The following is a 57,671-nucleotide window of genomic DNA, read 5'->3' on the forward strand; positions in this document are numbered from 1 at the left end:
AGAACGGCTGCCAATGGCGACCTCGGTTGAAGATTACGAAGCGCTGTTACCGTGGAACTGCTCGCCGGCATCGCCTAGCTAGGCGCATTACCCATCTTGAAGTCGGTGGGGTTTATGGAGCGCTTACGATGCCTCCAGGCGTATTGTGGAGGAGTCGGTAGCCCAAGAGCCTGGCGTTCTGGCTTTTTACGCATTGGAGCAAAGCGATGTGCCAGGCAGCTTCTTCGTTGTCGAAATTTATCGCGATGATGAGGCGTATAAGGCACATCTTGAGACGGAGTCGTTCAGACACTACAAGGCGGAGGTCGCAGGTATCGTCCAGTCTCTAGAGTTGATCGATCTGGACGTTGTGGCGCTTGCAACGAAGCCATTCCGCCTGGATTCAATCTGACGAGGCGGCCGCTGTCGGCCGCACCGTGTCTTAGCTACCTGGGGATGCGCTTGGCATTTCCCAGGAGCATCTGCGTTAGATGTTCAAGGATGCCATGTCGATGACGAACCGGTATTTTACAGCGCTCCGCGACATCCGATCGTAGGCCTCATTTATCTTTTGAATCGGGATTATTTCGATGTCAGAGACGATCCCTTTCTCGCCGCAGAAATCCAGCATTTGCTGCGTTTCTTTCAGCCCTCCGATAAAGGAGCCGGTTACAGCCTTGCGGCCGCTGACCAGCATGCCCGCGTTGACCGCTGTAGACAGTGGGCCCATGTAGCCCACAAGAACCAATACTCCTTCTAAGGCAAGGATGGATAGGTACGGATTGATGTCGTGATCGTAGGGCACGGTATCGATAATCACATCGAATTGGCCCTTCACCGCGCTCATCTGTTCTGGATCGCTCGACACCACCACATGATCGGCGCCCAATCGAAATGCATCCTCTGATTTGCCCTCAGTTCGAGTGAACAGACTGACATCTGCACCCAATGCCTTTGCCAGCTTCAAGGCCATGTGACCAAGCCCGCCAAGGCCAATAACCGCGACCTTGCTGCCGGCGCCAACATTCCAGTGCAGCAGTGGTGACCATGTAGTGACGCCCGCACACAATAAGGGGGCAGCACCAGCAGGGTCGAGTCCGGCGGGTACGGATAGCACGAACGCTTCCCGGACTACGATGGATTGAGAATAACCACCAAAGGTAACACTGCCGTCGCGTCTGTCTTTACTGTTGTAGGTAAAGGTCGATCCCTCCAGGCAGTTCTGTTCCCATCCGTGTTGACACGGCTGGCATTGCTGGCAAGAGTCAACCATGCAGCCTACGCCGACTAACTGGCCCACTTGGAAGCGTGATACCTGTGCTCCAACTTGCCGCACTCTGCCGATGATCTCGTGTCCTGGGACGATTGGATACGTTGTATAGCCTCCATGGTTACGAGCAAGGTGCAAGTCTGTGTGGCAGACGCCGCAATACAATATGTCGATGACGACATCGTCATCTCGTGTGTCTTGCCTTGTAAATGAAAACGGCTCGAGTGAGGCCGTTGCCGAGTGCGCTGCGAAGCCCAATACTTTCATGCTGATGATCCTGTTAAAGCGCTTGGTGCTCCATCTGTGTGGAAGAGGGTTTCAAGCGCAGTTGAGAGATACTCAATCGTTCTCGGAGGAAAACAGCGATTCCCAGTTTGTAAATGGCCCCAATGGGATTACTTCCCAACCAATCAAACCAGCCAAGGTAAGAGGGAACTCGGCAAGAGACTTCCTGGCTGCCTCAACAGACTCAAACTCGGCGATGATGGCAACTCCTGGCCGGTCTTGACGGAAGTAGATGTCACGGATCGCACCTTCCTTGTAAAGCTCCCAGCTATGACGGACTTCATCCTTCATGTGTGGCTCATACTGAGCAAAGGTGGCGCCAGGCTGAGGGATGTCTAAGCAAAGCAGCTTCATGATATGTCTCCTTAATTGATGGTATGAGCGTCAAACTGGTAAGAATCGAGCCGCAATTTGAGCCACGCGATGCCCAAAGTATTCGGCTGTGCGCAGGTCGCTGTCTGGCGGCGAGAGTTCTGGGGCCTCGTCAGTGTTTGCTTGTGTCATCACGCCTAGCCAACTTCCTAGACGGTTCAGATCGGTGGCTGATCCAGTGCTACTGCTGTTGCCGGGCATCAAGTCGAGCCCGACCCAAATCATTCCGTGCTGTGCTGCGAACAAGGCCATCGACATAAGGGAGTTCAGTTTGTCTCCGTGTTGGGCACCGGAGTTCGTGAAGCCGGCTGCGATCTTGTTGCGCCACTTCTGCTGAGTCCAGGCTGCCTTGGTGGAGTCTTCGAAAAACTGCTTCAGCTTCGCGCTGATAAGACCGTTGTACGTAGGCGAGCCGAAAATAATCGCATCGCTATTTTCAAGGCGCTCCCAATCCGTGAATCCTTCATTGACGCAAATAGCCTTTACATCGGTTCCTGCAACCTCAGACGCACCTTGAGCTACGTACTTAGCAACGCGTTCGGTGTGTCCATAGCCACTGTCATATACGATTGTAATAATCATCTGCCGCCCTTGATTGCACGACGCGCCTGGCTCAGCAACGTGATACCGGCACGCAGCACATTAAATTTAAAAGCATTTCTTGCTCATCTCCTACTTACTATAAAGTAGAATTTTGATACTCATTGGTGGCGGTTGGTCTCATTAGTGGTTCCAAAAATTCTACAGTTTCGAAGTTTTGAGGACGTGCTATGCGGGATATGTTCGATGGTGTGCAACTGTTTGTTGAGGTGGTGGAGTCGGGTGGCTTTGCCAAGGCTGGCGAGCGTTTATCACTCACGCGTTCTGCAGTCGGAAAGTCAATCGCGCGTCTGGAGGAGCGGTTGGGTGTCCAGCTTTTTAAGCGCACGACAAGGACACAATGCATTACTGAAGACGGTCAGCAATATTATGAGCGTTGTCTGCGAGCTGTTGAGGAGCTCCGCGCCGGCGAGATCATGCTGGAGACGGGGCGCCGTGAAGTGGTCGGAAGGTTGCGCGTTTCGCTTCCGGTACTATTTGGTAGGTACTGCGTTGCGCCGATTCTGCTCAGGTTTGCTCGCGAGCATCCTGGCTTGGAGATCGAACTCAGTTTTAGCGATCGTCAGATAGATTTGGTATCTGACGGGTTCGATCTCGCTGTGCGCAGTGGCTCTTTAGGGAATGGGGCCACCCTGCGTGCACGCCGGCTGGTCAGCCAACCCAAGTTATTGTGTGCTTCCCCTTCATACCTTAATCAACATGGGGCGCCGGACTCATTGATAGATCTGTCGAGTCATGAGCTACTGCCTTACTGCCGGAACGGACAGGCCCTTCCTTGGCGGCTGCCCGAGGAAAATGGGGTATTGGTCGAGGTTCCTATTTCTTCCCGAATACGTTTGGATGATCTCGAAATGGTCGCGGATGCTGCTGCCGCTGACATGGGTATTGCGTGGCTTCCGTATTGGCTGATTCGAGCACGTATTCAACGCGGTGAGCTCATCGAGATTTGGGGCGACCGACCTCGGGCGGCGATGGAATGTAATGTTGTGTGGCCTGACGCTCAGCACCTTCCATTAAGATCTCGCCTTGCAATCGATTTGCTGGCACTTGAGCTTCCCAGAAGCTTGGAAAGCCAGCAGCCGATGAGCTAGATGTCACGGCAGTTGGATGACTTGGAGTGCCGGATCAAGCCCGAGCGAAATCTGACCCGATATTTCGCCATGATATTTATTAGTAGTATCTAGCGACACCGGTTGTGATCCGCATAAAAGCTTGGTAAAAATTGTAAGTCGAAAGAGTGCAGGCCGGATGGTAGCCCGGTCATCGTTCCCCAGAACGACAACTCCTCCCTAATGGGTATCCGCGACACCTAGCCCGGCATGCCGGTTGCAAAGGTGTGCCTGCGGATATTCTTCTATTGCAGCGCACCTTCTTACTAATGTAGGACACGCGCTCATGAAACTTGATGGCAATACAATTCTGATCACTGGCGGTGCCACCGGCATCGGCTTCTCCCTCGCCAAACGCTTCGCCGAAAACAATACGGTGATCATTTGCGGCCGTAATGAGGCCATGTTGCAGCGGGCTAAAGATGATGTTTCAACGTTAATCACCTATGCATGCGATGTGGCCGACGTTGACAGTCGCCGTGCGATGGTTAAATGGCTTAAATCCACCCATCCAGACCTCAACGTTGTGATCAACAATGCAGGTGTTCAGAGCCAACGTGACTTCAACAGCGACCCGCATATGGATTCGCTTGATGCAGAGGTCGCCGTTAACTTCACTGCGCCTATCCATCTGATTGCAGAGCTGCTGCCAAGCCTCAAACGGCAACACAAGGCTTACATTCTCAACATTAGCTCGGGTCTTGCTTACTCGCCTATGGCTGACGTACCGGTGTACTGCGCAACCAAGGCGGCTATTCACTCTTTCACGTTGAGCCTGAGGCACCAACTGAAGTCATCTAACATCCGCGTCATTGAAATTGCTCCGCCATTGGTCGATACCGGACTCGGTGGCGGTACTCGCAGTGCCGGCGCAGCCAGCCATATGATGATGTCAGCGGATGATTTCGTCAGTGAAACCTTTGCCCAACTCGGGGCGGGTAAAGATGAGGTTCTGGTCGGGGTTTCGGTAAAAACGCGTCAAATGGGAGACGCTATGTTTGAGCTTATGAATACGCGTAATTAAACTCAGCCTATGAACTGCCTTTTTGGGCAGTTCTTCTTCAACGTGGACTTACTATCCAGTCATGGAAGGTTTGACAGTCAGCTTAGTCAAAGCGCGAGGCTCGGGTTCTTGACACCCAGAATGCGCAAAGCAAACAACCTGCACCGCAGACAGCCATTACAGAACCCAGCGGTAGAGGCGTGCCATTGGCAAAAAACGCCACTGCTGCTGATCCGAGCATGGCACAGCCGTATTGCAATGCACCAATCAATGCAGATGCGGAACCACTGGCGTCTGGAAAGCAATTCAGGGCTCCCGCCACCGAGTTGGCCAACACCATCCCTGTCGCTGCAACGAAGAGCAGGCAAGCGAAGATCATCAACGGCAGCCCACCCCAATTTGCCCAGGTATTAACCAACAGTATCAAGCCGGCACAGGCTGACAGTGATGCCCCTACCAGCATCATCGTTTCTGTGTCGTAGCGCTTCAGGAGCCTCGCGTTTATTTGGGCGGTGACCATCATGCCGATAATCCCTGCTGCAAATAGCAGGCCGTAAAATTGCGGTGAAACGTGGTAATACGTGATGTACGCAAAGGGAGAGGCGGCGATGTATGCGAATGTTCCCGCGTAAAAAAACGCGCCGGCTGCTGTGTAGCCCAAGAAGCGACTGTCACGAAAGAAACTGCCATACCGTTTGATAATTTGCTTGAGCGAGGCAGGGCTGCGTCGCTGATGTGGCAGGGTTTCCGGCAGCTTGAAGAGGCTGATCAATGTCACCATGGCGATGAACACCAGGCTCCAGAAAATGGCTTGCCATGAGCCGAACCTTAAAATTTGCCCACCCACTGTCGGCCCCGCGAGCGGGGCTATGGCCATAATGGTCATGAGCGTGGACATCTTCTGGGCTGCTTTACGGCCTTTATAAAGGTCTCGCACCATCGCACGCGCCAGAACGACATTCGCGCACGCCCCCAGCGCTTGCACGACGCGCCAGAAAATAATATGACTGCCATCCGTGGCCAGTGCGCAACCTGCCGAACCAATGATGAAAAGTATCAGCCCGATAGCAACGGGTAGTTTTCGTCCGAAGCGATCACTGATTGGCCCCCAGAATAGTTGCCCGGTGCTGAACCCGATGAGGTAGCCCGTGACGGTAAACTGCAGAGTACCTCCACTTACGTTTAGTGCCTTCGCCATTTCCGGCATAGCTGGCAGATATAAGTCGGTGGAGATGGAGGCGAACGCCATCAACAGGCTCAGAATCAGCAAGATACGCAGACCGTGATCTTGGTGTGTATCCGACTTTTGTGATTCCAGTTGCTCGGGCTTTTGGGAAGTTAAGTCCAGTTGATTCATGGAGAAAAATTAGAGCTCTCACTCAAGTGCTTTAGTTGGACGTTCAGCCTAATGCAATGGCTGCCAGAGAAAAATATGGCCAATCAGGACGTACCACTGAGCTGTGCTCATGAATCGGCAACATGCTAAGGGAGCAGATCTGTTGAGGTGGCAGTGGGGTATTGCTGAGTTTTGCTCATCGGTTCATAAACCCAACAGCCGGTAGTTGCACGTAGAGACATCCATTAGGTTGGTCGCAACTCTACTCATTCAGCAAGGAGCTACCGATGCGCCCAAGAGCAGCCATGCCAGGAGTCGCCCTGTTGGCCACCGTCGCATTTGATGTCTGTGCTGCTGATGCGCTCTCTGCACAATCCATGACTATCGTGAGAAATGGTGAGCGGGCATCAGTAATCGGAGCGCCCCAAAATTTCGTCGGCCATGCACGCATTGACCCTCTCTTCGCCGTACCGGCGCCGTCGAACGTATCGGCAGGGTATGTGACGTTTGAACCAGGGGCGCGCTCGATGTGGCATACCCATCCGCTGGGGCAGATGTTGGTGGTCACGATGGGCACCGGATGGGTTCAACAAGAGGGAGCCCAGAAACAGGTCATCAAGCCTGGAGACGTGATATGGACGCCGCCTGGCGTCAAGCATTGGCACGGCGCAACGAGTACAACAAGCGTGACCCACATGGCCATTCAAGAAGCGCTTGACGGCAAAAATGTCCAGTGGCTCGAGCCCGTTACCGAAGCCCAGTTCGGTGCTTCATTATGATTATTCGCACATTTTCAGCAGCAAGCCTGGCGATGTGTTTGTCTGCATGCGCCACCCCCGAGGGAGCGCTGACCAAGGAGATTTCGCACATGCCAACTTCAGCGGATATACAAGCCGCATCACCGGTAATGGCTCACAACGTCAACACATTACTGCTCGGTGAGGTCTGGAAACGCCCAGAGTTGTCTCCGCGCGACCGGAGCCTGGCAACGGTCGCCGTCTTGATTGCACGAGGTCAGACAGCGGAGCTGTCGGCTTACCTGGATCTGGCATTGAAGAATGGGGTGACGCCTTTGGAGTTGTCCGAAACCATCAACCATCTCGCGTTTTATTCAGGTTGGGGTAACGCTGCTGGAGCAGCGCCGATTGCCAAAGAGGTGTTTAGCAAGCACAGCATAACCTCTGACCAACTGGCGCCGGTGTCGCCCGTGCTACTGCCTATCGATCAGGTTGCCGAAGACGCACGCGTCGCGGCCGTCGACAAATCTGTTGGCCCGGTTTCGCCTGGGTTAGTGAAATTCACCACCAGTGCGTTATTCAACGATCTGTGGCTGCGGCCGGGCCTTGCGCCCAGAGACCGTAGTCTGATTACTGTTACGACGTTAGTGGCAAACGGTCAGGTTGCGCAGATCGGTTACCACCTCAATCGTGCTATGGACAATGGCCTGACGCAGACCGAGGCTTCCGAGTTGCTTTCGCATCTAGCGTTCTATGCTGGCTGGCCTAACGCCTTCTCAGCCGTGCCGGTATTTAGTGATGTCTTCACGAAGCGGCAGGCGAGCTGAAATCGCTAGGGGAGTGGCCCCATGGGTTCGAGCTCGCGGATAAGGTCAATCAGTAGGCGAATGCCTACGGGAACCTGTCTGAAGCTTGAGTAATAGATGTGAAAACCTGGGTCATGGTGAGTCCAGTCCTCAAGGACTCGCCGCAGGGAGCCTTCCGCGATCTGTCGTTCGACTACCTTCGCAGGCACATACATTAAGCCGGCGCCGCGCATTGCCATCGCTACACCGACCCGGGTCTCATCGATAGTGATGGCGCCCGGCGCGTCTATCTCCATCTGTTGGTCCTCATTCGAGAATTGCCAGTGGTAGATTCGTGCATTCCCCAGGCGCACGCGTAAACAACGATGTTGGTACAGCTCTTCCGGATGTAGTGGGGTACCGAATCGCTCTAGGTAATCAGGCGCTCCAACGACGGCCCATGCCACATCGGGAGAGAGTCGTTGAGCGATCATGTCTTCGGGCACCGTCCCACCGAATCGAATCCCTGCATCATGGCCATCGCCGATAACGTCGACCATACGGTTAGTTACGGTGAGGTCAACCTCGATGTCCGGATAGCGATCAATGAAAACCGGAAGAACGGGGCCGAGCAGTAGTTTTGCTCCGTCGCTCAACACGTTCAGGCGGATACGCCCGGCGGGCTCATCGCGTAGCCGGTTCAGTGTCTCCAGCGCCTGCCCGATATCATTTACGGGAGTGCTGATGAGGCTTTGCAGCTCCTCGCCAGCCGCCGTGAGTGTCACGCTTCGGGTGGTGCGATTGAGCAGTCGAACGCCAAGCCGTGTCTCCAGACCTTTCATGGCATGGCTCAGCGCAGACGCGCTGATGCCCACGTCCAGCCCCGCCTTTCTGAAGCTTTGATGCCGAGCGATGGCAAGGAAATAAACAATATCTGCCAGGTTCGTGCGGCTCAGTTGCATTGATGACTCCGAAGCAAAAGCGGTAAGGTCAGCCCACAGCGGGCAAGTGGTCAATCAACTTGTCGAGCGTAATGGGGTAATCACGAACCCTTATGCCGGTAGCGTTATAAACAGCGTTGGCAATCGCCGCTGCCGCTCCTGAAATACCGAGTTCGCCTACACCTTTAGCCTTCAGCGGAGTCGAATAGGAGTCAACTTCATCCAGGAAAATAACCTCCTGGTGGGGGATGTCGGCATGCACCGGTACTTCGTAGCCAGCCAGATCGTGATTAACAAAATAGCCCAAGCGGTGATCCACAATCATTTCTTCCATAAGTGCTGCACCCGCGCCCATGGTCATTCCCCCGATGATCTGACTACGTGCTGTTTTGGGGTTGAGTATTCTGCCTGCTGCGCACACTGCCAACTGGCGACGAATGCGAATTTCTCCTGTGGCCGCGTTTACACCAACCTCTACGAAGTGAGCGCCAAAGGTTTGTTGGGCATACTGCTTAGCCAAGTCGCCAAACTCCATGACGTCTTCGGCCTGCAAGTCGCCGTCTCTTGTCGCTTGTGCCAATGGTAGGTTTTTCGACCCTTCACGGACGTGGCCATCGATAAATTCGGCTTTTGTCGGATCGAGGCCTAACTTGGTTGCGACCGCTTCTCTAAGTTTCACACAAGCAGCATAGACGCCCGCCGTGGATGAGGCTGCGCCCCATTGGCCGCCTGAACCCGATGACTCCGGAAATCTTGAGTCGCCCAGGTAGACGTTCACCTTGTCCATGTCCACGCCCATCATTTCCGCAGCCGTTTGAGCAATGATTGTGTAAGAACCGGTGCCAATATCGGTCATGTCGGTTTCGACGGTGACCATGCCTTTGCGATCAAGCCGTACGCGAGCAGCTGACTTCGTCGTGGGTGCACCTCGAATCGCGGACGCCATTCCCAGCCCGACCCACCAACCGTCATGCAGTTCTTTAGCCGGTTGGGTACTACGCCGAGCCCAGCCAAAATGATCGGCTCCCGTATGCAGGCATTCGACTAACTGGCGCTGAGAGAACCGGCGATCAGGCTGCTCCGGGTCTACCTGAGTGTCGTTGATGACGCGAAACTTCACAGGATCAATCCCCAGTTTCTCAGCTATTTCGTCCATGGCAATTTCCAGTGCCATCATGCCTGGAGCTTCACCCGGCGCGCGCATGGCGCTACCTTCGGCAAGGTCGAGTTCGGCGAGATACAAGCGTGTCATGCGGTTTGCGCCCGCATACAACGTTCGGGTCGATGCGGTAGCCGCTTCAGTGCGACCACCGCGCAGATTGCCCGACCAGCTCTCGTGGCCGATGGCAGTGAGGGTGCCGTCCGGATTTGCACCGAGCCGGACTCTTTGAATCGTCGCGGGTCTATGGGTCAGGTTGTTAAACATGAGCGGGCGGGGGAGTGCGACTTTCACCGGCCGACCGGCCGCTCTAGCGGCAAGAGCTGCCAATACGGCGTCGCACAGGATGGTGCCTTTTCCCCCAAAACCACCGCCGATGTAGGGCGAGATCAGGTGAATGTGGTCTTTGGATATACCCAGTGTTTTTGCAAGGTCTCTGACACCCCAGTTCATCTGCTGAATGGATGTCCATAGCGTCAGTTTGTCTCCCTGCCACTGAGCGATGGTGGCGTGAGGTTCCATCATCGCGTGGGCATGATCCGGGGTGGTGTAATGGCCGTCGAGTGTGACCGCTGCCTGCTTGAACGCGCCTTCGAAATCCCCGATTACCGTGTGCGGAGGAGGGCCGAACGCACCCGGCGCGGGTGTCTTGGCTGACGCTATCTGTGCTGCGAGGTCGTAGGCCCCAGGCTCTCTTACGTAGTAGACCCGAAGCAGAGCCGAAGCAGCCCTGGCTTGTTCAAACGTCTGTGCGACGACAATGGCTACGGCCTGGTGATAGTGATCGATCTTTGGGCCGGCAAGTGCGCGGTCAACGTAAAATTCGCCCCTGTCCAGTTGACCCGCATTCTCATAGGTGACGATTGTAATCACGCCGCTGGCTTGGCGTGCTTCGCTCGAATCAATTGAGGAAATTCGGCCTTTGCCGATTGCTGAACCGACGACATAGCCGTAGGCGGGGGGACTGACAGCGGCCTGTTGTTCGTAAGCATAGGTCGCCGTGCCGGTTGTTTTCAGTTTGCCTTCAACTCGATCTTTGGGTTGACCAATCACTTTCATTTGATCGATGGGATTGGTGCTCGCAGGCGTATCAAACTTCATGAGGCTTACTCCTGGTCAATCGACCGCAGCCGTGCAATGCCGGTGGTGTTGCTTAGGAAGATGCAGTGGAAAGCGCAAGGCCAATCGTCCGTTCCGCCAGTTTGATCTTGAAGGCGTTCTGCGCGGTAGGATTAGCGGCAGCCAGCAAATGTGTGGCTACGGCCTTCGCGCCATCAGGCAGATAAGCTTCGGCCTCTTCACTTCGCCAAGGCTTGTACGCCACGCCTCCCAGGGCGAGTTGCCCCGTCCGGTCTGGCAGTACGATCGCCGCGACAGAAACCAGCGCAAACGCGTAGGAGGCGCGGTCACGAACCTTGTAGTAGATATGCTCGCCCACTAAAGGTTTAGGCAGCGTCACGGCAGTAATCAGTTCGCCGTTGTTCAGGATGTTCTCGATATGGGGGGTGGTCCCCGGTGCGCTGTAAAGGTCGGCGAGATCAATCGTTCTAACTTGGCCGTCCGAGTTGAGTGTTTCTACCCTTGCGCCCAATGCTCGCATCGCTACAGCCATGTCACTGGGATGGCTGGCAATGCAGGCATCGCTGACCCCGATGATTGCTTGTTGCCGACTGGATCCACCGATTGCAGAGCAGCCGGCACCCGGACGCCGCTTATTGCAAGGCTGATTGGTATCGTAAAAGTAGGCGCACCGGGTGCGTTGCAATAGATTGCCTGCCGTTGTGGCTTTGTTGCGCAATTGCCCTGACGCTCCCGCGAGCAGTGCCTTGGATAGTACGGCGTAGTCTTGACGCACCTGAGGCGCAGCAGCCAAGTCGGTGTTACGCACCATGGCGCCGATCCTTAGCCCGCCGTCCTTGGTCGGGGTGATTTCATCGAGCGCCAGTCCGTTTACATCTATCAGGTGCTGGGGGATTTCTATTTCCAGTTTCATCAAGTCCAGCAAATTGGTGCCGCCGGCGATGAATCGGGCGCCTGGATTTTGGGCTGCTGCGTCAACCGCTTGCTGTAAAGAGGTGACACGCTCGTACGTAAAAGATTTCATGCCTCACCCCCGGCTATCTCTTGAATGGCATCGACGATGTTGGAGTACGCCCCGCAACGGCAGATATTTCCGCTCATGCGCTCGCGGATTTCAGCGGCTGTGACGGTGCTGCTGGCGATCAAGTCGCTACTGACGTGGCTGGGTATGCCGGCCTTTATCTCGTCAAGCATCGCGACTGCCGAGCAAATTTGTCCGGGTGTGCAGTAACCGCATTGGTAGCCGTCATGCTTGATGAACGCTGATTGCATTGGGTGCAGGTTGTCCGGCGTACCGAGCCCTTCAATGGTGGTGATGCTGTCACCTTCGTGCATGACCGCAAGCGTGAGACATGAGTTTATTCGTCGGCCTTCCACGATCACGGTACATGCCCCGCACTGGCCATGGTCACAGCCCTTCTTGCTTCCGGTCAGATGCAGCCTTTCTCGAAGTGCGTCCAGGAGCGTGGTGCGGTTATCGACGTCCAAGGCAACTCGCCGCCCATTGAGGGTGAACGTCACATGACTTCCTGGCGGGCTCTGCGCTGCTGTTTTGATGTTGGCAGTCGCTTGGGCATCATCGGTCTTCGCCAAAACGGCTGTGACGGCGGTACCTGCGGTGCCGATCAGCACTTGTCGTCGCGACAGCTCTATTCCAGCTCCGGGTGCGGTGGGGTTTCCAGGGTTCATCAACGTCTCCATTCGCAGTGTGGGTGGCTGAAGCCGGGTGCTCCTAGAAGATTCCTTTGCGTTGCTCATCTCCCGCGGCGAGTGCGCGGCTTGAAGAAGCAATGTTGGCGGACTGTCCATCATGGGAGCCTATGGCACTGTGTTGTTGCTGATAACTGGCGTTTTCAGAATGAATCCATGAGCGGTGTTCAGCAATCTAAGGAGTTACCCCGTGTGGGCAGGGATCACCCTCCCAAGTTGGACAAGCTCGCTAGCGAGGTTGCATGTACTCATAACAGTTATCTGATTTACTCATGAGTGCTCATCGAATGTGGGCTGTAGCATGACTTCGCTAATAACCCTGAGAGAACTAAGAATGCGGATATCAGCTCTGCTGGCCACTGTTGTAATGGGCTGTTTCTGGGTGGGGGCAGTGTTTGCTGCGCCACCAGCAGAGCAAGTCGTGCGTATTGCGCAGCTTGTGATTGATCCGGCGCAACTGGCGGCCTATCAAGCTGCAGTCAAAGAGGAAATGGCCGATTCCGTTCGCCTTGAGCCGGGTGTAATAGCTATCTATTCGGTTGCAGAAAAAGATCATCCGAATCGGCTGCACTTCTTCGAAATCTATGCGGATGAGGCGGCGTATCGAAGCCATATTGCGTCTGCGCATTTCCGAAAGTACGTGAAAACGACGCAGTCGATGATCCTGTCCAGAGTATTAACCGAAACCGAACCGGTTCAACTCAGCACTCAGCGTGGTCGATGACACGATTTTCCGTGAGGGCTAGTCGTTGCCAGGTATGCGTGCTGAACACATTGGTTTTTCAATGGAGGAAAGTGATGAAAAATGTGAAGGTGTTGGCGTTTGCGATGGTGGGTCTGGCGTTTTTCGGGGCAGGCAGCTGCCGGGTAATTGCATCCGAGGCTCCTTCGGCAACGCCCCCGGCCTACTATGTCGCCGAGTTTGAGGTCACTGATCCCGAAGGGATGAAGCCTTACAGCGCAAAGGTAGAGGCAACTTTCAAACCCTATGGAGGGCATTTCATTGTGCGTGGTGGCAAGACCATTTCGCTTGAAGGTGAAGCGCCTAAGCGTCGAACTGTTGTCATTGAGTTTGCGAGTGTCGAAAAAGCCCAGGCTTGGTACAACTCTGCTGAGTACACCGAACTGAGAAAAGTCCGCCAGCGTTCAGCCAAGACAGACGTCTATTTGATTGAGGGCGTATCGGCGCAATAATCAGGGAGTCGACAAATGCTGCGCGAGAATGCGAACGATCTGCTGGTCTTCATTGCAGTAGCGCGGGAAAGAAGTTTCACGAAAGCGGCTTCACAGCTTCGTGTCTCTCAATCTGCGATGAGTCATACCATCAAGGCATTCGAGGAAAGGTTAGGCCTCAGGCTTTTGACCCGCACCACGCGAAGCGTCACATTGACTGATGCCGGGCAGGCGCTTTACGACAGCATGAGCCCGCACTTCGAGGCAATGGAAGCCAATTTTCAGACACTGCTGGGCCTTCGAGATAAACCCGCCGGTACGATACGGATCAGCGCAGCAGATTTCAGCTTTCACACCGTGTTATGGCCAGTGCTGGAAGTATTTTTGGCGAGTTACCCGGACATCAACGTGGAAGTCAACTGTGACTATCGACTGGTCGACATCGTAGCCGAACGTTACGACGCAGGCGTGAGATACGGTGACACTGTGGGGGAAGGGATGATCGCGACAAGAATTGCCCCTGACATGCGGATGGCCGTCGTAGCTACGCCAGACTACTTTAGGTTGCATGTGCCGCCCAGAGAACTCCACGAGCTAGGCTGCCACAACTGCATCAACATGCGATTCCCCACCCACGGTGGAATCTACACTTGGGAGTTCGAAAAAGAAGGTATCACCAAGAATATTCAAGTGAGTGGGCAACTCGTCGTCAATGGAGTTTATCAAACGCTCGATGCTTGCCGGAGCGGGGCTGGGTTGGGATATTTACCAGAAACACTTGTTCAACAGCACATCGACAGTGGTGACTTGATTCGAGTGTTGCAGGATTGGTGCCCGCCGTTCGCCGGGTTTCACCTGTATTACCCCAGTCGCCTTCAATCTTCACCTGCGTTCAGCCTTTTAGTGGAAGCACTACGCTATCCCCGGAGAGTCGAAGCTGGTGAAGATTAAATACCGTTTATGGTCAAGCATCACTTTGCCGTTAAAGCGGAGGTGACTCATCTCTCGATGCAAGTTCAAAGCTATGTGCCGAGTGGCGCGTTTGTACCATTTTAAAGATTTCCAAGTCCGGCCCGCTCGGAGTTCTCCTCATCAATAGCCCACTCGTCCTCAGGCTGGGGGCATCCTTTTCAAACCATCCAAAGCATGCCCTCAGATGTGCCCCCAATGTAGCAATCCACTGGAAGTGAATGGAGCTCCATGGTTGGTGGAAACGCAAAAATGATCAGCTGAACAGCCTGCCAGCCGACGCCTAAAGACTCTCAGGGTCGCCAAAGAACATCTGAATCCGCGACCTTAACCAACGCTCCCCCGGATCATTGTCCTGGGACCCGCGCCACGCCATGTGCAATTCAAACGTGCGCACCGGCAACGGCGGTTCCTCAGCCCGCAAGCCACCCGCAGACGTCAGCGCTTCAGCGGCATAGTCCGGCACGGTTGCGACAATATCGGTGCCCGCCAGCAACGTCCCCAACCCATTGAACTGCGGCACCGCCAGCACCACATGACGCTTGCGGCCGAGCTTCTCCAGTTCTTCATCCAGAAACCCGCTCAAGTCCCCGGCGAACGACACCAATGCATGCGGCCGGGCGCAAAAATCATCCAGGCTCATGGAACCCGGCATGCTGTCGGCTCGCAGCAGCATCGGTTTGCTGCGGCGCAGTACCTTGCGCTTGGCGTTGGCCGGCAAGTCGGTGGTGTAGCTCACACCAATCGAGATTTCCCCGGAGGCCAGCAAGCCCGGCATCAAGATGTAGTTAACGCGGCGCACCACCAGCACGATGCCCGGGGCTTCGGCCCGCAGGCGCTTGAGCAGCAGGGGCAGCAGGGCGAATTCGACGTCGTCGGACAGGCCGATGCGGAATACGGCGGTGCTGGTGGCCGGGTCGAATTCGGAGGCGCGACTGACGGCCGTGGAAATCGAGTCCAGGGCCGGGGAGAGCAGGGCGAAGATCTCTACCGCACGGGCCGAAGGCTCCATGCTGCGCCCGGTACGTACGAACAACGGGTCGTCGAACAAGCCGCGCAGGCGCGACAACGCCGCGCTGATGGCCGGCTGGCCAAGGAACAATTTCTCGGCAGCGCGGGTCACACTGCGTTCATGCATCAAGGTTTCGAATACGATCAACAGGTTGAGGTCGACACGACGCAGGTCGTTACGGTTCATCTTGTGTCCCAGGCGGCGTCAGTAAACTTGACGGGAGCGGCCGTATAAGAACAATGGCCGGCATGAATCTTACGGGGAAAGGCTGGTACTCTGCACCGGCTAATTCAGTTTTCCTACATGGCTTGGTACATTTTCCGTATGTGCGGAATCAATGACAGGCATGTCGACTATTAACGGCGACCGGTGGTCTTGCTCCGAAAGCCCAGATAGAGTTCATGGCAATAGAGGTTACTTTGACGAGGTTTGCGATGTCCCGCACGATCCGTTTTCACAAGTTTGGTCCGGCCGAGGTGCTCAAATGCGAAGAGCATGCAGCCGCTAAGCCCGCACCGGGCGAAGTGCAGGTGCGCGTCGAGGCCATTGGCATTAGCTGGTACGACATTCTGTGGCGCCAGAACCTGGCGTCGTCCCATGCCCGCCTGCCATCAGGCCTGGGCCATGAAATGGCCGGCGTGGTTGTGGCCGTTGGCGAGGGCGTCGACGACCTGGCGGTAGGTGACAAGGTCGCCAGCTTCCCGGCCGAAAGCCCCAATGATTACCCGGTGTACGGTGAACAAATCGTGCTGCCGCGTTCGGCCCTGACCCGTTACCCGGATGTCTTGAGCCCGATTGAAGCCAGCGTTCACTACACGCCACTGCTGATCGCCTACTTTGCGTACATGGACCTGGCACGGGTCAAACCCGGGCAATTCGCCCTGGTGACAGACGCCAGCCACTGTTCCGGCCCCTCGTTTGTGCAACTGGGCAAAGCCCTGGGTGTGCGGGTGATTGCCGCGACCAAAACCAGTGACGAGCGTGAATACCTGCTGTCCCTGGGGGCGGAAAAGGTCATCGTCACCGAAGAACAGGACCTGCTGATGCAAGTCAACAAGTTCACCGACAACCGCGGCGTAGACGTGGTGTTCGACGGCTTGGGTGGCCCGCAGATGTCGCTGCTGGGTGATGTACTGGCGCCACGTGGCAGCCTGGTGCTGTACGGCCTGCAAGGTGGCAACCAGACGCCATTCCCGGCTTGCGCGGCGTTCCAGAAGAATATTCAGTTCTTTGTGCACTGCATCGGCAACTTCACCGGCAAACCGGAACTGGGCATCATCCAGGACCAGGTGGCCTTGCAGCGAGCCCTGCGTGACATCAACCAACTGACGGCCGACAAGGTACTGGTACCGCTGAAAACCACGGTATTCCCGTTCAGCCAGTTCGTTGAAGCGCACCGCTATATGGACGAATGTCCGTGCCGTGAACGTGTTGCCTTGCAGGTTGAAGCTGTTTGATCTGTGGGAATATTCGCAAACGAGTATTCCTGCCCCCGGGCGCATGGGGCAAATGCGCCATTTGACAGGATTTAACCTGCTTACCGCTTGAACCGGGACTTAACCGTTTCAGCCCGGTAAATCACATGCCTCCCCCTGACGCCGCCCTGAATCACAGCGCGGCGTTGTCGTGTCTGGACGTTCCATACCCATGGCGCGCCTCCATCTGAACTGGTTTTAGCCCAAGTTCTGTATCTGTTAATCATTATTCAAGCGCTGATAATTGCCCCGTCACTTTCATCTCAAGGATTGAGCAATGATTGAATATCTGAAATCACCACGTGCATCCGTTAAACCCAATAACGTTTTGCCTGCCTGTTCAGGCGGAAAGCCACTATTAAAGTTGGTTATGTCGGATGCTTCTTTAGTTTGTAAGTTAAAGCAGAGTAGGAAGTTGTCAGATCATTCCTAAGACCGCCAGTTTTAGCTCCGCGCCCCGATGCTTGGCGCTTTCCAGGGGCTGGGAGCCCCGAAGCGACCATTTGCAGTGATGGCCCGGTGCTAATCTCCATTGAATGTCATCTATTGCAACGCCCCTACAGAAACAACAGGTCAGGCAAATACCGTTAACGGTTGCCCGAAACTGATATTTCAACTCAGGTAGTAGAACTATGAGCGCTATTCACGAGCAAGCCATGAACTATGTCTATCAACAAGTATTGCAACGCTTGGTGGGACATTTCTCTCGAACAGAACGCACTTCGCTTCAATTGTTGATTCAGCGAATTGTAGTGGCGGCAGGCGGCATGGAGCAGATCGGTGAATACAAGGTGCTGGTTGCTCACGGCGCAGGCGCCGGCAGCAGCTACGCCTTGACCTTGCTGCGTGCGGCGCAGCTGACGCTCGCAGGCCGGGCGCCGCGCACTTTTCAGTTGCGTGTGGCGACCTTGCGCCATGCCGGCATGACCCAAACGGCACTGGACACGTTGCATCGCGGCTACAGCGCGCTGTTCCTGCATGACGACTCGCGTGTCGAACTGTTGATGGTCGAGAATCAGGAAGTGTTGCCGTTCAACCACCTGCGACCGGCCTCCGGTACAGCGCGCGACACCAGCCGGCGCAACATGCTGATGGTAGGGCACCTGACGTCGGGGGATCTTCGCCAGACGCTGTGCAATGACGCTTACCTGTCCCTCGGCGACTTTTACCAGCGGGTGACCACGTGGAGTGGCGGGGTGCATGCACTGGTCAGCGGTGATTCTTCGCGCAAGCAACGCGAATACCTGGCGTGGTTGAAGAAAGCGGCGCTGTCGGCCGGCGTAGTGATTCCTGCGCGACGGCCGTTGGCGCTCAGCGGCCTGTTCGCGCGCATGGACGAGTGGAGCAATGGTTACTACGGCGACGTGTACGGCGAGCACTACGACGCCGGCGATACGCCCGACAAGATTGACCACCGCCACCTGGCTTACATCGGCATTGCAGACCTGATGGAATCCGCCGAATACCCGTCCGGCCCCTTGTTGCGGCAGTTTCTGGCTTATCAGCCGGACGAGTTTGGCTTTCATTTCAGCCACCCGACCTACGCGAACCCATTGTTGATGGCCCATCTGCGCGGCCTGCAAGCGGAGTGCCTGCGGGAACTGAATTACGAGGAGGGCGCCTTGGGCTTCATGCAGCAGGCCACGCTGTTCATGCGGCGCAAGCAGATTCCCGAACACCGGATTGCCCAGGCAGTCACCCAGGATGGCCGTGCCTTATCGGCCGGCTACGCCCAGGAGCTGTTCGGGCTGGATGAAAATCAACTCAACTGCCTGATGTTTTCGCCGTTTATCCGTCACGGCGAGCGCCTTGAAAGCTATTTGCGCCAATGCCACCCCGGCATGCTGGTGGCGCTCCCCGAGCTGCACAAGGTGCTGCAAGGCAAGCCCGTGGCCGAGATGCTGGTGCAATGGGCAACCGACATCAGCGGGTTGCCGATCAACTTGCTGCAACACCTTTACCGCAAGCGGCCCGCAACTGAGGTTCCGTGCATGGCTGCGGCGCCGCAGCAAGGCTCGCCCGCCACGGCAAGCTACCAACTGGCCGGGGGTTAAGGGCGTGACGGCGGGTGAGCAGCGATGACCCCCAAGGATGACAGGCAAGCCGACTTCGCCTACCAGGCGGTGTATCGCTACATGATCAACCTGATCAACGAGGTTGGCACCGATGCCCGGGTGAAATTGCCGTCATTGCGGCAACTGTCGGAACGCCTGAACGTGTCGATCTCGACCATCCAATACGCGTACTCCTTGCTGGAGAAAGAAGGCCGGATCTACTCGGTGGCCAAGTCGGGTTACTACGCCTGGCCAGTATTGAACAAACCGGCAGGCAGCAGCGGTGGTGACCTGCTGGAGCGACTCTACGCCAGTGCGCGGCGCCCTGGAATGCGGGTGCTCAGCGCCGATGAGCCGGCACTGGGGGCGTCTCTGGACGGGGCACTGTTGCTGCTGGAGCGCGAACTGTTGCGTCATTACCCGCGTCACCTGCAACCATGGTCGCAGCCGTGTGGCGTCTGGGAACTGCGCACGGCCCTCGCGGCGCGCTACACCTCGTCGCCCACCCGCTGCTGGCAGGCGGATGAGGTGTACATCGGCGCCGATCTGCGCGGGGTGCTGGAGATCCTGATTGAGGTGCTGGGGCTCAAGGGCGCCGCCGTCATCGTGGAGTCGCCCTGTGACTGGCTGATTCTGCGGTTATTGCAGGGCGCGGGGGTGAGGGTCATCGAACTGCCGTTCACGGCGCAGGGCGGCCTGGACCTGACGTTGCTGGAGCAATTGCTGCGCAACGAGTCGGTGCAACTGGCGTTGCTGTCGTCAGGCGTCAGCTTGCCGTCAGGCATCGCACTGTCCAGCCATGACCGCATGCAGTTGGTACGCTTGCTGAACCAGCATGGCTGCTGGTTGTTAGAAAATGACAGCCATGGTGACCTGGGCTTCGAGCAGCCGATCACCGCGTTGCGGGAGCTGGCCAACCCCGAGCGGCTGATGGTGTTCTCCACCTTCGAGAAAATGCTCGGGCCGGAAGCGCCCTTTGGCTATTTGCTGTCGCGGCACCTCAGCAGCGAGCTGCAACGCCTGTTCCTGCTGCGTGCGTTCCGGTTGTCGTCTATCCGCCAGCGGGCGATTGCGCGGCTTTATCAAAGCGGGCGGATCGACCAACACCTGCGGGAGTTGCGACCGCAGCTCAAAGAGCAGGCACGGCTAATGAAACTGCGCCTGGACGAGCATTTGATGGATCACGTGAGCTACCGAATGCCTGTCGCTGGCGCCACCTTTTGGCTGCGCTCCGAGGTGCCGGTGGACATGCGCCAGGTGTTCCAGCGCCTGCTCGCCCGGCAGGTGGTGATTGCGCCGGGAGAGTTGTTCAGCATCAGCGGCCTGCACCGCCAGCATCTACGCCTGAGCCATATGGTTGACCAGGCACACAACCTGGAGAGCGCCCTGGGTGAACTGGCCCTGGCATTGAAGCAGGCACAGACAGGCTGAATCCCGAATGAAATTTCGCTGATTGTTGTAGGATTTATAACGTCGCGGAGCAGTCCAACTCCCAGTAAACTGCACTTTTTTCCGAATCCTTCTCTTTCAGAGGTTTATGCATGACTCTCAGTCCTTTTGCGGGCAAGCCGGCACCAGCTCAACTGCTGGTAGACATCCCGCGACTGGTAACGGCCTATTACACCGGCCAGCCTGATGCAGCGATCTCCACCCAACGCGTCGCCTTTGGTACCTCCGGGCACCGCGGCAGCTCGTTCGACCTGAGCTTCAACGAGTGGCACGTGCTTGCCATCAGCCAGGCGATTTGCCTTTACCGTGAAGCCCAAGGCATCAACGGCCCGTTGTTCGTCGGCCTGGACACCCACGCGCTGTCCACGCCTGCCGGCGCCAGCGCCCTGGAAGTACTGGCCGCCAATGGCGTGCACGTGATGCTTGCCGAAGGCGATGAGTACACCCCGACACCGGCGATTTCCCACGCCATTATTTGCTACAACCGTGGCCGCACCAGCGGCCTGGCCGACGGCATCGTGATCACGCCGTCCCACAACCCGCCACAGAGCGGCGGCTACAAGTACAACCCGCCCAACGGCGGCCCGGCCGATACCCACATCACCAAATGGATCGAAGCGAAGGCCAACGAACTGCTGGCCAACAAACTGGCCGGGGTCAAACGCATTACCCACGCCCAGGCCCTGAAGGCTGACACCACCCACCGTCACGACTACCTCAACACCTACGTGGCAGACCTGGTCAACGTCATCGATTTTGATGCGATCCGCAGCGCCGGCCTGCGGCTGGGCGTCGACCCGCTTGGCGGAGCAGGGGTGCGCTACTGGTCGGCGATTGCCGAGCACCACCGCCTTAACCTGGACGTGGTGAACACTGAAGTCGATTCGACCTTCCGTTTCATGAGCGTCGACTGGGACGGCCAGATCCGCATGGACCCGTCCTCCAGCTACGCCATGCAAGGCTTGATCGGCCTCAAGGACCGCTACGACGTGGCCTTCGCCTGCGACCCGGACCACGACCGTCACGGCATCGTAACGCCATCCGGCGGCTTGCTGGCGCCGAACAACTACCTCGCGGTGTCCATCGATTACCTGTTCCAGAACCGTCCTGAGTGGCGCGCCGATGCCGCTGTGGGCAAGACCGTGGTCAGCAGCGGCTTGATCGATCGCGTTGCCAAACGCATTGGCCGTCGCCTGTACGAAGTGCCGGTGGGCTTCAAGTGGTTTGCCGACGGCCTGTTCGACGGCTCCCTGGGTTTTGGCGGCGAAGAAAGTGCCGGCGCCTCGTTCCTGCGCAAGGACGGCAGCGTGTGGAGCACCGACAAGGATGGTTTGATTCCGGCACTGCTGGCGGCGGAGATGACTTCGCGCAAAGGCCAGGACCCGAGCCAGATCTATCGTGGGCTGACTGACGCGCTGGGCGAACCGTTTGCCATTCGTGTGGACGCCAAGGCCACCCCGGCGCAGAAAGCCCTGTTGGGCAAACTGTCGCCGGACCAGGTAACGTCCACGCAGTTGGCGGGGGAAAGCATCCAGCAGATCCTCAGCCACGCGCCGGGTAACGACCAGGCGATTGGCGGGCTGAAAGTCATGACCGAAAACGGCTGGTTCGCCGCACGGCCATCGGGCACCGAGGACATCTACAAGATCTACGCCGAGAGCTTTATCGGCGAGGATCACCTCAAGCAACTGGTAGAAGAGGCGCAGGTGTTGGTGGACGGGGCGATATCCCAGTAACACCACAACCCGAAATGTAGGAGCGGGCTTGCCCGCGAATGCAGTATTTCAGTCAATATAGCTTGCGACTGACACACCGCATTCGCGAGCAAGCCCGCTCCCACATTGGATTGGGTTAAGCCAGGTCGACCAACACGATCTCGCTGTCTTCAATCGCCGTCACCCGCAGCACTTGTTCATCCTCAACCGCAACACCGTCTCGAGCTTGTGCACGCAAGCCATTGACTTCAATCACCCCGGTCGCGGGTACCAGGTACGCCCGACGCCCGCTGTCCAGCCGATACTCGGCACTTTCGCCGGCTTTCAAATTGGCCGCCACCAGGCGCGCATCAGCACGAATACGCAAGCTTTCGTTGTCTCCGGCCTTACCACTGGCCAGCGTCACAAAACCTTCGCGATCACCCTTCGGAAATGGCTTGGCACCCCACGACGGCGGCAAACCTGCTTCGTTGGGAATAATCCAGATCTGGAAGATCTTGGTCGGCGTGGCTTCCAGGTTGTATTCGCTGTGGGCGATCCCGGTGCCCGCGCTCATCACTTGTACGTCGCCAGCCTCGGTACGGCCTTTATTGCCCAGGTTGTCGGCATGGCTGATGGCGCCTTCACGCACATAGGTGATGATTTCCATGTCCCGGTGCGAGTGCTGCGGGAAGCCGGTGCCGGGGGCGATGAGGTCATCGTTCCATACTCGCAGGTTGCCCCAGTGCATACGCTTGGGGTCGTGGTATTCAGCAAAGGAAAAGTGGTGGTGAGCGTCCAGCCAACCGTGATTGGCGCCGCCCAGGGTGTTGAAAGGTCGAAGTTCAAGCATGATCGTCTCCTGTTGATGGTGGCCATGATCCAACAGCGCAAGATCGATAAAAAGCGTAAAAAATGCAGGATTCCTATCGAATGCTTCGATGCCGATGCTCAGGGCTTATCTTCACTTCATCGCCTAACTGCATGAGCACAAAGCAATTGGCTGGAACTGAGGGGCATTTGCGGCGAACATAGGGCTCTTGTCCGAGTTAAAGCATCGCAGGAGTCCGCGTGCCGCAACACACCCCCGATCTGCCTCCCGAACTGCGGCCACTGGCCGAAATGCCCCTGTTGAAACGGCTCGCCGCCCGATTATTCGGTCACGGCCTGACGCGCCTGCGCGCCCAGCACCGTTTCTCGTGGCTGCACGGCCAGGCCGATGGCTTTCGCAGTGGCCACACGGCCGGCGTGGAATATGGCTATCAGGAAGGCAAGGCGGATGGCATCGAAGAAGGCCGCCAGGTCCTGCTGATTCGCGACTTCCGGCCGGATGAACACACCGCGCCGGGCGTTGACGACAGCCTGTTCGATGATTGGCGCCTGCCGCTGACCGCCGAGTTGAAAAAACGCATCAAGTCCGATGTGGCGCGCCTGCTGCCGGCGCATGCCCAGCCGAGTGCAGCCCAATGGAAGATGATTTTCAGTGATACGCCGTCCACTTCCGTAATTGCCGGCGCCGGTGCGGGCAAATCCACCTCGCTGGTGCTGCGTATCCTGCTGTTGACCCATTACCTGGGCTTTGAGCTGAGCTCGATGACCGTGGTGACCTTCACCCGCGAGTCCCGCAAAGACTTCATCAACAAGCTCATGGAGATTCTCGCCTTGTGGGGCCAACCCCTTGGTATGAAAGAAGCCCAAGCGGTGGTGCGCACCTTTCACTCGCGCATTCTACCGATGGTGCGCAGCCTGCCGGGCCTTGAGCGGCTGCAGGCGTTTGAGAACCTCAACGCGCGCACCGAAGCGGGTTTTGATGACGCCGACAGCAATCCCTTCGAACTGCGGATCAACGACGCCCAGCGTCAGCAATTGAATGCCTGCTATCACCCGTTGCACGGCCGTCACGAGCGTTTCCGCGAACTGATTGCCCCGTTGGCGCGCCATGCCTTGCAACTCAAGGAACTGGAGCGGGATCACCCGGACGTGCAGAAGCGCGTGGCGGTGACCGAACTGGCGGCCAAGCGTGATGAAGAGTTGTGTGATGTGATCGAAGACCTGTGGTTTCGCGCGGGCGCCTGGCCGATCAAGGGCATTGAGCCCAACCGCCAGACCTTCGATATCAACGGCGCGCAGTTTCACTGCCATGGCTACATTGCCGAACTGGAAGCCTGGGTGGTGCTGGGCTTTGACCCACGGGAAAACGCCCAGGTCAGCCGTCCCGGCTCGAAGCTGTCGGTACGCGCAGAGTGGGCTGTCAAGCGCACCCTGTTTCAAGCTTTCTGCCGTAAGCCATTGATATGGCTTGAAAGCTACGAATCATCCAAGCGTCTTTTAAGTAGCCTGGCAGGCGATGCAACAGCAGGCCCCGGCTTCGATTACAAGGTCAAGGGCGAGCTGAGTTCAGCGCCGCTGCTGGACAGCTTTGTCGCCGCCGCCGGGTTTATCGAGAACCTGGGGCTGGACGTGCCCACCGCCGTGGGCAAGATGAGCTTCGCCAAGGACGATCCGGACCGTTTTTACTTCGAAGCGCTGAGTATTTTCTGGAAAGCCCTGGAAGACCACCTGCTGGACCAGTCGCCACCGGTCATGACCTATAACCGGATGTTCTCGCTGTTTGGCGAAAACACCCCGGAAAACCTCAAGCTGCTCAGCGACGGGCTGCTGCGGCCGATGTCGCACCTGATGATCGACGAATTCCAGGACGTTTCGCCACAGATCGTCTCGTGGGTGCGTGCCAGCCTGCGGGAAATTCGCAGCCGTGGCCCGGCGATGCACGTGGGCCGTGGCGCCCAGCGTTCTTCGCTGCTATGCGTGGGGGACGACTGGCAGTCGATCTATGGCTGGCGGGGCAGTTCGCCCAAGTACTTCATGGAGTTCAACAAGGAATTCCCGTCACCCACCACCACACGGGTGATGCTGGGCGAGAACTACCGCAGCCATCAGCACGTTATCGATGCGGCGGAACACATCGTGCGGGCCGCCCCGGCCATCAGCGGCAAGAAAGCCAAGGCAAGCGGAACGCCGAAGGCGCTGGTGCCCGTCGCGGTGCGTGATCGGGACGACGCTGCGCTAGGCCAGCAACTGTCAGCGCATTACCAAAAGGGTGATTCGATATTAATGCTGTATCGAAAAAGCAGCGATAAGCTATTGATACAAGAGCATATTCAGTCTGTAGTTAATGTAGATTCTAGCTTGCCGTACGGTGACCGCCGGCTCAAGCAACTGACCTACCACAGCGCCAAGGGCTTGCAGGCGGATGCGGTATTCCTGCTGGGAGATTGCCAGCACTTGACCCGTTCGCCTTACAAGAATCAGGTCTATCGCATGGCGGGCCTGGGCAAGGATGGCGATACCGAACCCTACGACAGCGCACAAAAAGACGAGGTGCTGCGCCTGGCCTATGTGGGGATTACCCGGGCAGTGAGCCATTGCTATTGGTATGTCGAAGCGCAGGACAGCCAAGGGGTGAATGTGCCGAAGGCCTCGGATCGGGTGGCCGGGGACAAGCCGTTTTTTGATGATCAGCGAAAATGAAAAAGGGCCACCCCAGGGTGGCCCTTATTTTTATGCCCGCAGCGACAGTGGCGGCACAAACGACTCCAACTCATCTTCTACGGCTTCGATGATCCGCTCCACGTCGGCGGCGTTCATCACCGTGGCGCAGGGGATGCCGGCAATCGCAATCAGGGTTTCTCCGCTGGCGCGGTCGAACAGGCGGGCGATCATACTGCCGGGAGCATCCATGCTCGCCTCAAAGCCCATGGGATGAAAATGCCAGCGCATCAGCTGGCAGGCGTTGGGGAACGTTACTTTGTTCATGTTGCCCACCTTGTTCATTGAGCGCTTCCTTTAGCTCGCTGCGGGGCGCCATGACCGTCACTGGTCCTGGCCGTGTTGAACACTAAAAATAGCATTCGTTCGCATCCGGCAGGGCAGTTTTTTTGCCCCGTTCGGCGGTTGTTTTCAGGAAGTTTGATGTGGGTCATTTCCTACACGGTATTGGGCGAAAGGCCATTATCCATAACTGTCACATGGCCATTGAACGCGCCACAAAAGTTCGGCAAGCTCGCAGGCTGTCCCAGCCTTAGAGCGCTCCATGCCCGACTTCATCCCGGATGACTCCCAGCAAACCCAAGCCACCGGCGAGTTGGTGCTGCGTCACCATCTGTGCTGGAAACACCGGGACCTGGACGGCGTGATGTCGTACTACCACCCGGACATTCAGTACCACGATTTCTTCCAGAACCGCGTAGTGGGCGCAGCTGATCTGCGCGAGTACCTGCAAGCCAGCATGCCGCGTGGCGCGGATGAGGCGATCGAGCACACCGACCGCATCCGCGCCGACGGCGACACCGCGTTCATCCAGTACCGCATCACCTTGCGCGGCGGCCAGGGCCTGGTGTCGTTTCGCACCAGTGAAGCCATCACGGTGCGTGACGGCCTGATCTGGCGGGTCAACGAATACGCCTCCCTGGTGCACGAACAGTCCGCCAGCCGCAGCGAGACTACGCGCCCGACCGTCAGCCGCCTGGGCCTGTCGCCCCAGCAATTGAGCTACATGGCCAACGACCTGCAGCAGTACTTCCAGCGCCAGCAACCCTACCTGGACCCCGAGCTGGACCTGCAACGGGTAGCGAAGGAGTGCGGGTACAGCCGCAACCAGATCTCCTACCTGTTGAACCAAGTGTTGGGCCAAAGCTTTTACCGCTACGTCAACCAGGCGCGCCTCCAGCATTTGCTGGCGGCACTGGATAAAGCCACGCCGCCGATACGCATCGACGAACTGGCATTTGCCGCCGGCTTCAATTCAACCTCGGCGTTCTACAGCTGTTTCCGCCAGCACACCGGCCAGTCGCCCAAGGCCTACGTCAAACAAATTTCCCTGCGTGCACGCGCGCAAGACAGCCCCTGAGGCCGGCTCTAGGATCACTGCCATCGAAGTGTGGTGGTGGAGCTTGGCATGCCTGCATGGCGCAATATCAGTTTATGGATGGACCAGTTGGACGAGCCGCTGGTGGCGCGCCCGTCCCTGGAGCACGACCTGGACGTCAACGTGGCCATCATCGGCGCCGGCTACACCGGGCTCTGGACCGCGTATTACCTGAAGCGCCAGGCGCCCGAGCTGAAGATCGCAATCATTGAAGCGCAAACCGCCGGGTTCGGTGCCTCCGGCCGTAACGGCGGCTGGCTGATGGGCAACCTGCTGGGTGAAGACCGGCTGCTGGCCGGCTTGTCTCCCGAGCAGCGCCGGGCTTCGTTCGACTTGCTGCACGCGATTCCCGATGAAGTAGCACAGGTGATCGAGCGCGAAGGCATCGACTGCGACTACCGCAAGGCCGGCGTGCTGTATTGCGCCGCGCGCTACCCCGAACAGGAAACCAGCCTGCGGGCCTACCTGGCCAAGCTCCACGCCCAGGGCCTGACTGATGACGATTACCGCTGGCTCGGCCCGCAGCAACTGGCGGAGCAAATCCGCATCGCCAAGCCGTATGGCGGCATCTATGCACCTCACGTCGCCACGATTCACCCGGCCAAGCTGGTGCGCGGCCTGGCGCGCGTGGTCGAGCAGATGGGCGTCACGATCTATGAAAACAGCCCCGTCACCCATTGGCAGTCCGGCAGCTTGCGCACGGCTAACGCCTCGGTGCGCGCCTCATGGGTAGTGCCGGCGGTTGAAGGGTATGCCACCACGCTGCCACCGCTGGGCCGCTATCAGTTGCCGGTGCAGAGCCTGATCGTCGCCACCGAGCCGTTGCCGGCCAGTACCTGGGATGAAATCGGCCTGAACCGTGGCCAGGCATTCGGCGAAAGCAGCCGCCAGGTCACCTATGGCCAGCGCTCCGCAGACAATCGCCTGGTGTTCGGCGCCCGTGGCGGCTATCAGTTTGCCGGCAAGCTGCGGCACAACTTCGACCTTACCGACAGTGAAGTCGAACTGCGTCGTTACCTGTTTGGCGAACTCTTCCCGCAGCTCAAGAAAGTCCGAATCACCCACGCCTGGGGCGGGAACCTCGGCATGTCCCGGCGTTTCAAGCCGCACATGCTCTGTGATCACGCGGCGGGCATCGCCCTGGCCGGTGGTTACGGCGGCGAGGGAGTAGGGGCCAGCAACCTCGGCGGCCGTACCTTGGCCGACTTGATCCTGGGGCTCGACACGCCGCTGGTCCAGCAGCCATGGGTGATCCAGCCGGGCCGCCTGGACGGGCTCAAGGCCTGGGAGCCGGAACCCTGCCGCTGGCTGGGCTACAACGCGATCATTCGCAGTTTTGTCCACGAAGACCAGGTGCTGGCCAACCCCAACAGCGCGCCGTGGCGCCGCAAGCTGGCCAGCGGCGTTGCCGGGTTCATGGAAGGTTTCATGCACTAAGTCGTTTCAATCACCACAGGTATGAACATGAGCATTACCCAGTTCAAAGACACACTCAGCGCCCATTTGCCGGACTCTTCGCCGGTTGCCGTGCCGTTGGGCACACCGGTGGCGGTGGCCTCGACCCTGAGTGTGGAACGCAACGACGGCGTCGAAACCGGTATCTGGGAATGCACGCCCGGGCGCTGGCGCCGGCAGATAGTGGCCCAGGAGTTTTGCCACTTTATCCAGGGACGCTGCACTTTCACCCCCGACAACGGGGAACTGCTCCACATAGAAGCCGGCGACGCACTGATGTTGCCGGCCAACAGCACCGGTATCTGGGACATCCAGGAAACCGTGCGCAAGACCTATGTATTGATCCTCTGATTCTTTGATCTTTGATCGCCTGCCATAAAAACAGCCCTAAAACCGCCAGGAAATCGAACCATGAGACCCATTGCCCTGTTGCCGCTGGTATTCGTCGCCACCCTCAGCCAAGCCGCCGAGACGGTAAAAATCTACAACTGGTCGGACTACATCGCCCCCGACACCACCAAGAATTTTCAAAAAGAAACCGGCATCGCTTTTACCTACGACGTGTATGACAGCAACGAAACCCTCGATGGCAAGTTGATGACCGGCAAATCCGGCTACGACGTGGTGTTCCCCTCCAACCACTTCATGGCCCGGCAGATCCAGGGCGGGGCGCTGAAGAAACTCGACAAGAGCCAGTTGCCCAACTGGAAGAACCTCAACCCGGTGCTGCTCAAGGCCCTGGAAAACAACGACCCGGGCAACGCCCACGGTTTCCCGTACCTGTGGGGCAGCACCGGCATCGGCTACAACATCGACAAGGTCAAGGCGGTACTCGGGGACAACGCCCCGGTGGATTCCTGGGACCTGATCTTCAAGCCCGAGAACATGAAAAAGCTGCAGAAGTGTGGCGTGGCGATCCTCGACAACGGCCCGGAACTGCTGCCAGCGGCGCTCAACTACCTGGGCCTGCCACACCACAGCAAGAAGCCTGAAGACTACAAAAAGGCCGAGGACCTGCTGATGAAAGTACGGCCGTACGTGGCGTACTTCCACTCCTCGAAATACACCGCAGACTTGGCCAATGGCGACATCTGCGTGGCCGTCGGCTTCTCCGGCGACATCCTCCAGGCCGAAAGCCGCGCCAAGGAAGCCAAGAACGGGGTGAACATCGGCTACAACATTCCCAAGGAAGGCGCGGCCATCTGGTTCGACATGGTTGCCATGCCCGCCGATGCCCCGGATGAAAAAGCCGGCTACGCGTTCATGAACTACCTGCTGCGCCCGGAAGTGATGGCCAGCATCACCAACTACGTGCACTACGCCAACGGTAATGAGGCAGCCGATAGCCTGGTGGACCCGGCGATCAAGAGCGACACCAAGGTGTACCCAAGCCCCGAGATGATGGGCAAGTTGTTTGCACTGGAGGCGATGCCGCTGAACATCGACCGGATTCGTACGCGGGTGTGGAACACCATTCGTACCGGTCGCTGATGAGCACATGTGGGAGCGGGCTTGCTCGCTCCCACACTTGACCTCAGTGAGCTTGAGCGTTGTCTAAGGGTTCTCCAGATCATGCCCCAACGACTGGATAAACAACGAAAACAGCTCTGGCTGCGACGAGATATCCAGCTTGGCGTACAAATGCCGACGATGAACCTTGACCGTATCCGGTGAGATCTTCAGCCGCTCGGCCATCGCCTTTGAAGAAAACCCTCGCAACACCAACCGCGCAATTTCCAGTTCGCGCTCCGACAACACCCCGCACCCAAAATGGCTCAACGCATCGCGAATCTGGCTGGCCATCTCGGCAGGTGCCGCTACCCGTTGGGTGCTTTGCTGCCAATGCTGCTGCATCAACGGCAACACCCAGGCCGCCAACGTGGTCATCAACCCGGTTTCCTCACCGGTAAATAACCGCTGCATCCCCAACGACAGCGACAATGTTCCTGCGCCCGGCAGTTGCAGGATGAACTGCACCTCGTCTTCCAACACATTGTCGTGAAAGTAGTTGAGGAAGTACTCACTCTGGCGAAAGTGATCCGGCGCCACTTCTTCAAGCCGGTACACACCGCTCGCATAACCCTCGCGACACGCCTGGAAAAACGGGTCCAGCAAGTACAACCCATTGAGATAAACCAGCATCGACGCCGGCTTGCTGCTCGGTTGCGCGTCGTATTCCTCCTGTGCCTGGGGCGGGCCATCGGTGGGGTAGACGATCGCCAGGGCATTGTCGAAAGGCAGGCACTGGTGCAACAACAGCACCAGTTGCTTCCAGAAACGCTCAGTGCCGATCTGCGCTACGGTGCGGCCCAGCCCCGCGTGCATGCCGACTTCCCTGAACAGGCTCATGTGCAGCTCCACGCAAAGGATAATTGCCCAAGGGTTCGACTTTTGCCCAGTGCCGTCAAGGGGAGTACTCCAATAGGGGAATTGGCCGCCCTACACAGAGTGTTTAAGTTTGCCGTCAGTCAGTGGGGAGCATACCCCGCGCCGCTTCACCTTTTCGTTTCTGCCTCAAACCAAGAACAATCAAGAGGATAACGATATGAGTGCTCCTTCCACGCCTGACGGCGTGCTGAAACCCACCCTGAGTGTGTTCGACGTGGTGGCCATCACCGTTTCGGCGGTCACCCCGGCCAGTTCGGTGTTCGTGATCGCACCGTTTGCCATCCAGCAGGCCGGCAGCGGGGTGTTCCTGGCGTTTGTGATGGCCGCATTGCTCGCGCTGATGTTCGCCTTTTGCTACGCCGAACTGGGCCGCGCCCACAACAGCGCAGGCGGCGAGTACGTGTACGCCAAGCGGGTGTTCGGCGGCATGGCCGGTTACGCGACGTTCCTCACGGTATTGGTGATGTTGCTGTTTATCCCGCCGGTGCTGGCCACCGGGGCGGCGACTTACCTGAATAACGCCCTCGGTACTAAGTTCGACTCACAAACGGTAGCCCTGGTAATCGTGGTGTGCAGCTACGCCCTGGGCATCCTCAATATCAAGCTGAATGCCTGGATTACCGGCACCTGCCTGCTGTTGGAAGTCGCCGCGTTGCTGGTGATCGTGTTTATCGGCTTCGGCAACCCGGTGCAGCCGGTCAGCGTGCTGTTGCAACCGCAAATCGTCGAAAATGGCGTGCTGCACCTGGCACCCTGGGCACTGGTGATTGGTGCGGTGGGCATTGGCTTGTTCTCGTTCAATGGCTACGGCCCCGCAGTGTTGCTGGCCGAAGACATGAAGTGCGGCGGCAAGGGCGTGCACAAGGCGGTGTTGTGGTCCCTGGGGCTGGTGGTCGTCATCGAACTGGTGCCGATCACCGCGCTGCTGATCGGCGCGCCATCCCTCAGCGCGATGATCAGCAGCCCCGACCCGATTGGCTACCTGCTGACCAGCCATGGCAATGAAACCCTGTCGCGGCTGGTCAGTGCCGGGATCTTCCTGTCGGTGTTCAACGCCATCGTCGCGATCGTCATCCAGATTGGCCGGGTGGTGTTCAGCAGCGGCCGCGATGCGTTGTGGACGCCGACCATCAACAAACTCTTCACCCGTATTCACCCACGTTGGGATTCGCCGTGGTTGGCTACGCTGTTCCTGGCGATCCCTTCGGCGTTGCTCAGCTTCAGCTCCAACCTGGCGGACCTCACGTCCTTCAGCGTGCTGCTGATCATGCTGGTGTACCTGATCGTGGCGTTAAGCGCGTTGATGAGCCGGGTGTTGCTGCGTGACCGCGAGCATCCGTATCGCATGCCGTTGTGGCCAGTACCGGCATTGCTGGCGGTGCTGGGCGCCGGCTACCTGTTGGTGACCCTGGCGATGGCGTCTTCGGTTCGGGACATCATGATTATCATCGGCCTGTTGGCGTTGTCGGTGATCTTGTATTGCATCAGTGGCCGGTCGAGTCCGGCGTTTCAGAAATTGTAAGGAGTGGTTATGCGCGCACGTCAATTGGGCATCACGTTGGGACTGGGCACGCCCGGTGAGTTGAATGCCATCACCGACGTTCCAGGGGTACGGGTCGGCCACAGCACGATCAAGACCCGTATCGACGGCAAACAGGTGCGTACCGGCGTCACGGCGATCCAGCCCCGGGCCGGTGCCGCGCGGTATCAGCCGTGTTTTGCCGGCTACCACGTGCTCAACGGCAATGGCGACGCCACGGGCCTTGAGTGGATCAGCGAATCGGGCTTGCTGACCACGCCGCTGGCGATCACCAACACCCACAGCATCGGGATTGTGCGCGATACGCTGATCGCCTTGGAGCGCGAAAGCCTGGCGGACCCTGCGGTGTACTGGTGCATGCCGGTGGTGATGGAAACCTACGACGGGTTGCTCAACGATATCTGGGGCCAGCACGTCGGCCCGGAGCATGTGCGCGAGGCGCTGGCCAACGCTGAAGCCGGGCCCGTGGCGGAGGGCGCCGTGGGCGGCGGTACCGGGATGATTTGCCATGAGTTCAAAGGCGGCATTGGCACGTCGTCGCGGCGATTAAACGCGGAGCAGGGCGGCTGGACCGTGGGCGTGCTGGTGCAGGCCAACCACGGCAAGCGCCAGGAATTGCGCGTGGATGGGTATCCGGTAGGCCGGCAATTGATGGACATCCCGTCACCGTTTGCCGATCGCGGCACGCCCGGCATGGGTTCGATCGTGGTGATCATCGCCACCGATGCGCCGTTGCTGCCTCACCAATGCCAGCGCCTGGCACAGCGGGCGTCCATCGGCATTGCGCGTACGGGCGGTGGTACCGAGGACTCCAGCGGGGACCTGTTCCTGGCGTTCGCCACCGGCAACCAGGATTTGCCGGTGGCCGACTACGGGCGCAAGGGCCTGCCACTGAGCACGCCGCTGCAAATGGTCAATAACGACCACATTTCACCGTTGTTCAGCGCGGCGGCGGAGGCGGTAGAGGAAGCGATCATTAATGCCATAGTGGCCGGGGAAGACATGACCACCGACGACGGTGTGCGGGTGCCGGGGCTGGATTCACAAACGCTCCTGCAGGCATTGCGCCAAACAGGCTGGCGCGCCCAATAAATACTTTAGTTCTTGTCCCGGTAATACGGGACAAGTCGTTAAATGATGGCTATTCAGCACTAGTCATGACACGGTGACACTTTCTTAGTGCCCCTCAATCAATACTTTGGATCCATTCTTAATAAAACCAGTTTAGCGGTATTTAATATTTAAATAGTTGTCTTTTTATAAGTCGCTACTAGCCAGCGTTTGCAGGAATTGTTCGTCGCGCCAAGTTTTACCTTGCAAAAATAGCGCTGGACGAATGATTTCAGGTTGTGTCAGTTTTCTTTCGCCTTCAAAAGGGGCGAGTGATAGGACTTACTCGCCAGAGTGGGTTCTATCGGACAAAAACTGTTCCACTTGCAAACAAGGAAGTACGTTTATGTCAAAAGTAAAAGACAAAGCTATTGTATCGGCGGCTCAAGCAAGTACTGCCTATACGCAAATCGATAGCTTTAGCCATCAATATGACCGCGGCGGCAACCTCACGGTCAATGGCAAACCCTCCTACACCGTTGACCAGGCCGCCACCCAGCTGCTGCGTGACGGCGCTGCCTACCGGGATGTCGACGGCAACGGCAAGATCGACCTGACCTACACCTTCCTGACCTCGGCCTCCTCGAGCACCATGAACAAACATGGCATCTCCGGGTTCAGCCAGTTCAACGCCCAGCAGAAAGCACAGGCCGCACTGGCCATGCAATCCTGGTCGGACGTGGCCAACGTCACCTTCACCGAGAAGGCTTCCGGCGGCGACGCCCACATGACCTTCGGCAACTACAGCGGTGGCCAGGACGGCGCTGCGGCATTCGCTTACCTGCCAGGCACCGGCGCCGGCTATGACGGCACCTCGTGGTACCTGACCAACAGCAGCTACACGCCGAACAAGACCCCGGACCTGAACAACTACGGCCGGCAGACCCTGACCCACGAGATCGGCCACACCCTGGGCCTGGCTCACCCTGGCGACTACAACGCCGGGAATGGCAACCCGACCTACAACGACGCGACCTATGGACAGGACACGCGCGGCTACAGCGTCATGAGTTACTGGAGCGAGAGCAACACCAACCAGAACTTCAGCAAAGGCGGGGTGGAAGCCTATGCGTCCGGCCCGCTGATCGACGACATCGCCGCGATCCAGAAGCTCTACGGCGCCAACTACAACACCCGCGCCGGCGACACCACCTACGGCTTCAACTCCAACACCGGGCGTGATTTCCTCAGCGCCACCTCATCGGCCGACAAGCTGGTGTTCTCGGTGTGGGACGGTGGCGGCAACGATACCCTGGACTTCTCCGGTTTTACCCAAAACCAGAAGATCAACCTCAATGAAGCCTCGTTCTCCGACGTTGGCGGCCTGGTGGGCAACGTTTCCATCGCCAAGGGCGTGACCGTCGAAAACGCTTTCGGCGGCTCGGGCAACGACCTGCTGATCGGTAACGCCGCCGCCAACATCCTCAAGGGCGGTGCCGGCAACGACATCCTCTACGGCGGTGGCGGTGCAGACCAGCTGTGGGGCGGCGCAGGCAACGACACTTTCGTGTTCGGTGCCAGCTCGGACTCCAAGCCGGGTGCGGCCGACAAGATCTTCGACTTCACCTCGGGTTCGGACAAAATCGACCTCACCGGCATCACCAAAGGTGCAGGCCTGACCTTCGTCAATGCCTTCACCGGTCACGCCGGCGATGCCGTACTGAGCTATGCCTCGGGCACCAACCTGGGCACCCTGGCGGTCGACTTCTCCGGGCACGGCGTGGCGGATTTCCTCGTCACCACCGTCGGCCAGGCAGCGGTCAGCGACATCGTGGCCTGATACATGCGTAAAGGCGGGTGGCGCACACGCGCTGCCCTCTGCCCTTGCATCCACCCCATGAACGGGCGAAGGTGATGACGCTATTTCGCAGTACAGTTGCCTGGTGTGTCCAGGCGTTGCTTATGTCGGCAGGAGCCACAGCAATGGCAAGCAGTCTGGTTTTACCTACCTCCGCACAGTTGGCCGGGCATTGGGTGCTGCACCAGCAAGAGCAGGTGTGTGCGCTGGATCTGATTGAACAGGCCAACGCCTTGGGCGGCGATGTTGAATGTGCCCGGCAATGGCTGGGAGAAGTGCCCGTTAGTTGGTCACCCACGCCCGATGGTATTTGGTTGATGAATGCCGAAGGCACCGGTATTACCCATTTGAATCGCCAGAAAGAAGGCGAGTATCAGGGCCGCTCCAAATCGGGCGCCGTGTTGTTATTACAGCGCGCACCTGAATAGTTCGTTATATCGATATAACCCAGGTTTTAATGTTTGCCCGTCCCTTAAAGGGACGCTCGGCAAACTATTGCGCGTCATTCGGCTCAGGGAAGATCAGGCAACATGGCGAAGACCACTCCCGTTGCACCACTATTCAAAGCACTCGGCGATTACAAAAGTATTCTGATCAGTATTGGCTGCTTCACGGCATTGATTAACGTCTTGATGCTGGTGCCGTCGATTTACATGTTGCAAGTCTACGACCGCGTGCTGTCTTCACAGAACGAAACCACCCTGGTGATGTTGACCTTGATGGTGGTGGGGTTCTTCGCGTTTATCGGTGTGCTGGAGGTGATCCGCAGCTTTATCGTGATTCGCATCGGCAGCCAACTGGAGCGGCGCTTCAACCTGCGGGTGTACAAGGCCGCTTTCGAGCGCAACCTGCAGCGCGGCGAAGGCCACGGCGGGCAATCCCTGGGGGACTTGACCCACATCCGCCAATTCATCACCGGGCCCGCGCTGTTCGCGTTTTTTGACGCGCCGTGGTTTCCGATTTATCTGTTTGTGATCTTTCTGTTCAACGTTTGGCTTGGGGTGCTGGCCAGCGCCGGCGCCGTGCTGCTGATCGGGCTGGCGTGCCTTAACGAATACCTGACCAAGAAGCCTCTGGGTGAAGCCAGCGGGTATTCCCAGCAATCCACCCAGTTGGCCACCAGCCACCTGCACAACGCCGAGACCATGCAGGCCATGGGCATGCTCGGTGCACTGCGCAAGCGCTGGTTCAAGGTGCATTCGCGGTTTCTGGGCCTGCAGAACAAGGCCAGCGACACCGGCTCGATTATCAGCTCCCTGAGTAAATCCCTGCGCCTGTGCCTGCAATCGTTGGTGCTGGGCCTGGGCGCATTGCTGGTGATCAAGGGTGACATGACGGCGGGCATGATGATCGCGGGCTCCATCCTGATGGGCCGGGTGTTGAGCCCCATCGACCAGTTGATCGCCGTGTGGAAGCAATGGAGTTCGGCCAAGCTGGCCTATCAGCGGCTGGACAACCTGATGCGCGAGTTCCCGCCGCAGGGCGAGCAGATGGCATTGCCGGCGCCCAAGGGCCAGGTGAGTTTCGAGCAGGTCAGCGCTGGCCCTCCGGGGCGGCGTGTACCGACCTTGCATCAGGTCAGTTTCAACCTGGCCGCCGGTGAAGTGCTGGGTGTGCTGGGCGCGTCCGGTTCCGGCAAGTCGACCCTGGCCCGCGTGCTGGTGGGCGTGTGGCCAACCCTGGCAGGCACCGTGCGCCTGGACGCCGCCGACATCCATCGCTGGGACCGTGACGACCTCGGTCCGCATATCGGCTATTTGCCCCAGGACATCGAACTGTTCAGCGGCAGCATCGCCGACAACATCGCACGCTTTCGCGAAGCCGACCCGGAGCTGGTGGTGCAAGCCGCCCAGCAGGCTGGCGTGCATGAGCTGATCCTGCGTTTGCCCCATGGCTACGACACCGTGCTTGGCGACGAAGGCAGCGGGCTGTCCGGTGGCCAGAAACAACGGGTAGCCCTGGCCCGCGCGCTGTACGGCGGGCCGCGTCTGATCGTGCTCGACGAGCCCAACTCCAACCTCGACACCGTGGGCGAAGCCGCACTGGCCAGCGCGATCATGCAGATGAAAGCCCAGGGCAGCACGGTGGTGCTGGTGACGCACCGTTCTTCGGCGTTGGCCCAGGCCGACAAGCTGCTGGTGCTTAACGAAGGCCGCTTGCAGGCCTTCGGCCCCAGCCAGGACGTGCTGCGGGCACTGTCCGGCCAGCGAGAACAGCCCAACTGTAGGAGCGAGCTTGCTCGCGAAGGTCGTTAACGATGACGTTGGCATCTTGACTTAACGCGGGGACCTCGAGTTTTTCGCGAGCAATAACTGGGCGTCCCCCTCGCTCCTACAGTTATTTATCAAGCCCAAGGATCAGGCGCATGAGCAGCGACAGCAGCATTCAAATCAACCGCGATTACGAACAGACCCACCCCGAACACGATGCACGCTTCTTTGCCCGCATGGGCTGGCTGCTGACGGTGGTCGGTGCCGGCGGGTTTTTCCTGTGGGCCAGCCTGGCACCGCTGGACCAGGGCATTCCGGTGCAGGGCACGGTGGTGGTGTCGGGCAAGCGCAAAGCCGTGCAAACCCTCAGCCCCGGCGTGGTCAGCCGGATCCTGGTGCGTGAAGGCGAAGCGGTGAAACAGGGCCAGCCGCTGTTCCGCCTCGACCAGACGCAAAACCAGGCCGATGTGCATTCCCTGCAAGCCCAGTACCGCATGGCCTGGGCCAGCGTGGCGCGCTGGCAGAGCGAGCGCGATAACCAATCGACGATCACCTTTCCGGCCGAACTGAGCGGTAACCCGGACCCAGCCCTGGCACTGGTGCTGGAAGGCCAGCGCCAACTGTTCAGCAGCCGCCGCGAAGCCTTCGCCCGGGAACAGGCCGGCATTCGCGCGAACATCGAAGGCGCTACCGCGCAACTGAATGGCATGCGCCGCGCCCGCAGTGACCTGACCGCACAGGCGCAATCCCTGCGCGATCAACTGAGCAACCTGCAACCTTTGGCCGACAACGGCTACATCCCGCGCAACCGGCTGATGGAGTACCAGCGGCAACTGTCCCAGGTGCAACAGGACCTGGCGCAGAACACCGGGGAAAGCGGCCGGGTCGAGCAGGGCATCCTCGAATCTCGCCTCAAGCTGCAGCAGCACAGTGAGGAGTATCAGAAGGAAGTCCGCAGCCAACTGGCCGACGCGCAACTGCGCAGCCTGACCCTGGAGCAGCAACTGACCTCTGCCGGTTTCGACCTGCAGCACAGCGAAATCAACGCACCCGCCGATGGCATCGCCGTCAACCTGGGCGTGCACACCGAGGGCGCCGTGGTGCGTGCCGGTGAAACCCTGCTGGAAATCGTGCCCCAGGACACCCGCCTGGAGGTGGAAGGGCATTTGCCGGTGCACCTGGTGGACAAGGTCGGCACCCACTTGCCGGTAGACATTCTCTTCACCGCCTTCAACCAGAGCCGCACGCCAAGGGTGCCAGGGGAGGTGAGCCTGATTTCCGCCGACCAGATGCTCGACGAAAAAACCGGCATGCCTTACTACGTGCTGCGCACCACCGTCAGCAGCAGCGCCCTGGAAAAACTCCATGGCCTGGTGATCAAACCCGGGATGCCCGCCGAGATGTTTATCCGCACCGGCGAGCGCTCCTTGCTCAACTACCTGTTCAAGCCGCTGCTGGACCGCGCCGGCTCGGCGTTGACCGAGGAATGAACATGAAGCCGATGTTCATCGCCCTGTTACTCGCGTGCAGCAGCGCCCAGGCCGCCATGGGCCCGTTCGATGTGTATGAGCAGGCCCTGCGCAACGACCCGGTATTCCTCGGCGCCATCAAGGAGCGTGATGCCGGCCTGGAGAACCGCACCATTGGCCGCGCCGGGCTGCTGCCCAAGCTGTCCTACAACTACAACAAGGGCCGCAACAACTCCCAGGCCACCTTGCCGGACGGGCGCGGCGGCAACTATCACGACGACCGTAACTACAACAGCTACGGCTCCACCTTCACCCTGCAACAGCCATTGTTCGACTACGAAGCCTATGCCAACTACCGCAAGGGCGTGGCCCAGGCGCTGTTTGCCGACGAGAGTTTTCGCGACAAGAGCCAGGCGCTGCTGGTGCGGGTGCTGACCTATTACACCCAGGCGTTGTTTGCCCAGGACCAGATCGACATTGCCCGCGCCAAGAAGAAGGCTTACGAGCAGCAGTTCCAGCAGAACCAGCATTTGTTCCAGCAGGGCGAAGGCACCCGCACCGATATTCTGGAAGCGGAGTCGCGCTACGAGCTGGCCACCGCCGAGGAAATCCAGGCGCTGGACGAACAAGACGCCTCGCTGCGGGAACTGGGCGCGCTGATTGGCGTGCAGAGCGTCAACATCAACGACCTGGCGCCGCTGAACCCGGGGTTTGCCGCGTTCACCCTGACCCCGGCCAACTACGACACCTGGCACGAACTCGCACTGACCAACAACCCGACCCTGGCCTCCCAGCGCCAGTCCCTGGAAGTGGCGCGCTATGAAGTGGAGCGCAACCGTGCCGGGCACTTGCCACGGGTGATGGCCTACGCCAGTTCGCGTCAGCAGGAATCCGACAGCGGCAACACCTACAACCAGCGCTACGACACCAACACCATCGGCGTCGAAATCAGCATGCCGCTGTATGCCGGTGGCGGCGTCTCGGCCTCCACTCGCCAGGCCAGCCGCGCCATGGAGCAAGCCGAGTACGAACTGGAAGGCAAGACCCGCGAGACCCTGATCGAACTGCGTCGCCAGTTCAGCGCCTGCCTGTCGGGGGTGAGCAAGCTGCGGGCCTATCAAAAGGCGCTGACCTCGGCCGAGGCGCTGGTGGTATCGACCAAGCAAAGCATCCTGGGTGGTGAGCGGGTCAACCTCGACGCCCTGAATGCCGAGCAGCAGCTGTACAGCACGCGGCGTGATCTGGCCCAGGCGCGGTACGACTACCTGATGGCCTGGACCAAGTTGCATTACTACGCGGGCAATTTGCGCGACACAGACCTGGCCAAGGTGGATGAGGCGTTTGGGCCTATGAGCCGCTGATGCCTGGATGAGTATTGCTTGTGGCAGGGAGCTTCTGTGGCGAGGGAGCTTGCTCCCGTTGGAGTGCGCAGCGCTCCCATCGATTTGGGGCCGCTACGCAGCCCAGCGGGAGCAAGCTCCCTCGTCACAGGACGTACGGGTATTTCAACAATAAGAAAAAGGACGCTTCATGATCACGGGTTCACCTCGCTTCAAACCCTTCACAGCGGGCTCCTTGCTGCTGCTGTCAGTGGCGGCCCACGGGCAGTACATCGAAACCGGCACGCTGGGTGACCCCGCCAGTTGGCGCTCCGCCGAGTTCCAGAGCGACTGGGGCCTGGACCGCATGAAAGCCAACGAGGCTTACGCGAGCGGCATCACCGGCAGTGGGGTGAAGGTCGGTGCGCTGGATTCGGGTTTCGACCCCAATCATCCCGAAGCCTCAAAGGACCGTTATCACGCGGTTACCGCCAGCGGCACTTACGTCGATGGCAGCCCGTTCACAACTACCGGCGCGCTCAACCCCAACAACGACTCTCACGGCACCCACGTCACCGGCACCATGGGCGCGGCCCGTGATGGCGTGGGCACGCACGGTGTGGCGTACAACGCGCAGGTCTACGTCGGCAACACCAACGGCAATGACAGCTTCCTGTTTGGCCCCACACCGGACCCCAAATACTTCAAGGCGGTGTACAGCGCGCTGGTGGACTCCGGCGTGCGTGCGATCAACAACAGCTGGGGCAGCCAACCCAAGGATGTCAGCTACCAGACGCTAGGCGACCTCCACGCTGCCTATGCCCAGCACTACAACCAGAACACCTGGCTCGACGCGGCCGCCGATGTGGCCAAGGCCGGGGTCATCAATGTGTTCAGTGCCGGCAACAGCGGCTACGCCAACGCCAGCGTGCGGTCGGCCCTGCCGTATTTCCAGCCGGAACTGGAAGGCCACTGGCTGGCGGTGTCGGGCCTGGACAAGGCGAATAACCAGAAATACAACCAATGCGGTATCGCCAAATACTGGTGCATTTCCACGCCGGGAGCGTTGATCAACAGCACCATTCCCGACGGCGGCTACGGAGTGAAATCCGGCACGTCGATGTCGGCGCCCCATGCCACGGGCGCGTTGGCGCTGGTGATGGAACGCTACCCGTACCTGAACAACGAACAGGCCTTGCAGGTGTTGTTGACCACGGCCACTCAGCTCAATGGCTCGGTCACTGATGCACCAACCACGCAGGTCGGCTGGGGCGTGCCGGACCTTGGCCGGGCGATGCACGGTCCCGGGCAATTGCTGGGGCTGATGGATGTCACGATGGCAGCCGGGCAGAGCGATGTGTGGAGTAACGCGATCTCCGACAAGGCGCTTATCCAACGCCAGGCCGAAGACAACGCCGAAACCCTGGCCTGGCAGCAAACCCTGCATGACAAGGGCTGGGAGAACGGAGTGGGTGCCGGAGCGAGTCAGCAGGACCAGACCGATTACGCCGTTGGCACTGCCCGTGCGGCAGCGGCGGCCCAGCGTATCTACGAAGGCAGCCTGACTAAATCCGGCGCAGGCAGCCTGATCCTCACGGGCGAAAACACCTACCGTGGCCCGACCACCGTGAATGGCGGCCGCTTGGCGGTGAACGGTTCGCTGACGTCCGCGGTGACGGTCAATGACAGCGGCACACTCGGTGGCTCCGGTCGCATTGCGGCGTTGCAGGTGAATAACGGCGGCACCGTGGCACCGGGCAATTCCGTGGGCACCTTGCAGGTGGCCGGGGATGTGAACCTCGCTGCCGGTTCCACCTATGCGGTCGAACTTACACCCACCAGCAGCGACCGGATTGTCGCGACCGGCAAGGCAACCCTCGGCGGCGGTACCGTGACCCTGGCCCTGGAAAACAGCCCGACCCTGCTCAGCCAGCAACAGGCCGAGAGCCTGGTGGGGCGCCAGTACAACATCCTGCAAGCGGCGGGCGGAATCCAGGGGCAGTTCGGTGCCGTGCTGCCCAACTACCTGTTCCTGGGCGGCACGCTGGACTATGCCGCCAACGGCGTGCAACTGGACATTGCCCGCAGTGACGCGAGTTTCGCCAGTGCCGGCGCTACCCGTAACCAGCGCTCGGTGGCAGTCGCCGCCGAGCAACTGGGCGCTGGCAACCCCGTGTATGAAAGCATCCTGCGCTCGGACTCGGCCGCCACGGCGCAGTCGGGTTTCCAGCAACTGTCGGGAGAAATCTACCCGGCCATCGGCACGATGCTGATCAATGACAGCCGCCAAGTGCGCGACGCCGTTGGCGAGCGCCTGCGCCATACGCCGGTGGCCGGTGAGAGCAACGTGTGGGTCAAGGCCCTCGGCAGTTGGGGCAAGACCGACAGCGGTAGCGAGACGGCGGGGTACACCAGTTCCCTCGACGGCATGTTGGCCGGTGTCGACGGTGCCTTGGACGAGCAGACCCGCGCCGGGTTGGTGGCCGGGTATAGCGGCAGCTCGCTGAACATGGGCAGCGGTACCCACTCCTCGGCGTCCATCGACAGCTACCACCTCGGCGCCTATGCCGGGCATGAGCTGGGTAACTGGCGCCTGAGTGTGGGCGGTGCCTACAGCTGGCATCGCGGCGACGTGAAACGCGACTTGCAGTACGGCGAGGTCAGCGGCAAGCAGAAGACCAAACTGGACGCGCGCAGCGCCCAGGTGTTTACCGAAGCGGCCTATCGCTTGGGCCTGCCATCGGTGGCACTGGAACCGTTCGCCAACCTGGCTTACGTGCATCTGGACAACGAACGCTTTCACGAGAAAGGCGACGCCGCCGCGCTGGAGCGTGGCAGTGACAGCCGCGATGCGGTGCTGAGCACCCTGGGCGTGCGGGCGTCGAAAACCTTGCCCCTCAATGACCGGCAGCAACTGGACGTTTCCGGCTCGTTGGGCTGGCAGCACAGCCTCAGTGCCGTCAAATCGGAAGAGCACCTGGGGTTTGTCGCCGGTGGCCCCTCGTTCGCGGTGCAAAGCTCGCCGTTGCTGCGCGATGCCGCACTGGTGGGCGTGCAGGCCAGCCTGGCCTTGAGCAAAAACACTCGGGTCAACCTCGACTACACCGGCCAGTTGGCTGGCAGGGAGAAGATCCAGGGCGTGGGGCTGAGCCTGAACTGGCAGTTCTGAGCAAGATTTTGAGGCCGAAAGAGGTCAACTGTGGGAGCGGGCTTGCTCGCGAATGCGATGGATCAGTTAAAGGTGCATCGACTGACACACCGCATTCGCGAGCAAGCCCGCTCCCACACTGATCCGGTTCCAATCGTTAATCTGTGCAGATTTGGCTTTCTCGATAATTCCAACAAAAGAGAGGCAATACCATGGGTGTTTTCGACTATAAAAACCTCGGTTCCGAGGGCTCCAAAGCATTGTTCGCCGATGCCATGGCGATCACCTTGTACTCCTATCACAACCTGGATAACGGCTTTGCGGTGGGTTATCAGCACAACGGTTTTGGCCTGGGCCTGCCGGCAACCCTGGTGGGCGCGCTGCTGGGCAGTACCGATTCCCAGGGGGTGATTCCGGGGATTCCCTGGAACCCCGACTCTGAAAAGGCCGCCCTGGATGCGGTGCACAAGGCGGGCTGGACGCCCATCAGTGCCAGCACCCTGGGCTACAGCGGCAAGGTGGATGCCCGGGGTACGTTCTTCGGCGAAAAGGCCTGCTATACCACTGCTCAGGTCGAGGTGCTGGGCAAGTACGATGGCGATGGCAAACTGCTGGAAATCGGTATCGGTTTTCGCGGGACTTCCGGGCCTCGGGAAACCTTGATCAGCGATTCCATTGGCGATTTGGTCAGTGACCTGTTGGCGGCGTTGGGCCCCAAGGATTATGCGAAAAACTACGCGGGCGAGGCCTTTGGCACGTTGCTCAAGGATGTCGCGGCGTATGCCGGCAGCCAAGGGTTGACGGGCAAGGATGTGGTGGTCAGCGGCCATAGCCTGGGCGGCCTGGCGGTCAACAGCATGGCCGACTTGAGCGGCAATAAATGGTCGGGGTTCTACACCGATTCCAACTATGTGGCCTACGCTTCGCCGACCCAGAGCAGCGGCGACAAGGTGCTGAATATCGGCTACGAAAACGACCCGGTATTTCGCGCGCTGGACGGTTCGTCCTTCAATTTCTCGTCGTTGGGCGTGCACGATAAACCTCATGAGTCGACCACCGACAATATCGTCAGCTTCAACGATCACTATGCGTCGACGCTGTGGAATGTCCTGCCGTTTTCCATCGTCAATGTGCCGACCTGGCTCTCTCATTTGCCCACGGGATATGGCGATGGCCTGACCCGCGTGCTGGATTCGACGTTCTACGACCTGACGAGTCGGGACTCGACGATTATCGTGGCCAATCTGTCGGACCCGGCCCGGGCCAATACCTGGGTGCAGGATCTCAACCGCAATGCCGAGCCTCACAAGGGCAATACGTTCATTATCGGCAGTGACGGTGATGACCTGATTCAGGGTGGCAAGGGCGTGGATTTCATTGAGGGTGGCAAGGGCAATGACACGATCCGCGATAACAGTGGGCATAACACCTTTCTGTTCAGCGGCAGTTTTGGACAGGATCGGGTGATTGGTTATCAGCCGACCGACAGGCTGGTGTTTCGGGAGGTGGAGGGCAGTGCAGACTGGCGTGAACACGCCAAGGTGGTGGGCGGCGATACGGTGCTGAGTTTTGGCGCGGATTCGGTGACGCTGGTGGGGGTTGGATTGGCCGGGGTTTGGGCCGATGGCGTTTCTATAAGCTAACTAGCGCTGCTTTTGTGGCGAGGGAGCTTGCTCCCGCTGGACTGCGCAGCAGGCCCATTTTTGGGGCCGCTATGCGCCCCAGCGGGAGCAAGCTCCCTCGCCACAGGTTTACTCAGCGGCTGGGTGTTGGTTATCGCCAGTAGTGGCCGTGGTTCCAGTACGGCCGATGGGGTTGGCCGTAGCCATAACCGTAGTAATGATCGCGCGGCCAGTAGCCTCGCGGGCCGTAGCCATAACCCCAATGGCCGTAATAGCGCGGGCCGGGAGGTGGAGGTTGCACGATCACCACGCGCGATGGCGCCTGGCGGATGATGAGGGTGTCGGCAAATACCGGCGTACTCGCCAGCGCAGCCCACATCAGGGGAATGAGTAGCAGAGCGCGCACCGCTCGGGACATGAATGCCATGGCCATGGTTCTCCGTCATGCCACCTTCGAAGTTGAAGGTGGTTGATCGGTTAAACGCCAGTGCGGGGAAAATCCTTCGGTAAAACTTTTTTTATTTCTCTTTGATCACGGTAGCGACGTCAGCGGCCTTGACCCGTACACGCTTGCCGGCGATGTCGGTGAATTCGTAGAAGCCATCCGCGGTCTTCGCGTTCGGTACGTCCTTGGTCAAATATTGGGTGCCGTTCTGCAACGTCACCACGGTCTGCGTGGAGCAACCGGCCAATACCAGCAACGTGAACATACCCAGCGCCAGGCCCAAATTCTTCATGCTCATAACCTTACCTTGACCCTTCGAAAAGCCCGCGCCTGAGCGGTCGCGGGTAACAAATATGATGTGATGCACAGCCATCTGATCATTATTACTCAAAAAGTTGCGTGTGCCTTTGATCTATTACCGATTGCAACAGGCAGTCAGGGACGGCACTCTGTATGCATAACCAGTGGTTGATCCAGTGCCAGAAATGTCCAATCCCCTTGAAGACCCGCTCTATTACCTGCATAACTTCCGCCAAGTGCTCGACTGGCTGGGGCAGCGTTATGCCGATTTACTGGCCCCGGACGAAGCGCATTTCATTCAGCAATTTGACAGCTTGCCGCAGGCGTCCCAGGCCTTGTTGGTGCGCATGGTGATGCGCAAGGGCGCGCATTTTCGCGCCGGCAAACTCAACTATGTCGAGATCGGTGCAGTGCAGCAGGCGGTATTGCCTCTTCTGGCGCAGGGCTGGGTGACGGATCAGTGCCTGTTGTCATTTGATGAGCTGTTCAGCCTGCTGCAGAAAGCCGAAATCCTCGCGGCGTTCAAACCCTGGATCGAGCAACCCAAGGCCAAGAAAGCGGACTGGCTGGAGGCGCTGTCGGCGCAGTTTGGCGAACCGCGCTGCTTCCAGCACTGGTGCCCGGACCTTGCCGACCCGCTCTACAGCTTGACCGTGATGGACCTGTGCGACCGCTTGCGGCTGATGTTCTTCGGCAATCTCTACCAGGACTGGTCGGAGTTTGTGCTGGCGGACCTGGGGATTTTCACTTACGAGAAAGTCGAGTTCTGTGCTGAATCCCGAGGTTTGCGCAGCCGTGACGACGTGCACGGTTTCCTGTTTCTGCACCAGTGCCAACAGGCCTTTGAAGCGGGCGAGGCGCTGGATGGGGTGCTGGAACAAATCGCTACACTGCACACCGACAACCCCTGGCTGGAAAAGCGTCGGGCCAAACTGTTGTTTCAAGTGGGCCAGTACTGCGAGCGTAGCGCCGAGTTGGCCCTGGCCGAAATGATCTACCGAGGCTGCACTTATCCCGGCTCACGGGCGCGATTGATCCGTGTGCTGGAGCGTCAGGAAGACGTTGCCCAGGCAATGTTGCTGGCCCGTGAAGCGCAGCTGGCACCCGAGAGCGCCGCCGAGCAGCAGCATTTGCTGCGCGTGATACCCCGGCTGCGGCGCAAACTCGGCGAGCCGGCGATGCCCAAGGTAAAACCCCGCGACATCGTACGCCTGGACCTTGAGCTTCCGGCCCCGGAGCCTTTGATGTCGGTGGAGTATTGCGTGCAGGCGCACCTGAGCGACCACGGTGCGCCGGTGCATTACGTCGAGAACAGCCTGATCAATTCGTTGTTTGGCCTGCTCTGCTGGCCGGCGATTTTCGCGCCGTTGCCGGGGTCGTTTTTCCATCCGTTCCAGCGCGGGCCGGTGGACCTGCACAGCGAGGACTTCCACCAGCGGCGTGCCGAGCTGTTTGCCGAATGCCTGGACCAACTGGGTGACGAGCGCTACAAGCGCACCATCCGCCAGCGGTACGTCGACAAATGGGGCATTCAGTCGCCCTTCGTGTTCTGGAGCGTGCTCAGCGAAGAGTTGCTCGACCAGGCCCTCGACTGCCTGCCCGCCGTGCACCTGCGCCACTGGTTCGAGCGCCTGCTGCTGGATATCCGCGCCAACCGCGCCGGCATGCCCGACCTGATCCAGTTCTGGCCCGAGGAAAAAACCTACCGCATGATCGAAGTCAAAGGCCCCGGTGATCGCCTGCAAGACAACCAGTTGCGCTGGCTGGAGTTCTGCGGCGAGCACCAGATGCCGGTGACCGTGTGTTATGTGCGCTGGGCGGAGCAGGAGGCTTGAGCTACAGCGTCGCGGTGCGTGCGTTGTGTGAATTCACCGCCAAGGTCGGCGACCTCGACCTGCGTTTTACCCCGTCTCCCAGCGCCCAGGAAGGGATAGTCGGGCACCGCACCGTGGCTTCGCGGCGTAGCGCCCATTACCAGAACGAAGTCGCGCTTGAGGGCGAATATCAACAGTTGAAAGTCCGGGGCAGGGCGGATGGCTACGACCCGGACCGCAACCAGTTGGAAGAAGTGAAAACCTATCGCGGCGACCTCGATAAACAACCCGCCAACCACCGGCAATTGCACTGGGCCCAGGTCAAGGTTTACGGCTGGCTGATGTGTCAGAAACTCGGGTTGGCGGAGATTGTTTTAGCGCTGGTGTACTTCGACATTGTTGGCGAACACGAAACCCTCTTGAGCCAACCCTTTCAGGCAGCCGACCTGGAGCACTTCTTCAATCAGCAATGCGCCCTGTTCCTCGGTTGGGCGGAACAGGAAATGCATCAGCGCGAAGCCCGCAACGCGGCAGCGGCCGCCCTGGGCTTTCCGCATGCGGCGTTTCGCCCCGGCCAGCGTTCACTGGCGGAAACGGTTTACAAGGCCGTCAGTACCGGCCGCTGCCTCATGGCCCAGGCACCCACCGGTATCGGCAAGACCGTCGGCACGATTTTCCCGATGCTCAAGGCCCTCGCGCCGCAGCAATTGGACAAGGTGTTCTTCCTGACGGCCAAGACTCCGGGCCGAAAATTGGCCCTGGACGCCGCGCAAGTGCTGTATGACAGCAGCCCGGACTTGCCGCTGCGAGTGCTGGAACTGGTAGCCCGGGACAAGGCCTGTGAGCATCTGGACAAAGCCTGTCATGGCGATTCCTGCCCGCTGGCCAAGGGGTTTTATGACCGCTTGCCGGCTGCCCGCGAAGCCGCGTCCCACGTGCGCCTGCTGGACCAGCGCAACCTGCGGGAAGTCGCCCTGGCCCATCACGTCTGCCCCTATTACCTGAGCCAGGAAATGGCACGCTGGACCGACGTTGTGGTCGCCGACTACAACTACTACTTCGATTTCGGCGCCATGCTGTTCGGCCTGGCCCAGCTCAACCAGTGGCGCGTGGCGGTGCTGGTGGACGAAGCCCATAACCTGGTGGATCGAGGCCGCTCGATGTACAGCGCAGCCCTCGACCAGTACACGCTCAAGACCCTGCGCGAGATCGCGCCCGAGCCGCTTAAAAAGTCCTTGCAGCGCCTGAACCGTGAATGGAACGCCCTGCACAAGGAGCAAGTTGCGCCGTATCAGGCTTATGCGCAAAAGCCCGAAAAACTGCTGCAAGCCCTGAGCTTGTGCACCAGCGCCATGGGCGATTATTTCAACGACCATCCCGAAGCGCTAAATGGTGAGCTGCAAGCCTTCTACTTCGAAGCCTTGCAGTTTGCCAAGGTCGCCGAGCTGTTCAACGAACACTTCATCTTCGACATCAGCAAGCGTGAGCTCAGCGGCAAACGCAGTTCATCGAACCTGTGCCTGCGCAACGTGGTGCCCGCCGAGTTCATTCGCCCGCGACTGACGGCGGCCCGCAGCAGCGTGCTGTTTTCCGCCACCTTGAGCCCACGGCACTACTACGCCGACTTGCTGGGAATGCCGCCCGACACGGCCTGGGTCGACGTGGAGTCACCGTTCAAGGCCGAGCAGTTGCAGGTGCATATCGTCGACCGGATCTCCACCCGATTCGTCCATCGCCAGGCGTCCCTGGAGCCCATCGTCGAACTGATCGCCACGCAGTTTGCCGGGCAACCCGGCAACTACCTGGCGTTTTTCAGCAGCTTCGATTACTTGCAGCAAGTGGCGCAATTGTTGGCAGAACGGCACCCGCACATCCCACTGTGGCAGCAGTCGCGGGGCATGGCCGAGGCCGAGCGCCAGGCGTTTCTCGACCAGTTCACACAGCACAGCCAGGGCATCGGTTTTGCCGTGCTCGGCGGCGCATTCGGCGAAGGCATCGACCTGCCAGGAACCCGGCTGATCGGCGCCTTTATCGCGACCCTGGGCCTGGCGCAGCTGAACCCGGTGAATGAGCAGCTCAAACTGCGCATGGGCGCGATTTTCGGCGCCGGTTACGACTACACCTATTTGTATCCCGGCATCCAGAAGGTGGTGCAGGCGGCGGGCAGGGTGATCCGCAGCCAGCAGGACCGAGGCGTGGTGATGCTGATCGATGACCGTTTTGGCGAGGCACGGGTGAAGCAGCTATTGCCGCGCTGGTGGTCGATCACTGCGGCGGATACACCGCATCCCGTAACTGGCGGGTGAAAAGACCAGACATACCTTCATAGGCAGTATTGGTCAACGCAACCACCGTGAGCTTTTGCTGAGGGTCGACAAACCAGCTATGGCCGTAGGCGCCGCCCCATTGCAAGGTGCCCTGGGATTGCGGCGTGCCGGTCAGTGCGGGCTCATCCAGCACCGCCCAGCCATAACCAAATCCCCAGCCGGGGCCCTGGGCTTGCGCCTTGGCACCGACCTGATCGGTAACCATCAACTGCACGCTGTGTGCAGACAGGATCGGTGCGCCGCCCTGGCGAATGGTTTCCAGGAACCGCGCAATATCACCCGCCGTACCCGCCATGCCCGCGCCGCCGGAAGGGTAGGCGTGAGGGTCGAGAATACGCCGCACATCAAACAGCGCCGTACTGTTGCCTGAGGTAATGGTGGCCTTGTCGACCATGCGTTGCGGCTGCGGTGAGCCATCCTGGTATGCGGCGGACAGGCGCTTGAAATCAGTCACGGAAAACCCGGTATCGCGCAGCCCCAGCGGCTCGGTCACCGATTCGCTGATCAAGCCCGGCAGGCTCTGGCCGGAGGCTTTTTGCAGCACCGCCCCCAGCACATCGGTGGCCATCGAATACTGCCAGCCGCTGCCCGGCGGATAACTCAAGGGCACGCTGGCGATGCGCTTCAGGTTCTCGGCAAAGCTGATCTCGGGTTCGCCCAGGCCATCGGAAACCCCGGCGGTGCGGTACGGTCCGCGGGTACTTTCCAGGAACCCATAGCTGAGGCCCGCGGTGTGGTTAAGCAACTGGCTGACGGTGATCACCGGCGTAGTGCCATCCGCCAGCTTGGGATTGAAGTCGGGCAGCCAGCGGCTGACCGGATCGTCCAGGCGCAAGCGGCCTTGTTCCACCAGGTGCATCGCGGCGGCGCAGACCAGCGGCTTGGTGACCGAGGCCAGGCGAAAGATCGTGTCCTCTGTCATTGGGCGCCCGGCTTCCCGGTCCGCCAGCCCGGCAGCCCGGTGGTAAACCAACTGCCCATCCTGCAGCACCAGCACCACCGTGCCCACCAGGCGTTTGTCGGCGATGGCGCTGTCGACTACCGCGTCCACTCGCTTGGCGAGCAGCGGGTCCTGGCCGTCGGCGCAGGCGAGGGTGGTACAAAGCGAGGCGGCGAAGGCCACAAGGTGTCTGGCTGGAGGCTGCATGGGGCAAGTTCGCTCATTGGCAGTGCAGGACTGCCAAATATGAACACAAGCGCCGCCGACTACAACGAGACATCGCACAGTTGCTGACTCAAGGCCCACAAACGTTCGGCTTGCTCCGGGTCGACGGCCCAGGACCGTACGCCGTTACGCAGGGTGTCGTCCTGCGACGGTTGGGCAACATCGCAATCTTCGCAGTAGAGTCCGCCCATGCCCTCCAGCAGCGGGCTGACCGCGCACCATACCGACGTTGCGGCGCCTTGCTCGGGGTTCTTGTAGTGACTGGCGCCGCAGATATTGCCCTGATCATCCAGGGCACCGACGAACGCCAGGTCGTCCTTGTCCAGATAACGGATCAAGTCAGTGAGGATTTCCCCAGGGTGCACGGAGAATGCGCGCACACCATGAGCTTTACCGCGTTGGTCGAGCGCTACCGCGAACAGCGCGTTGGCAGTTTTTGACTGGCCGTAGGCGAGCCATTTGTCATAGGGGCGGCGTTCAAATTGCGGGTCGTCGAAGTGCACAGGGCTGAGACGATGGCCGAGGGACGACACCGAAACCACCCGTGCCCCATTGGCCCTGCACAACGCGGGCCATAGCCGGGCGGTGAGCTGGAAGTGGCCCAGGTGATTGGTGGCAAACTGGGCTTCGATGCCTTGCGCATCCCGTTGCAGTGGGGTGGCCATGATTCCGGCGCTATTGATCAGCAGGTTCAATACCCGCCCGCTCGCGAGGAAATTCTCGGCAAACCGGTCAATGGAAAGCGGGTCGAGTAAATCCAGGCTGGCGTGTTCAACACCGGCCATTCCCGACAGGTTGCGTTCGGCCTTTTGAGGATCCCGTGCGGGAACGATCACACGCGCACCAGCACCGGTCAGCACGCGCACAGTTTCCAGGCCAATGCCGGAATAGCCGCCGGTGACAATCACCGTCTTGCCACGCAAGTCGCAGCCCGCCAAGGCTTGCAGGGCGGTAGTGCTGGCGTCGAAGCCGCTGGCGATGGGGGTTTGTGTCTTAGTCATGAAAAATCTCCTTATGGGAGGCTCAGGTTCCTCGCTGGAGCCCGGACGCGGAATACCCTAAAGTCCGTGTTTCTGTCGCGATCGTCCGGAGCTTTTATGGATACCCTTTCCGATGTGCTGGCACTGTTAAAAAGCCATCGTTCGACCTTCGCCGGCCTGAAGGCTGGAGGCACCTGGGCCATTAATTTTGCGGCGCCGGATGGCATCAAGTTCAACGCCGTGGTGGAGGGCAGTTGCTGGCTGGAGGTGGAAGGGCTGGTGGTGCCGATTCGGCTGTATGAGGGTGATTGTTTTCTATTGACCCAGGCACGCCCGTGGAGGCTGTCCAGCAATCTGTCCCGTGAAGGCGTTGACGCGCGTGAGGTGTATGCCGATGCGGTGGGCGGCATCGCGACAGTGGGTGACACGGTGGATTTGTTTTTGATCGCCGGGCGTTTCATCTACGGGGATGACGCCCGGCTGTTGCTGGACAGCTTGCCGCCGGTGCTGCGGGTGAGTGCCAACTCCGAACAGGCGGCCGTGTTGCGCTGGTGCCTGGACCGCCTGGCCCGAGAATATGCCAGCCCGTTGCAAGGCGCGGCGCTGATGACCGAGCATTTGGCGCAAATGATGCTGGTGCAAATCCTGCGGCTCTATCAATCTTCCATGGGCGCCAGCACCACCGGTTGGCTGGGAGCGTTGACCGATTCGAGGCTGGCCCCGGTGTTGCGGGAAATTCACGCGGCGCCGGCCCGGCGCTGGACGTTGAGTGAAATGGCCGGCGTGGCGAGTCAGTCCCGTTCTACCTTTGCCCTGCACTTCAAGCAACGGGTGGGGTTGGCGCCTCAGGAATACCTGACCCGCTGGCGCATGCATCTGGCGGTACAGGCCTTGAAAGCCAGCGACAGCAGTGTGTCCACGATCGGCCAGTCCCTGGGTTATCAGTCCGACAGCGCTTTCAGCAATGCTTTCAAGCGCGTGATGGCCTGTTCTCCCCGGGAATACCGCGAGCGAACCCCACACAAGGAACCCAGTGATGAGCGATATCCAACAGCAGAAGGTCAAGGTCAACGGCATTGAATTGAACGTGCACATCGCCGGGCCCGAGAGCGGCCCGCCGGTGTGGCTGCTGCATGGGTTTCCCGAGTGCTGGCACTCCTGGCGCGAACAGATTCCGGCGCTCGTCGGGCAGGGTTATCGGGTGTTTGTGCCGCAAATGCGCGGTTATGGACAATCCAGTGCGCCGCCGGAGGTGGCCGACTATGACCTGCTGACCCTGTGCGCCGATATCCAGGGCGCCATGGACCTGTTCGGGCATCGCAAGGTCGTCATGGTCGGTCATGACTGGGGCGCGGTGGTGGCTTGGCACCTGGCGTTGCTGGAGCCTGAGCGAATTACCAAGCTTGTCACTATGTCGGTGCCTTTCGCCGGACGCTCACGCAGGCCGGTGATCGAGATCATGCGCGAGCTGTACGCCGATCGCTTCAATTACATCCTGTACTTCCAGGCCCCTGGCGTGGCCGAAAAGGAACTGGACGCGGACATCGAGCGGACCTTGCGGCTGTTCATGCAGGACCAGGACGTGTTCCTGCAGAAGAAACCCGCCAGCGCGAAACTGCTGGAGGGTGTTGCACTGCCGGGCAAGCTCCCGGCCTGGTGCAGCCAGCAGGACCTCGACGTGTATGTGCAGACCTTTGCCGGCGACGGCTTTCGCGGCCCACTGAACTGGTACCGCAATTTCGAACGCAACTGGCAGCGCACGGAATTCCTGGCCGGCAAGCAGGTGCTGCAACCGACGCTGTTCCTGATCGGCGACCGCGACCCGGTGGGTGTGTTCGAAGCCCACACCCTCAAGCGCATGCCCGACTCAGTACCGAACCTGCAACAAGCCGTCCTGGCTAACTGCGGCCACTGGATTCAGAACGAGCAGGGGCCCAAGGTCAACGAACTGCTGCTCGGGTTTCTAGGGCGAACGTGAACGTCGCGCCGCGGCCGGGCACATCGATCAGGCGGATCTCCTGACCGTGCAATTGCAGGATCCGGTGCACGATGCGCAAGCCCAGCCCGCCATCGCGACGGGCACCGCCAATGGTGAAGGCGCGCAGGAACAGGCTTTCGCGCAAATCGGCGGCAATCCCCGGCCCGCTGTCGCTGACGGTCACTTCGACAAAACCGGCCTTGGGCGCCAGCGTCACTTCAACTGCGCCCTTGAGCGGCGTGTGACGCAAGGCGTTATCCAGCAGGTTGGTAAGCACCCGTTCGATCAACCCCAGATCCGCCAATACCGTAGGCACTACCGGCGGCAGGCTTGCGGTTAGGGTGATAGCGCGGGCTTCGGCGGTCAGTTCGAACTTCTGGAAGATGTCCTGCACCAGGTCGGGTAACGAAAAACCTTCGATGACCGGCTGCACAAAGCCGTGTTCCAGGCGTACCAGTTCCAACAGTGACTGGGCCAAGCCGCCGACCTTGCGACTCTGGTCCAGGGCAATGCCCAGGTAGCGCCGGCGTTCCTGCGGGGTCAGGCTCGCGTCTTTCAGCGACAGGGTTTCCAGGTAGCCATGCAGTGAGGCCAGTGGCGTGCGCAGGTCATGGGAAATGTTCGCCACCATTTCCCTGCGTTCCTGTTCTTGATGAGTAATGGCGCGCCACTGCTCACCCAGGCGATTCTCCATCTGCACGAAGGCGTGGTCGAGCACCGCGATTTCATCCTGGCTGGCAACCTCGGGTGCCACGGCCTGCGGGACTTTCGGTGCGCCGTTGATATCGAACTGGCCGACCTTTTCGGTCAGCTGCCGCAGGGGCCGGGTGATCCAGGCAAAGGCGGTCAGGCCCGCCAACAAGCACAACAACGCTACCAGGGCGATGGACCACAGGGCGATGTTCAGGGCCATGCCGGTGGCGTCCCGGGCGTCGAACACATCGTGAGCCTCGCCCAACAACACCACATACAAGTAACCGGCCTGCTGGCCGTTGACCCGCAGCGGCGCGGCGCTGAACACCTTGAGGCCGTCTACGCTGCGCGGGTCATCGCCGAGGATCGGTAGCATCGCACCGCTAAGGAAACGGAGAACCGGCTCCAGGTTGACCTGGTCGCGGCGCAGGTGGCCGCTGGGCGCAGCATTACCGACCACGCGGCCGTTAATGTCCAGCAGGTACACCTCGACGCTCGGGTTCACCAGCATCAACTGGCTGAAGAGGTTGCGCACGGCATCCGGCTTGAGGCCGTCAGCGTCCATCAGTTGGGTATCGCGGGCGATGTGCGCGGCCAGGTCGCGGGACAGGCCTTGCACCACTTCCAGTTCGTGCATGTGGTTGGAGCGCACTTGCAGCCAAGCCGAGGTACCGCTGCAAATCAGCAGCAGCAGGGCGAATACCAGGGACAGGCGTTGGGTAAGGGTCAGCCTCATGTCGACTGCTCGGCAAATTTGTAGCCACGGCCCCACACCGTGAGGATGCGCGCCGGGTTGGCCGGGTCGGCCTCGACCTTGGCCCGCAAGCGGTTGATATGGGTGTTGACCGTGTGTTCATAGCCTTCGTGGCTGTAACCCCACACTGCGTTGAGCAGGTCCATGCGCGAAAACACCTTGCCCGGCTGTCGGGCGAAGAAGTACAGCAGGTCGAATTCCCGAGGCGTGAGGTCCAGCCGCTGGCCTTGCAGAGTGGCATCGCGGGTCAGCGGATTGATAAACAACTGGCCCAAGTCGAGGCTACCGGCATCCATCTTCAGGTTGCGTGCCATGGCGTCGACCCGGCGCAGCAGGGCCTTGACCCGCGCCACCAGCTCCGGCATCGAAAACGGCTTGGCCAGGTAATCATCGGCCCCCAGCTCCAGGCCGAGAATACGGTGCAGTTCGCTGGAACGGGCACTGGTGATAATGATCGGTGTGTAGCGCGTCATCGCCCGGGCGCGCCGGCAGATTTCCAGGCCGTCGACACCGGGCAGCATCAGATCAAGGATCAACGCATCCCAGCCGCCTTGCTCCAGCAGGCGCAGGCCTTCGTCACCGTCGGCACTGTGGACCACCTCGAACTGCTCATCGCGCAAGTGCAGGCAGATCAAATCGGCAATATGGGCATCGTCCTCGACCACCAGGACGCGTTTTGGCTGATCCATTGATAAAAACCTGTCTTCGTAATTCGCGCATTGTGCGGCTTTTGCAACAGTGTAGTTATCACGAATTGTTTAACTCTGCGTGAGGATTCCGCGACCACCCCGGGCCTAACCTTACTCATCGCAATGGCGTATGTACGCAACCCCATTGTGGCTAGGGAGCTTGCTCCCGTTGGGTCGCGAAGCGGCCCCAAAAAACTGGGAGCGCTGCGCACTCCAACGGGAGCAAGCTCCCTCGCCACAGGTTACTCGCCAGCCATAAGCATTTGTGTATGTTGAGGAGAAAGTCATGTATACGCGCCGACAAATGCTCCTGGCCGGCGGCGGCCTAGGGCTCGCGGTAATCGCCGGTGGCCTGCTGCAAAAAATCAACGCCGGCCCCGCCCTGATCGCCGAAGCCGAAGCCGCCGAAAACTTCGAAGTCAGCCACACCGACGCGCAATGGCGCACCCTGCTGACCGCCGAGCAATACGCAATCCTGCGCGAGGAGGGCACCGAACGCCCCTACAGCAGCGCCCTCAATAGCGAACACCGCAACGGCACCTTCGCCTGCGCCGGTTGCGCACTGGCGCTGTATTCCTCCACCACCAAATTCGAGAGCCACACCGGCTGGCCCAGTTTCTGGCAGCCCCTGGAAAACGCCGTGGCCAGCCACGTCGACACCTCCTTCGGCGTGGTACGCAAAGAAATCCATTGCAAGCGCTGCGGCGGTCATCAGGGCCATGTGTTCGATGACGGCCCAGCCCCCACTGGCCTGCGCTACTGCATGAACGGCGCAGCCATGACATTCACCGCGGCTTAATTCGATGTCTTCTTATAAGGGAATACCCCATGTGGCTTTTGGTTCTCGCCTATCTGGGCGGCGTGCTGACGATTGTCAGCCCGTGCATCCTGCCGGTTCTGCCTTTTGTCTTCGCTCGCACCGGGCAGCCGTTTTTGCGCAGTGGCTTGCCGCTTTTGCTGGGGATGGCGATGACCTTCGCCCTGGTCGCGTCGCTCGCGGCAGTGGGCGGCGGTTGGGTGGTGCAAGTCAATCAGTACGGTCGCTGGCTCGCGTTGCTGTTTGTTGCGCTATTCGGGCTGACGTTGCTGTTGCCAAGCCTGTCCGAGCGCCTGACCCGGCCACTGGTGGCGGCGGGCAGTCGCCTGTCGGAAGCCGCCGGGGCCGATTCGCGGCCGCGTCCGGGCGCTTCGTTCCTGATCGGCGTGGCCACCGGACTACTGTGGGCACCGTGCGCCGGGCCCATCCTGGGGCTGGTGCTGACGGGCGCCGCACTGCAAGGCGCCAGTATCGGCACTACCTTGCTCTTGCTGGCCTACGCGGCAGGCGCTGCCACCTCCCTGGCCCTGG

50 protein-coding genes (1 of these 50 running past the window's edge) are annotated in these 57,671 nt (G+C 59.6%); 32 read left to right on the plus strand and 18 right to left on the minus strand.

All coding sequences use genetic code 11. From position 1 onward, the window contains the following. Positions 1–145 precede the first annotated feature (145 nt). Positions 146–391: an antibiotic biosynthesis monooxygenase gene (locus CEC48_RS32235; protein WP_176438753.1), complete on the plus strand. Its 246-nt coding sequence runs from the start codon at positions 146–148 to the stop codon at positions 389–391. A 75-nt stretch (positions 392–466) separates the two neighbouring features. Here the strand turns inward: CEC48_RS32235 and CEC48_RS21135 are convergent, their stop codons facing one another. The 3 genes from CEC48_RS21135 to CEC48_RS21145 form a co-directional block, all read right to left on the minus strand. Then, a complete protein-coding gene (locus CEC48_RS21135) occupies positions 467–1,516 on the minus strand; it encodes an NAD(P)-dependent alcohol dehydrogenase (RefSeq protein ID WP_088425516.1) in 1,050 nt (349 codons plus the stop codon). A gap of 72 nt (positions 1,517–1,588) precedes the next feature. After that, on the minus strand, positions 1,589–1,888 hold the full coding sequence (locus CEC48_RS21140) for a superoxide dismutase (RefSeq protein ID WP_076013539.1): 300 nt from the start codon (positions 1,886–1,888) through the stop codon (positions 1,589–1,591). A 30-nt stretch (positions 1,889–1,918) separates the two neighbouring features. Beyond that, positions 1,919–2,488, minus strand: coding sequence for a flavodoxin family protein (locus tag CEC48_RS21145; RefSeq protein ID WP_076013538.1), 570 nt, complete (start codon positions 2,486–2,488; stop codon positions 1,919–1,921). A 188-nt stretch (positions 2,489–2,676) separates the two neighbouring features. Between CEC48_RS21145 and CEC48_RS21150 the strand changes: the two genes are divergently transcribed. Then, the gene (locus CEC48_RS21150) at positions 2,677–3,597 is read left to right on the plus strand and encodes a LysR substrate-binding domain-containing protein (RefSeq protein WP_088425517.1); all 921 of its coding nucleotides are present in this window, start codon (positions 2,677–2,679) and stop codon (positions 3,595–3,597) included. Positions 3,598–3,901: 304 nt separating this feature from the next. Beyond that, positions 3,902–4,639 carry an SDR family oxidoreductase gene (locus CEC48_RS21155; RefSeq protein ID WP_076013536.1) on the plus strand — a complete coding sequence of 246 codons (738 nt, stop codon included), beginning with the start codon at positions 3,902–3,904 and terminating at the stop codon, positions 4,637–4,639. 82 nt (positions 4,640–4,721) lie between these two features. Here CEC48_RS21155 and CEC48_RS21160 read toward each other — a convergent pair whose 3' ends face one another. After that, positions 4,722–5,975, minus strand: a complete 1,254-nt coding sequence (locus CEC48_RS21160; RefSeq protein WP_088425518.1) for a Bcr/CflA family multidrug efflux MFS transporter — start codon at positions 5,973–5,975, stop codon at positions 4,722–4,724. 266 nt (positions 5,976–6,241) lie between these two features. On the opposite strand from CEC48_RS21160, the gene CEC48_RS21165 reads away from it, so the two are divergent. Both CEC48_RS21165 and CEC48_RS21170 read left to right on the plus strand, forming a co-directional pair. Next, the gene (locus CEC48_RS21165; RefSeq protein ID WP_176438754.1) at positions 6,242–6,733 is read left to right on the plus strand and encodes a cupin domain-containing protein; all 492 of its coding nucleotides are present in this window, start codon (positions 6,242–6,244) and stop codon (positions 6,731–6,733) included. Continuing rightward, positions 6,730–7,518, plus strand: a complete 789-nt coding sequence (locus CEC48_RS21170) for a carboxymuconolactone decarboxylase family protein (protein WP_076013534.1) — start codon at positions 6,730–6,732, stop codon at positions 7,516–7,518. Before CEC48_RS21165 ends, CEC48_RS21170 begins: the two co-directional genes overlap by 4 nt. Before the next feature lie 5 nt (positions 7,519–7,523). On the opposite strand, the gene CEC48_RS21175 is transcribed toward CEC48_RS21170, so the two are convergent. Genes CEC48_RS21175 through paoA form a run of 4 tightly spaced genes read right to left on the minus strand, consistent with a single transcriptional unit; the run spans position 7,524 to position 12,345 of the window. Then, on the minus strand, positions 7,524–8,438 hold the full coding sequence (locus CEC48_RS21175; RefSeq protein ID WP_076013533.1) for a LysR family transcriptional regulator: 915 nt from the start codon (positions 8,436–8,438) through the stop codon (positions 7,524–7,526). A 28-nt stretch (positions 8,439–8,466) separates the two neighbouring features. Then, positions 8,467–10,677, minus strand: coding sequence for an aldehyde oxidoreductase molybdenum-binding subunit PaoC (gene paoC / locus CEC48_RS21180; protein WP_088425519.1), 2,211 nt, complete (start codon positions 10,675–10,677; stop codon positions 8,467–8,469). A 52-nt stretch (positions 10,678–10,729) separates the two neighbouring features. Continuing rightward, positions 10,730–11,680, minus strand: a complete 951-nt coding sequence (locus tag CEC48_RS21185; RefSeq protein ID WP_088425520.1) for a xanthine dehydrogenase family protein subunit M — start codon at positions 11,678–11,680, stop codon at positions 10,730–10,732. After that, positions 11,677–12,345, minus strand: a complete 669-nt coding sequence (gene paoA, locus CEC48_RS21190) for an aldehyde dehydrogenase iron-sulfur subunit PaoA (RefSeq protein ID WP_088425521.1) — start codon at positions 12,343–12,345, stop codon at positions 11,677–11,679. The genes CEC48_RS21185 and paoA overlap by 4 nt, the downstream gene beginning before the upstream one ends. A gap of 322 nt (positions 12,346–12,667) precedes the next feature. Between paoA and CEC48_RS21195 the strand changes: the two genes are divergently transcribed. The 3 genes from CEC48_RS21195 (at position 12,668) to CEC48_RS21205 (ending at position 14,490) form a co-directional block, all read left to right on the plus strand. Beyond that, positions 12,668–13,090: a putative quinol monooxygenase gene (locus CEC48_RS21195; RefSeq protein ID WP_256579762.1), complete on the plus strand. Its 423-nt coding sequence runs from the start codon at positions 12,668–12,670 to the stop codon at positions 13,088–13,090. Between the two features lie 74 nt (positions 13,091–13,164). Continuing rightward, positions 13,165–13,560 carry a DUF1330 domain-containing protein gene (locus CEC48_RS21200; protein WP_088425523.1) on the plus strand — a complete coding sequence of 132 codons (396 nt, stop codon included), beginning with the start codon at positions 13,165–13,167 and terminating at the stop codon, positions 13,558–13,560. A 15-nt stretch (positions 13,561–13,575) separates the two neighbouring features. Further along, positions 13,576–14,490 carry a LysR family transcriptional regulator gene (locus CEC48_RS21205; protein WP_088425524.1) on the plus strand — a complete coding sequence of 305 codons (915 nt, stop codon included), beginning with the start codon at positions 13,576–13,578 and terminating at the stop codon, positions 14,488–14,490. Between the two features lie 301 nt (positions 14,491–14,791). On the opposite strand, the gene CEC48_RS21210 is transcribed toward CEC48_RS21205, so the two are convergent. Continuing rightward, positions 14,792–15,706, minus strand: a complete 915-nt coding sequence (locus CEC48_RS21210; protein WP_008433801.1) for a LysR family transcriptional regulator — start codon at positions 15,704–15,706, stop codon at positions 14,792–14,794. 248 nt (positions 15,707–15,954) lie between these two features. Between CEC48_RS21210 and CEC48_RS21215 the strand changes: the two genes are divergently transcribed. From CEC48_RS21215 to pgm, 4 genes are all read left to right on the plus strand, one after another. Beyond that, positions 15,955–16,977: a zinc-dependent alcohol dehydrogenase family protein gene (locus CEC48_RS21215; RefSeq protein WP_088425525.1), complete on the plus strand. Its 1,023-nt coding sequence runs from the start codon at positions 15,955–15,957 to the stop codon at positions 16,975–16,977. A gap of 650 nt (positions 16,978–17,627) precedes the next feature. Further along, positions 17,628–19,049 (plus strand): hypothetical protein, encoded by a 1,422-nt coding sequence (locus CEC48_RS21220; protein WP_088425526.1) that lies wholly within the window; start codon positions 17,628–17,630, stop codon positions 19,047–19,049. Between the two features lie 24 nt (positions 19,050–19,073). Continuing rightward, positions 19,074–20,480 (plus strand): PLP-dependent aminotransferase family protein, encoded by a 1,407-nt coding sequence (locus CEC48_RS21225; protein ID WP_088425527.1) that lies wholly within the window; start codon positions 19,074–19,076, stop codon positions 20,478–20,480. Positions 20,481–20,590: 110 nt separating this feature from the next. Then, positions 20,591–22,234 (plus strand): phosphoglucomutase (alpha-D-glucose-1,6-bisphosphate-dependent), encoded by a 1,644-nt coding sequence (pgm, locus tag CEC48_RS21230; RefSeq protein ID WP_088425528.1) that lies wholly within the window; start codon positions 20,591–20,593, stop codon positions 22,232–22,234. Between the two features lie 115 nt (positions 22,235–22,349). Here pgm and CEC48_RS21235 read toward each other — a convergent pair whose 3' ends face one another. Further along, entirely contained in the window at positions 22,350–23,045 is a 696-nt protein-coding gene (locus tag CEC48_RS21235) for a pirin family protein (RefSeq protein ID WP_088425529.1), read from the minus strand. Positions 23,046–23,263: 218 nt separating this feature from the next. Between CEC48_RS21235 and CEC48_RS21240 the strand changes: the two genes are divergently transcribed. Continuing rightward, on the plus strand, positions 23,264–25,723 hold the full coding sequence (locus tag CEC48_RS21240) for a UvrD-helicase domain-containing protein (RefSeq protein ID WP_088425530.1): 2,460 nt from the start codon (positions 23,264–23,266) through the stop codon (positions 25,721–25,723). 30 nt (positions 25,724–25,753) lie between these two features. On the opposite strand, the gene CEC48_RS21245 is transcribed toward CEC48_RS21240, so the two are convergent. Next, complete coding sequence (locus tag CEC48_RS21245; protein WP_003217129.1) at positions 25,754–26,026, minus strand: DUF1652 domain-containing protein; 273 nt, start codon at positions 26,024–26,026, stop codon at positions 25,754–25,756. Between the two features lie 259 nt (positions 26,027–26,285). Here CEC48_RS21245 and CEC48_RS21250 point away from each other — a divergent pair, with 259 nt between their 5' ends. Genes CEC48_RS21250 through CEC48_RS21265 form a run of 4 tightly spaced genes read left to right on the plus strand, consistent with a single transcriptional unit; the run spans position 26,286 to position 30,065 of the window. Next, entirely contained in the window at positions 26,286–27,101 is an 816-nt protein-coding gene (locus tag CEC48_RS21250; protein WP_088425531.1) for an AraC family transcriptional regulator, read from the plus strand. A gap of 48 nt (positions 27,102–27,149) precedes the next feature. Continuing rightward, on the plus strand, positions 27,150–28,556 hold the full coding sequence (locus CEC48_RS21255; RefSeq protein ID WP_088425532.1) for an FAD-binding oxidoreductase: 1,407 nt from the start codon (positions 27,150–27,152) through the stop codon (positions 28,554–28,556). 27 nt (positions 28,557–28,583) lie between these two features. Further along, a complete protein-coding gene (locus tag CEC48_RS21260) occupies positions 28,584–28,925 on the plus strand; it encodes a cupin domain-containing protein (RefSeq protein WP_088425533.1) in 342 nt (113 codons plus the stop codon). 60 nt (positions 28,926–28,985) lie between these two features. Next, positions 28,986–30,065, plus strand: coding sequence for a polyamine ABC transporter substrate-binding protein (locus CEC48_RS21265; RefSeq protein ID WP_088425534.1), 1,080 nt, complete (start codon positions 28,986–28,988; stop codon positions 30,063–30,065). Positions 30,066–30,128: 63 nt separating this feature from the next. On the opposite strand, the gene CEC48_RS21270 is transcribed toward CEC48_RS21265, so the two are convergent. Then, a complete protein-coding gene (locus CEC48_RS21270; RefSeq protein ID WP_371917779.1) occupies positions 30,129–30,923 on the minus strand; it encodes a response regulator transcription factor in 795 nt (264 codons plus the stop codon). 196 nt (positions 30,924–31,119) lie between these two features. Here CEC48_RS21270 and CEC48_RS21275 point away from each other — a divergent pair, with 196 nt between their 5' ends. The 9 genes from CEC48_RS21275 to CEC48_RS21315 all read left to right on the plus strand — a co-directional run bounded on the left by CEC48_RS21275 (position 31,120) and on the right by CEC48_RS21315 (position 45,199). After that, positions 31,120–32,484: an APC family permease gene (locus CEC48_RS21275; RefSeq protein WP_088425535.1), complete on the plus strand. Its 1,365-nt coding sequence runs from the start codon at positions 31,120–31,122 to the stop codon at positions 32,482–32,484. A gap of 9 nt (positions 32,485–32,493) precedes the next feature. Further along, complete coding sequence (locus CEC48_RS21280; protein ID WP_088425536.1) at positions 32,494–33,594, plus strand: P1 family peptidase; 1,101 nt, start codon at positions 32,494–32,496, stop codon at positions 33,592–33,594. A gap of 364 nt (positions 33,595–33,958) precedes the next feature. Beyond that, on the plus strand, positions 33,959–35,392 hold the full coding sequence (locus tag CEC48_RS21285) for a serralysin family metalloprotease (protein WP_088425537.1): 1,434 nt from the start codon (positions 33,959–33,961) through the stop codon (positions 35,390–35,392). Between the two features lie 74 nt (positions 35,393–35,466). Further along, complete coding sequence (locus CEC48_RS21290) at positions 35,467–35,838, plus strand: AprI/Inh family metalloprotease inhibitor (RefSeq protein ID WP_176438755.1); 372 nt, start codon at positions 35,467–35,469, stop codon at positions 35,836–35,838. Between the two features lie 102 nt (positions 35,839–35,940). Next, positions 35,941–37,665, plus strand: coding sequence for a type I secretion system permease/ATPase (locus CEC48_RS21295; RefSeq protein ID WP_088425539.1), 1,725 nt, complete (start codon positions 35,941–35,943; stop codon positions 37,663–37,665). Between the two features lie 110 nt (positions 37,666–37,775). Continuing rightward, positions 37,776–39,110, plus strand: a complete 1,335-nt coding sequence (locus CEC48_RS21300) for an HlyD family type I secretion periplasmic adaptor subunit (protein ID WP_088425540.1) — start codon at positions 37,776–37,778, stop codon at positions 39,108–39,110. Between the two features lie 2 nt (positions 39,111–39,112). Further along, a complete protein-coding gene (locus CEC48_RS21305; RefSeq protein ID WP_088425541.1) occupies positions 39,113–40,450 on the plus strand; it encodes a TolC family outer membrane protein in 1,338 nt (445 codons plus the stop codon). A 169-nt stretch (positions 40,451–40,619) separates the two neighbouring features. After that, the gene (locus tag CEC48_RS21310) at positions 40,620–43,577 is read left to right on the plus strand and encodes an autotransporter serine protease (protein WP_088425542.1); all 2,958 of its coding nucleotides are present in this window, start codon (positions 40,620–40,622) and stop codon (positions 43,575–43,577) included. Between the two features lie 191 nt (positions 43,578–43,768). Continuing rightward, the gene (locus CEC48_RS21315; protein ID WP_088425543.1) at positions 43,769–45,199 is read left to right on the plus strand and encodes a lipase; all 1,431 of its coding nucleotides are present in this window, start codon (positions 43,769–43,771) and stop codon (positions 45,197–45,199) included. A 130-nt stretch (positions 45,200–45,329) separates the two neighbouring features. On the opposite strand, the gene CEC48_RS21320 is transcribed toward CEC48_RS21315, so the two are convergent. Continuing rightward, positions 45,330–45,605, minus strand: a complete 276-nt coding sequence (locus CEC48_RS21320; protein ID WP_088425560.1) for a hypothetical protein — start codon at positions 45,603–45,605, stop codon at positions 45,330–45,332. 91 nt (positions 45,606–45,696) lie between these two features. Next, a complete protein-coding gene (locus CEC48_RS21325) occupies positions 45,697–45,921 on the minus strand; it encodes a YgdI/YgdR family lipoprotein (protein ID WP_088425544.1) in 225 nt (74 codons plus the stop codon). Between the two features lie 187 nt (positions 45,922–46,108). Here CEC48_RS21325 and CEC48_RS21330 point away from each other — a divergent pair, with 187 nt between their 5' ends. Both CEC48_RS21330 and CEC48_RS21335 read left to right on the plus strand, forming a co-directional pair. Further along, a complete protein-coding gene (locus CEC48_RS21330; RefSeq protein WP_088425545.1) occupies positions 46,109–47,758 on the plus strand; it encodes a VRR-NUC domain-containing protein in 1,650 nt (549 codons plus the stop codon). Beyond that, complete coding sequence (locus tag CEC48_RS21335) at positions 47,755–50,043, plus strand: ATP-dependent DNA helicase (protein ID WP_088425546.1); 2,289 nt, start codon at positions 47,755–47,757, stop codon at positions 50,041–50,043. The genes CEC48_RS21330 and CEC48_RS21335 overlap by 4 nt, the downstream gene beginning before the upstream one ends. Here CEC48_RS21335 and CEC48_RS21340 read toward each other — a convergent pair. Both CEC48_RS21340 and CEC48_RS21345 read right to left on the minus strand, forming a co-directional pair. Continuing rightward, on the minus strand, positions 50,003–51,211 hold the full coding sequence (locus CEC48_RS21340; RefSeq protein ID WP_088425547.1) for a serine hydrolase: 1,209 nt from the start codon (positions 51,209–51,211) through the stop codon (positions 50,003–50,005). The genes CEC48_RS21335 and CEC48_RS21340 overlap by 41 nt on opposite strands. Positions 51,212–51,270: 59 nt before the next feature. Continuing rightward, positions 51,271–52,230 (minus strand): oxidoreductase, encoded by a 960-nt coding sequence (locus tag CEC48_RS21345; protein WP_088425548.1) that lies wholly within the window; start codon positions 52,228–52,230, stop codon positions 51,271–51,273. 96 nt (positions 52,231–52,326) lie between these two features. Between CEC48_RS21345 and CEC48_RS21350 the strand changes: the two genes are divergently transcribed. Beyond that, a complete protein-coding gene (locus CEC48_RS21350) occupies positions 52,327–53,289 on the plus strand; it encodes an AraC family transcriptional regulator (RefSeq protein ID WP_088425549.1) in 963 nt (320 codons plus the stop codon). After that, positions 53,246–54,187 (plus strand): alpha/beta fold hydrolase, encoded by a 942-nt coding sequence (locus CEC48_RS21355; RefSeq protein ID WP_088425550.1) that lies wholly within the window; start codon positions 53,246–53,248, stop codon positions 54,185–54,187. Before CEC48_RS21350 ends, CEC48_RS21355 begins: the two co-directional genes overlap by 44 nt. On the opposite strand, the gene CEC48_RS21360 is transcribed toward CEC48_RS21355, so the two are convergent. Continuing rightward, positions 54,150–55,616, minus strand: a complete 1,467-nt coding sequence (locus CEC48_RS21360) for a HAMP domain-containing sensor histidine kinase (protein ID WP_088425551.1) — start codon at positions 55,614–55,616, stop codon at positions 54,150–54,152. The genes CEC48_RS21355 and CEC48_RS21360 overlap by 38 nt on opposite strands. Then, positions 55,613–56,323 carry a response regulator transcription factor gene (locus CEC48_RS21365; RefSeq protein ID WP_088425552.1) on the minus strand — a complete coding sequence of 237 codons (711 nt, stop codon included), beginning with the start codon at positions 56,321–56,323 and terminating at the stop codon, positions 55,613–55,615. Before CEC48_RS21365 ends, CEC48_RS21360 begins: the two co-directional genes overlap by 4 nt. Positions 56,324–56,609: 286 nt before the next feature. Between CEC48_RS21365 and msrB the strand changes: the two genes are divergently transcribed. Together msrB and CEC48_RS21375 are read left to right on the plus strand one after the other, a co-directional pair. Continuing rightward, positions 56,610–57,122, plus strand: coding sequence for a peptide-methionine (R)-S-oxide reductase MsrB (gene msrB / locus CEC48_RS21370; protein WP_088425553.1), 513 nt, complete (start codon positions 56,610–56,612; stop codon positions 57,120–57,122). Between the two features lie 29 nt (positions 57,123–57,151). Then, positions 57,152–57,671, plus strand: the start of a protein-coding gene (locus tag CEC48_RS21375) for a cytochrome c biogenesis protein DipZ (RefSeq protein ID WP_088425554.1). 1,238 nt of this gene lie beyond the right edge of the window; 520 of the gene's 1,758 nt are visible here — the first part of the coding sequence; the start codon lies at positions 57,152–57,154; its stop codon lies off the right edge, out of view.

It is taken from the genome of Pseudomonas sp. K2I15 (assembly GCF_002204795.1).
GTDB lineage: Bacteria > Pseudomonadota > Gammaproteobacteria > Pseudomonadales > Pseudomonadaceae > Aquipseudomonas.

Excerpts from the sequence above, each read along its gene's own strand:
- CEC48_RS21365 (WP_088425552.1), bottom strand. The coding sequence starts at position 56,323 with ATGGATCAGCCAAAACGCGTCCTGGTGGTCGAGGACGATGCCCATATT.
- CEC48_RS21145 (WP_076013538.1), bottom strand. The coding sequence starts at position 2,488 with ATGATTATTACAATCGTATATGACAGTGGCTATGGACACACCGAACGC.
- CEC48_RS21235 (WP_088425529.1), bottom strand. The coding sequence starts at position 23,045 with ATGCTTGAACTTCGACCTTTCAACACCCTGGGCGGCGCCAATCACGGT.
- msrB (WP_088425553.1), top strand. The coding sequence starts at position 56,610 with ATGTATACGCGCCGACAAATGCTCCTGGCCGGCGGCGGCCTAGGGCTC.
- CEC48_RS21300 (WP_088425540.1), top strand. The coding sequence starts at position 37,776 with ATGAGCAGCGACAGCAGCATTCAAATCAACCGCGATTACGAACAGACC.
- CEC48_RS21310 (WP_088425542.1), top strand. The coding sequence starts at position 40,620 with ATGATCACGGGTTCACCTCGCTTCAAACCCTTCACAGCGGGCTCCTTG.
- CEC48_RS21280 (WP_088425536.1), top strand. The coding sequence starts at position 32,494 with ATGCGCGCACGTCAATTGGGCATCACGTTGGGACTGGGCACGCCCGGT.
- CEC48_RS21290 (WP_176438755.1), top strand. The coding sequence starts at position 35,467 with ATGACGCTATTTCGCAGTACAGTTGCCTGGTGTGTCCAGGCGTTGCTT.
- CEC48_RS21360 (WP_088425551.1), bottom strand. The coding sequence starts at position 55,616 with ATGAGGCTGACCCTTACCCAACGCCTGTCCCTGGTATTCGCCCTGCTG.
- CEC48_RS21185 (WP_088425520.1), bottom strand. The coding sequence starts at position 11,680 with ATGAAATCTTTTACGTACGAGCGTGTCACCTCTTTACAGCAAGCGGTT.
- CEC48_RS21140 (WP_076013539.1), bottom strand. The coding sequence starts at position 1,888 with ATGAAGCTGCTTTGCTTAGACATCCCTCAGCCTGGCGCCACCTTTGCT.
- CEC48_RS21170 (WP_076013534.1), top strand. The coding sequence starts at position 6,730 with ATGATTATTCGCACATTTTCAGCAGCAAGCCTGGCGATGTGTTTGTCT.
- CEC48_RS21210 (WP_008433801.1), bottom strand. The coding sequence starts at position 15,706 with ATGAACCGTAACGACCTGCGTCGTGTCGACCTCAACCTGTTGATCGTA.
- CEC48_RS21350 (WP_088425549.1), top strand. The coding sequence starts at position 52,327 with ATGGATACCCTTTCCGATGTGCTGGCACTGTTAAAAAGCCATCGTTCG.
- CEC48_RS21155 (WP_076013536.1), top strand. The coding sequence starts at position 3,902 with ATGAAACTTGATGGCAATACAATTCTGATCACTGGCGGTGCCACCGGC.
- CEC48_RS21205 (WP_088425524.1), top strand. The coding sequence starts at position 13,576 with ATGCTGCGCGAGAATGCGAACGATCTGCTGGTCTTCATTGCAGTAGCG.
- CEC48_RS21215 (WP_088425525.1), top strand. The coding sequence starts at position 15,955 with ATGTCCCGCACGATCCGTTTTCACAAGTTTGGTCCGGCCGAGGTGCTC.
- CEC48_RS21285 (WP_088425537.1), top strand. The coding sequence starts at position 33,959 with ATGTCAAAAGTAAAAGACAAAGCTATTGTATCGGCGGCTCAAGCAAGT.
- CEC48_RS21345 (WP_088425548.1), bottom strand. The coding sequence starts at position 52,230 with ATGACTAAGACACAAACCCCCATCGCCAGCGGCTTCGACGCCAGCACT.
- CEC48_RS21220 (WP_088425526.1), top strand. The coding sequence starts at position 17,628 with ATGAGCGCTATTCACGAGCAAGCCATGAACTATGTCTATCAACAAGTA.
- CEC48_RS21200 (WP_088425523.1), top strand. The coding sequence starts at position 13,165 with ATGAAAAATGTGAAGGTGTTGGCGTTTGCGATGGTGGGTCTGGCGTTT.
- CEC48_RS21295 (WP_088425539.1), top strand. The coding sequence starts at position 35,941 with ATGGCGAAGACCACTCCCGTTGCACCACTATTCAAAGCACTCGGCGAT.
- paoC (WP_088425519.1), bottom strand. The coding sequence starts at position 10,677 with ATGAAGTTTGATACGCCTGCGAGCACCAATCCCATCGATCAAATGAAA.
- CEC48_RS21355 (WP_088425550.1), top strand. The coding sequence starts at position 53,246 with ATGAGCGATATCCAACAGCAGAAGGTCAAGGTCAACGGCATTGAATTG.
- CEC48_RS21250 (WP_088425531.1), top strand. The coding sequence starts at position 26,286 with ATGCCCGACTTCATCCCGGATGACTCCCAGCAAACCCAAGCCACCGGC.
- CEC48_RS21255 (WP_088425532.1), top strand. The coding sequence starts at position 27,150 with ATGCCTGCATGGCGCAATATCAGTTTATGGATGGACCAGTTGGACGAG.
- CEC48_RS21150 (WP_088425517.1), top strand. The coding sequence starts at position 2,677 with ATGCGGGATATGTTCGATGGTGTGCAACTGTTTGTTGAGGTGGTGGAG.
- CEC48_RS21270 (WP_371917779.1), bottom strand. The coding sequence starts at position 30,923 with ATGAGCCTGTTCAGGGAAGTCGGCATGCACGCGGGGCTGGGCCGCACC.
- CEC48_RS21160 (WP_088425518.1), bottom strand. The coding sequence starts at position 5,975 with ATGAATCAACTGGACTTAACTTCCCAAAAGCCCGAGCAACTGGAATCA.
- CEC48_RS21330 (WP_088425545.1), top strand. The coding sequence starts at position 46,109 with ATGTCCAATCCCCTTGAAGACCCGCTCTATTACCTGCATAACTTCCGC.
- CEC48_RS21325 (WP_088425544.1), bottom strand. The coding sequence starts at position 45,921 with ATGAGCATGAAGAATTTGGGCCTGGCGCTGGGTATGTTCACGTTGCTG.
- CEC48_RS21135 (WP_088425516.1), bottom strand. The coding sequence starts at position 1,516 with ATGAAAGTATTGGGCTTCGCAGCGCACTCGGCAACGGCCTCACTCGAG.
- CEC48_RS21320 (WP_088425560.1), bottom strand. The coding sequence starts at position 45,605 with ATGGCATTCATGTCCCGAGCGGTGCGCGCTCTGCTACTCATTCCCCTG.
- CEC48_RS21305 (WP_088425541.1), top strand. The coding sequence starts at position 39,113 with ATGAAGCCGATGTTCATCGCCCTGTTACTCGCGTGCAGCAGCGCCCAG.
- CEC48_RS21275 (WP_088425535.1), top strand. The coding sequence starts at position 31,120 with ATGAGTGCTCCTTCCACGCCTGACGGCGTGCTGAAACCCACCCTGAGT.
- CEC48_RS21225 (WP_088425527.1), top strand. The coding sequence starts at position 19,074 with ATGACCCCCAAGGATGACAGGCAAGCCGACTTCGCCTACCAGGCGGTG.
- CEC48_RS21175 (WP_076013533.1), bottom strand. The coding sequence starts at position 8,438 with ATGCAACTGAGCCGCACGAACCTGGCAGATATTGTTTATTTCCTTGCC.
- pgm (WP_088425528.1), top strand. The coding sequence starts at position 20,591 with ATGACTCTCAGTCCTTTTGCGGGCAAGCCGGCACCAGCTCAACTGCTG.
- CEC48_RS21245 (WP_003217129.1), bottom strand. The coding sequence starts at position 26,026 with ATGAACAAGGTGGGCAACATGAACAAAGTAACGTTCCCCAACGCCTGC.
- CEC48_RS21195 (WP_256579762.1), top strand. The coding sequence starts at position 12,668 with ATGACTTCGCTAATAACCCTGAGAGAACTAAGAATGCGGATATCAGCT.
- CEC48_RS21315 (WP_088425543.1), top strand. The coding sequence starts at position 43,769 with ATGGGTGTTTTCGACTATAAAAACCTCGGTTCCGAGGGCTCCAAAGCA.
- CEC48_RS21265 (WP_088425534.1), top strand. The coding sequence starts at position 28,986 with ATGAGACCCATTGCCCTGTTGCCGCTGGTATTCGTCGCCACCCTCAGC.
- CEC48_RS21165 (WP_176438754.1), top strand. The coding sequence starts at position 6,242 with ATGCGCCCAAGAGCAGCCATGCCAGGAGTCGCCCTGTTGGCCACCGTC.
- paoA (WP_088425521.1), bottom strand. The coding sequence starts at position 12,345 with ATGAACCCTGGAAACCCCACCGCACCCGGAGCTGGAATAGAGCTGTCG.
- CEC48_RS21340 (WP_088425547.1), bottom strand. The coding sequence starts at position 51,211 with ATGCAGCCTCCAGCCAGACACCTTGTGGCCTTCGCCGCCTCGCTTTGT.
- CEC48_RS21260 (WP_088425533.1), top strand. The coding sequence starts at position 28,584 with ATGAGCATTACCCAGTTCAAAGACACACTCAGCGCCCATTTGCCGGAC.